Below are 48,933 nucleotides of genomic sequence, written 5' to 3'. Positions count from 1 at the left end.
ATCTCCCCTTTAATTTCCATCTCATCCACCTCGCCACCCCCATAAATCATAAAAAAAGAGAGCGGCCTCCCGCTCCCCTGCAGCAATTCTTACTTCTTATACTGATTGTTCTGGCTGTTTCTTTTTCCTCCGCCGTCACGTTCAACTGTCGGGCCTGCGTCACCTTTTACGCTGGCGGCGCTCACGCCTGCTTTTGAAGGGTTTTTCTTATGCTTCATCCTGTTCACCTCCTGCCTGCCAATCTCGGCTATCGGGGAATGCCCGCCCGAAGAACGGCATTTGCCAGATATCAGCGCCGATCCTTATTGGGTGAGCTTCCATACTAGGTTGTCCATTCAGAGATAATTCACTATAAGCCAGAGATTGTAAATTTTAATAAATTTCACTGCTAAATATTGCGAAAATTTCAGAAATATCTTATAGTATTAACTAACAGAACTCATTCTCTGCCATTTTTTTTATCAGGAAAATGAATGAGTGTTCATTCAAAAGTGTCAAAGGGGGAAACAAAATTGATCCAACAAATTAAGAAGGCAGCAGTATTAGGTTCCGGCGTAATGGGTTCGGGCATTGCTGCACACTTGGCGAACATTGGCATCCCGACATTGCTGCTGGATATCGTGCCTCGTGAATTAAATGAGGCAGAGCAGAAGAAAGGCCTGACTTTGGAGGATAAAGCTGTCAGAAACAGGATCAGCCAAGGAGCGCTGCAAAAGCTTCTTAAGCAGAAGCCGGCTCCGCTCACATCCAAAAAAAGCCTTGCGCTGCTTGAAGCCGGCAATTTTGAAGATGATATGGAACGTTTAAAAGATGTCGACTGGATTATCGAAGTAGTCGTCGAAAATCTGGATATAAAAAAGCAGGTATTTGCGAAAGTTGACCAGTTCAGGAAGCCTGGCAGCATTGTCAGCTCCAACACTTCCGGAATATCCGTCAACAGCATGGCTGAAGGAAGATCTGATGATTTCCAGAAGCACTTTATCGGCACCCACTTCTTCAATCCGCCGCGCTATCTAAAACTGCTGGAAGTAATTCCTGCAAAAACGACAGCACCTGAAGTCCTTTCTTTTATGAAGAAGTTTGGTGAAGATGTACTGGGCAAAGGCGTGGTTGAAGCAAAGGATACACCGAATTTCATCGGAAACCGCATCGGGACATACGGCCTTCTGATCACAGTCCAGGAAATGCTCAAGGGCGGCTATAGTGTAGGAGAGGTAGACTCTGTGACAGGTCCCCTGATCGGCAGGCCGAAAAGCGCTACATTCCGGACTCTGGATGTGGTTGGGCTTGATACGTTCATCCATGTGGCGAACAACGTATATGAACAGGTGGACGGCAAGGAAAAAGAGGCCTTTGAAGTGCCGGCATTCATGAAGCAGATGCTTGAGAATGGATGGCTTGGCAGCAAATCCGGGCAAGGGTTCTTTAAGAAGGAAGGAAAAGAAATTCTTGAACTCAATCCGGACACACTTGAGTACGGGCCGCGCCAAAAGCTGAAAGCTGCTTCGGTTGAAATGAGCAAACAGGAAAAAGGGCTGGCCAATAAATTGAAAGCGCTTGTATATGCGGATGACAAAGCCGGACAGCTTCTCTGGAGCATCCTCAGCCCGGCGCTTCTGTACTCTGCCGAGCTGCTTGGCGAAATTGCAGATGATGTTACAAGCATCGATAAAGCCATGAAATGGGGCTTCGGCTGGCAAATGGGCCCATTTGAAACTTGGGATGCTATCGGACTCGAGAAATCAGTCGGAAAAATGGAGGCAGAAGGCAAGGAAGTCCCTGCCTGGATCAAGGAAATGCTCTCAAATGGGCATACATCCTTCTATAAAGAAGAAAACGGGGATATTTCTTTCTATAAAAACGGCGAGTATGTGCCGGAAGAAGAAAATCCAAAGAATATTAATTTAAAGAAGCTTAAAAAACAAAAGGGAGTCATCAAGAAAAATACAGGCGCGAGCCTGTTGGACCTTGGAGACGGGGTTGCCCTTCTTGAATTCCATTCACAAAGCAATGCGATCGGACTCGATATCATCCAGATGATCAATTTTGCGGTTGATGAGGTTGAAAAGAACTACAAGGGTCTTGTCATCGGCAACCAGGGCAAAAACTTCTCCGTCGGCGCCAATCTGGCCATGATTCTGATGGAGGCGCAGGATGATAATGTTTTTGAACTGGATATGGTTGTCCGTCATTTCCAGCAGGCGATGATGAAAATCAAGTACAGCACCAAGCCGGTAGTGGCTGCGCCATTTGCCATGACACTTGGCGGAGGTGCGGAAATATGCCTGCCGGCAGCACACATCCAGGCTTCGATGGAAACGTATATGGGCCTTGTGGAAGCCGGGGTCGGCCTCATCCCTGGCGGAGGCGGCAACAAGGAGCTGTATATCAAGCATCTTGAAGGCATGCCAAACGGAGTGGAGTTTGACCTGCAAAAAGTGGCCAACAAAGTATTTGAAAGCATTGCTATGGCCAAGGTATCAACTTCAGGGGAGGAAGCAAGGGAAAATAACTTCCTGGGAGCTGCAGACGGAATCAGCGTGAACGGAGACCATCAGCTGTATGATGCAAAGCAGGCTGTACTTGCTCTCCATGAACAAGGCTATACGCCGCCGGTAAGGAAGAAGATTCCTGTAGTCGGTGAAACGGGATATGCGACGCTTCTCCTTGGAGCACAGGCGATGCTGTATTCCGGCTTTATTTCTGAACATGATTTAAAAATTGCCCAAAAACTGGCGTATGTCATTGCCGGCGGCAAGGTGCCATACGGGACGGAAGTTGATGAACAGTATCTTCTGGATCTGGAAAGAGAAGCTTTCCTCAGCCTGGTAGCGCAGCCGAAATCCCAGCAGCGCATGCAGCATATGCTTGTAAAAGGAAAGCCATTGCGCAACTGATATATTAACAGATTGATAGATTAAATCTCGAACATCCATAGAAAGAGAGGGAAAGAACGATGAGAGAAGCAGTTATTGTTGCTGGTGCCAGGACGCCCGTCGGCAAAGCGAAAAAAGGAACGCTCGCCCATGTCCGTCCAGATGATTTGGGGGCACTGGCTGTAAAAGAAACCTTAAGGCGTGCCGGAGGCTATGAAGGCAACATTGATGACTTGATTATCGGCTGTGCCATGCCGGAGGCTGAGCAGGGGCTGAATATGGCCCGCAATATCGGGGCGCTTGCCGGGCTGCCACATACAGTGCCGGCAGTAACAGTAAACCGTTATTGTTCTTCCGGCCTGCAGACCATTGCTTATGCTGCAGAAAAAATCATGGTAGGCAGTGCGGACACTGTCATCGCAGGCGGGGCTGAATCAATGAGCCTTGTGCCGATGATGGGCCATGTGGTCCGTCCGAATGCAAAGCTCGCGGAAAGTGCACCTGAATATTATATGGGCATGGGGCATACGGCAGAAGAAGTGGCCAAAAAATACGGCATCAGCCGTGAAGACCAGGATGCTTTCGCGGTCCGGAGCCATCAGCGAGCGGCAAAAGCGATCCAGGAAGGCAAGTTCCAGGATGAAATTGTGCCGGTGGATGTGACCTTCCGTTCAGTCGGAAAGGACAATAAGCTTGTTGAGAAAAACGTTCAATTCACTACAGATGAGGGAGTGCGCCCTGATTCAACGGTCGATACGCTCGGCAAGCTCCGTCCAGCTTTTTCTGTCACAGGTTCAGTTACAGCAGGAAACTCATCACAGACAAGCGACGGCGCTGCCGCGGTCATGGTGATGGACCGCGAGAAAGCAGATTCCCTCAGCCTGAAGCCGATGGCCAAGTTCAGAAGCTTTGCCGTTGGCGGTGTGCCTCCAGAAGTAATGGGAATCGGGCCGATTGTGGCCATTCCTAAAGCACTGAAGCTTGCCGGCCTGGAGCTGTCTGATATCGGCCTGTTCGAACTGAATGAGGCATTTGCATCTCAATCCATCCAGATTATCAGGGAGCTTGGCCTTGATGAGGATAAGGTGAATGTAAACGGCGGAGCAATTGCACTTGGTCACCCGCTTGGCTGTACAGGTGCAAAATTGACGCTAACGCTTCTGCACGAAATGAAGCGCCGCAATCAGCAGTTCGGGGTTGTCACAATGTGCATCGGCGGCGGCATGGGTGCAGCGGGCGTATTCGAGCTTATCTAAAAGACAGCAATTATAGTAAAAAATATGGTATTCAATAAAAAACCGGAGCCAGCGCTCCTTCAATTGAATGGAGGAATAAAGATGTCTAACCAGACAGAAAACGTAATCAAAGGCGGAAGCTTCCTGATTGAAGATGTATCTTATGACCGTGTGTTTACACCGGAGGATTATACTGATGAGCAGAAAATGATTGCCAAGACAACTGAAGATTATGTGGTAAATGAAGTGGTCCCGCAGGTAGAACACCTGGAGAACCATGAGTTCGACCGCTCTGTTAAGCTGCTGAAGCAGGCAGGGGACCTTGGGCTCCTTGGTGCAGATGTGCCGGAAGAGTACGGCGGGCTTGGCCTTGATAAGGTAAGCTCAGCTCTTATCGCTGAAAAAATGTCCCGTGCAGGCGGATTCTCAATCACCCATGGTGCCCATGTGGGAATCGGGTCGCTTCCAATCGTGCTGTTCGGAGATGAAGAACAAAAGCAAAAATATCTGCCTCTTTTGGCGACAGGCGAAAAGATCGCTGCCTATGCACTCACTGAGCCGGGTTCAGGTTCCGATGCACTCGGGGCAAAAACAACTGCAAAATTAAATGCTGAAGGCACTCACTATGTCCTGAACGGTGAGAAGCAATGGATTACCAATGCCGGCTTTGCCGATGTGTTTGTCGTCTATGCGAAAGTGGACGGAGAGCATTTCTCCGCCTTCATCGTTGAGAGGGAGTACCCTGGCGTTTCCACGGGCCCTGAGGAAAAGAAAATGGGTATCAAGAGCTCTTCCACAAGGACGCTGATCCTGGAAGATGCACAAGTGCCGAAGGAAAATCTGCTGGGTGAACTTGGCAAGGGGCATATCATCGCTTTCAATATCCTGAATATCGGCCGCTACAAGCTTGGAGTAGGAGCAGTAGGAGCTTCCAAGCGCGCGTACGAGGTTACTGTACAATATACAAATCAGCGCCAGCAGTTCAAAACGCCGATTTCCCAATTCAACCTTACGAAAGAGAAGCTTGCCAATATGGCTGCAAAGCTGTATGCGGCTGAGAGCTCTGTCTACCGTACAGTCGGTTTGTTCGAGGACCGGATGAGCAGGCTTACAGAGGAAGAAGTAAAGAACGGCAAGGAAGTTGCCAACTCGATTGCAGAGTACGCAATCGAATGCTCCCTGAACAAGTTTTTTGCCACAGAAGTCCTTGACTATATTGCCGATGAAGGCGTGCAGCTGCATGGCGGCTATGGTTTCATGGCTGAATATGAAATTGAAAGGATCTACCGCGATTCCCGCATCAACAGGATTTTTGAAGGTACAAACGAAATCAACCGCCTTCTTGTGCCTGGCACTTACCTGCGCAAGGCTTTCAAAGGAGAGCTGCCATTATTCCAGAAAGCTCAGGCGCTCCAGGAAGAGCTGATGATGCTGATGCCTGAGGAGCCTGGAGATGAGCCTTTGGCACAGGAAAAATATTTGGTGAAGAATGCCAAGAAAATCGGCTTGCTTGCAGCAGGGCTTGCAGCACAGAAGTTTGGCAAAGCGATTGAAAAAGAGCAGGAAATCCTGGTCAATATTGCAGACATCGTTTCCAATGCCTATGCAATGGAATCAGCGGTTCTCCGTACAGAAAAGGCTATCAGCAAGGACGGCGCTGAAAAGAGCAAGCAAAAGCTTCTCTACACACAGATTTTCTGCCAGGAGGCATTCAATAAGATCGAACAGGATGCGAAAGAGACTTTGGTTGCTGCAGAGGATGGGGACGCACTGCGCATGATGCTTTCCGCTCTCCGTAAATTTACCCGCCACACACCGATCAATCTGATCGCCAAAAAGCGCGAGGCTTCAGAGAAGCTGATCGACGCTGAGCGTTATGTACTGTAATCAGAAATAAATAGGAGTTATCCTTAACTGAAAATGCAAAGACGCATTGCTCCTCTATCCGGAGGGGCAATTGCTGTTTTTGGACACTTCAATCTGACGAAATTTTTTAAAACTCAAGGTTATGAATTTTGCCGAAAATATGATAGTATGCAATTAAATGGGTGATCAGCCTGTGAGTTTGGATAGAAACGATTGGATGGTGCAGAATTTGCTGCTGAATTTTTACTGGTATCCGAAATGCGGGACATGCCGCAAGGCCAAAAAATGGCTTGAAGAAAACGGCGTTCCTTACCATGAAGTACATATTGTCGAAAATCCTCCTTCACGCACTGAGCTTGAAGATGCTTATAGAAAAAGCGGCCTCGATATTAAAAAATTCTTTAATACGAGCGGCCAGAAGTACAGGGAGCTAGGTTTGAAGGACAAGGTGAAAACCATGTCCGACACAGAGCTGCTGGACTTGCTTGCATCTGACGGAATGCTGATAAAGCGGCCTTTGGCATTCGACGGCCAAAAAGCGACAGTCGGTTTCAAAGAAGAGGATTTTGCTAAAACATGGCTTTAAGGCATCATCTGCTATTTCCTTTATAGCGAAGGCTTAAGCCCGGTAAAGAACTAGAATCTTGGAGGGATTATTGTGAGCAGCATACCTAAGGAATTGCGTTACTCAGAAGAACATGAATGGGTAAAAGTTGAAGGAGAAAAAGTACGGGTCGGCATTACCGATTTTGCTCAATCAGAGCTCGGGGACATCGTTTTCGTTGAGCTTCCTGAAGTCGGGGACAGCATCACGGTAAATGAGCCTTTTGGAAGCGTTGAGTCTGTAAAGACTGTATCTGAATTATATGCTCCAATCAGCGGCAAGGTGGTTGAAATCAACGAAGAGCTGAATGACAGCCCTGAATTTGTAAATGAATCTCCTTATGAAAAGGCCTGGATGGTTGTTGTTGAGCCTGCAGACAGCAGCGAAGTGGACAAGCTGATGACTGCTGAACAATATGAAGAGATGACCAACGAAGATTAAAAGAGATAAGCGCCTGCTGCAGGCGCTTTTTATGCTTTCTCTTTCCGTTATTTTCTTACTTCACTCAATGTAATTAATTTCCCATAGTTTCTTTCCATTAGAAGGGCATTCTATTGGTAAGAAAGTAAAAAAGGTGGGATTCTAATGACACTGAAACAGCAAAAGATCGATATTACCGATCGGGTCACAGGAAGACTGAAGGACGGTAAGCTGGAGCTTTATCTTGGAAATGAGATGATCGGGGAAGCGCCGATGCCTGAAGGTGCTTCATTTACCCTTGATCATCACTTTGAGCAGAATGAACAGAAAATCTACCAGCATATTACTTCAACAGAGCAGCCGGAAGCCCGTTATACGGACTGCGATGAAGGCGGCTGGTGCTAAAGAAAGCAGCGGGCATTGCCGCTGTTTTTTTTGCAGAAAAAAGGGTAAATAAGGATCTGCCGGCTCTTTTATGGGCGGATTTTGATCAGGCGGAATGCGGGGATGGCGTTTTTCAGCAAGTGACCGCCTGCCCGTTTTCCGAAAGCAAGGCAGGAGTTCAACACCATTTTGCCGAACATAGAATAAGGTAAAGTAAAAATATCAACTCCCGTCAGGTGATGAATATGCATGCAGAAAACATAGAAAAGGTAATTATTGTCGAAGGCACTTCTGATAAGCGCAAGGTTAAGAATATTATTAAGGAGCCTGTTGAAATCATTTGTACGAACGGGACAATCAGCATAACCCGCCTGGATGAATTGATTGACGAATTATTTGACCGTGATGTTTATATTCTGGTGGATGCAGATGAATCCGGCGAAAAGCTGAGAAAGCAGTTCAAACGGGAATTCCCGGAAGCAGCACATCTTTATATTGATAAAATGTACCGGGAAGTGGCCACTGCACCGGAGCAGCATCTTGCAACGGTTCTGCTTGGCGCCAATATAGACGTATATGCTGAGTTTTTAGATAGAGGATGATGGGGTTGCAAGAACTGATGCTTGGGGATTTGGAACGGTATGAAAAAGACAGGGAGACATGGATGCTCTATCTTTACACACCGATGTGCGGAACATGCCAGATGGCTGGACGGATGCTGGAAGTGACCCTTGAGGTACTCCCGGGAATTGAATGCAGAAAGGCAAACTTGAACTATTTTCCTGACCTGGCCGGCAAGTGGTCAGTAGAAAGTGTCCCCTGCCTGCTATTTTTCCGGGAGGGACAGCTGGCAGAAAAAATATACGCATTCCACTCTGTTCCATACCTGCTGGAAAAAACAAAAGAATATCTGCTGTAAATAATAAAGCCTGTACTAGAGGGTAGGACACCCGGCTGGTACAGGCTTTTTACTGTTTGCGCATCTGTCCGCGGCCAGTGTCCAGGGATTATCATGGTCAATGGATAAAATATTCCGGATTATTTAGCAGAAAAACCAGAAGATTCAAAGGAAAAGGATGGATTTTTTCTCTAAACGATATTATGATTATTTAGGGAAACGAAATAAATGCGAGGGGCATATAAAATGGCTTTTTATCAGGAATGGGCTGAACAGATCCGCGGATATAACAGTAATATACGCCGGGCTTTTGCAGCCAATATTTTCACGCAGATCGGAATGGGCATTTTTATGGTCATTTATAATTTTTATATACGGGAGCTTGGCTATTCAGAGCAGGTGAATGGCCAGATCATAGCGATGACTGCATTGGCGACAGCCCTTGTGCTGATCCCCGCAGGCATTATGAGCGACAGGATCGGCCGGAAGAAGGCTATGCAGTTCGGGGCTGCTGCAACCGGTGTGATTCTGCTTGCCAGGAGCATGGTTGACATGCAAAGCCTGCTTATCGTGTTTGCCTTTGGCACAGGGCTGGGGACGGCCTTCATTCAGGTATCCTCCATTCCCTGGCTGACAGAGAATTCCAAGCCAGAGCAGCGGGTTCATTTGTTCAGCATCCATTTCGCTGTTATGACAGGAGCCAATGTCATCGGCAACTTAAGCGGCGGACTGCTGACTGACTTGTTTGCTTTTTATTTCTCGGAGCTGGCGAGCATACGGTTTACTTTACTGCTGGGAGGAGCCATCTATCTGGCGGGAATATTTCCGATACTCCGCTTTCAGGAAAACCGGAGCGATAAAATCCCGCAAATCGGCGGAGCTAAAGGAAGCACACGGTTTTCTCTGAAGGATGATGGTTTCAAGATCATCATCCTGTTCGCTGCAGCACAGCTGTTTATCGGATTTGGGGCAGGGCTTGTCATACCTTACCTGAATCTATATTTTGCAGACCGTTTCCATGCGTCGAATTCTGCAATCGGGCTGATTATTTCCCTCGGTCAGGCAGCTACGGCCGCGGCCATGATCATTGGTCCCCAGGTGGTAAGGAGGATCGGGGAGGTAAAGGCAGTCGTTTTCCTGCAGCTTTCCTCCCTGCCTTTCCTTCTGCTGACTGCTTACACAGAGAATTTATGGCTGGCCGCCATTGGCTTTCTATTCAGGCAGGCTTTAATGAATGCGGGAAATCCGATCCAGATGTCTTTGATGATGTCGAAGGTGGATGATTCCAAAAGAGGCCTGGCCAGCTCGGTGAATCAGATGGTGTTCAATCTGGGCTGGGCAGTGATGGGCCCTGTCTCTACAGGCCTTGTCATCAAATACGGAGACTATTGGGGATATTCTATTGTCTTCACCATAACTGCAGTCTTATATTTAATAGGCTCTACATACTTTTTTGTCGTATTCAGAAGGCTTTCAGAGCCTTCTGGAAGAACAAATACAGCAAAGATTGTATGATAAGCGGATATTTCTCGGGAAATTGTCATAAGCCTTTCTATTTGTCGAACATTCATAGAAATATAAAACTGAACTTTCTAAAAAATCAGTTGACTCTTTTTTGCTGGTTATGATACTATCATTTTAACTTCAAGCACGCTAAAAATTTCATATTTCTTATCAAGAGAGGTGGAGGGACTGGCCCGATGAAACCCGGCAACCGGCAATAGAACGGTGCTAATTCCAGCAGAGCATGATCTCTGGCAGATAAGTTGAGCGAAAAAGCCCCTCTTCTGCAGAGGGGCTTTTATTGTTTCCAGCAGTGATCCGGCATAATGAAAATATCTGATAACCCGAAGGAGAGATAACAATGGCAGAGAAGCAAAAGAACTATCGATTTGAAACACTTGGTGTACATGGAGGACTGCAGCCTGACCCTGCAACAGGGGCAAGGGCAGTGCCGATCTATCAGAATAATGCTTATCAGTTCCAGAATACAGAGCACGCCGCCAATCTGTTCGGCTTAAAGGAGCCGGGCTATATCTATACAAGAATCCATAATCCGACAGTTACTGTATTTGAGGAAAGGGTCTCACTGCTTGAAGGCGGCGTAGGGGCACTTGCTGTTGCAAGCGGCCAGGCTGCCATCACTCTTGCCATCCTGAACATTGCCCAGGCCGGAGATGAAATTGTAGCAGCTTCAAATCTTTATGGAGGGACATATAATTTATTTGCCGTCACTCTTCCTAAATACGGAATCAATGTAAAGCTGGTCAATCCCGAGGACTCGGAAAATTTCAGGGAGGCCATCAATGAAAAAACAAAAGCTGTATTCGCTGAAACAATCGGCAATCCAAGCTTAAAGGTCCTCGATATTGAGAAAGTGGCGGAAATTGCCCATGAAGCAGGTATTCCGCTGATAGTTGATAATACCTTTGCCACTCCATATCTCTGCAGGCCGATTGATTTTGGGGCAGACATCGTGATCCATTCAGCGACAAAATGGCTGCTGGGAAATGGGACGACAATGGGGGGCGTCATAGTAGACGCAGGTCGTTTTGACTGGAATTCAGTCAAATTCCCTGGCTTCACCAATCCGGACCCAAGCTACAATAACCTGGTGTACAGTGAAGCAATCGGCGCGGCAGCTTTTATCGTCAAAGCCAGAGTCCAGCTGCTGAGGGACCTGGGGCCGGCACTCAGCCCGCAGAACGCATTCCAGTTCACTCTCGGTCTTGAAACACTGCATGTGAGGATGAAGGAGCATATCAGCAATACAAAGAAAGTGACAGAGTATCTAAAGAATCACCCTGCTGTGACCTGGGTGCTTTATCCGGGGGATGAAGGCCATCCTGATAAGGCACTTGCTGATAAGTATTTGCCTAAAGGAGCCGGAGCTGTGGCTGTATTTGGAATTGAGGGAGGCAGGGAGGCCGGTGCCAAGCTGATCAACAGCCTGGAACTGTGGGCGCATGTAGCCAATGTCGGCGATGCAAAAAGCCTCATCATCCATCCTGCCAGCACCACTCACCAGCAGCTTGATTCAGAAGGCCTGAAGTCAGCAGGGGTGCCGGAGGATCTAATCCGCATTTCTGTTGGCATAGAAAATGCCGAAGATCTCATCGAGGACCTGGAGCAGGCAATTGAAGCCGCAACCGGAAGCCATTCACTGGCAGGGAAGGTGTGAACTTCAGGATTCAGCCGGTAATTTTTAGAATTAAACTTTGTTGTTGACACCCTTTTTCATCCATGATACGATAGCACTCGTAATTCAAAAATGGCTAATGAATGAAAATGAACTTCATATATGATAGCTCTTATCAAGAGAGGTGGAGGGATGTGCCCGATGAAGCCCGGCAACCGTCAATGTTTATTGAAATGGTGCCAATTCACACAAAGCTTTTAGCTTTGGCAGATGAGAGAAAGGTTTTTCCATCATGCCTTTCTGCTCACATGCAGAAAGGCATTTTTATTTTTACAGAAAAGTCTCCTGTCTTGAAGCCATGGAATAATCTTGCCCTGGTTTCAGGAAACTACTCTTATGGGGATTGGCAGGATGATATATCTCTGTAAAGCCATTTGTCTAATTGGATATAAAAGAGGTGAATACGGCAATTGATTTCAATAAAAGATGTTAAAAAGATATATTCGTCAAAAAAAGGCCCGGTCAAAGCAGTTGATGATGTCAACCTTGAAATCAAGGAAGGTGAAATCTTCGGAGTGATCGGCTACAGCGGTGCAGGGAAAAGCACCTTGATACGGATGCTGAACGGGCTTGAGCTTCCCTCAGAGGGAACGGTTACGGTAGCCGGCAGGGAGATCTCAAAAATCAGGGGTGCGGAGCTGCGCAAAGCGCGCCAGGAAATCAGCATGATCTTCCAGCACTTTAACCTTCTCTGGTCAAGGACCGTAAGAGACAATATTGCATTCCCGCTGGAAATTGCGGGGGTTGCGCGCCAGGAAAGAGAAAAAAGAGTAAATGAGCTCATCAACCTTGTCGGCCTTGACGGCCGTGAGGATGCTTACCCTTCCCAGCTGAGCGGCGGGCAGAAGCAGCGCGTCGGGATTGCCAGGGCGCTTGCGAATAACCCGAAGGTGCTTCTGTGCGATGAGGCAACCTCGGCGCTTGACCCGCAGACAACGGATTCCATTCTGGATCTGCTAGTGGACATCAACAGCCGCCTGGGACTGACCATTGTACTTATTACTCATGAAATGCATGTAATCAGGAAGATCTGCCATCGGGTAGCTGTCATGGAAGGCGGAAAGGCCGTGGAAATCGGCCCTGTCCTGGAAGTGTTTAAAAATCCGCGCGAGCAGATCACAAAGAGATTCGTCCAGCAGGTCACAGAACCTGAGGAAACAAAAGAGACTGCAGAGGCCTTGCTTGGATTGTATCCGCATGGAAAAGTCGTACAGCTGTCCTTCGTCGGGGAATCGGCTGAACAGCCGCTCATCACGAATCTGATCCGTTCCTTTGAGTTGACAGTTAATATCCTTCAAGGGAAAATCTCGCAGACTCAAAACGGCTCTTATGGAACATTGTTCATCCATCTAGATGGGCAGGCTGACGAAATTGCCAAAGCGATTGAATATATCCATGCACAGCAGGTTGGCGTGGAGGTGATTTCGAATGCTTAATGAATTTTTCCCAAATGTTAACTGGGATAAGATGTGGGAAGCAACGAATGAAACGCTTTATATGACTGGCATTTCTGTACTGGTTACATTCGTATTGGGGATTGTGCTCGGCCTGCTGCTTTTCCTTACTTCAAGGGGGAACATCTGGCAAAATGCACTCATCAATAAAATTATTGCGGCGTTTGTCAATGTATTCAGGTCCATCCCGTTCATCATTTTAATCGTATTGCTGATCCCGTTCACGAAATTCCTTGTGGGCAGCATGATCGGAGAAAATGCCGCCTTGCCTGCACTGATCATCGGTGCGGCACCATTTTATGCCCGTATGGTTGAAATTGCTTTGCGGGAAATTGATAAAGGCGTCATTGAAGCAGCCAAGTCAATGGGTGCAAGAACGAGCACAATCATCTTTAAGGTGCTCCTCCCTGAATCCATGCCGGCTCTTGTATCGGGCATTACTGTTACAGCCATCTCGCTTGTGGGCTTTACCGCAATGGCAGGAGTCATCGGTGCAGGAGGACTTGGGAACCTTGCTTATCTGGAAGGCTTCCAGCGGAACCGCTTTGATGTAACCTTGATGGCGACCATCGTCATCCTGCTGATTGTGTTTATCCTCCAAGTAATTGGAGATATCATAACTTCTAAACTAGACAAACGATAAAAGGAGACTTAACTAATGAAAAAATGGTTATCACTTGTATTGGCACTTGCCGTAGCGCTCGTCATTTCAGCATGCGGAACATCTGAAGATAATGCTGACGGCGGAAATGCGGACAGCGGGAAAGAAGAAACATCCAAACTGGTTGTGGGAGCTTCCAATGTCCCGCACGCTGAAATTCTTGAAGAAGCTAAGCCGCTTTTGGAAGAAAAGGGCATTGAACTTGAAGTCGTAACATTCCAGGACTATATCCTGCCTAACCAAGCATTGAATTCCGGAGAGCTTGATGCAAACTATTTCCAGCATATCCCGTACCTTGAAGCGCAAATTGAAGAAAATGACTATGATTTCGTCAATGCAGGCGGAATCCACATTGAGCCGATCGGTGTGTATTCAAAGAAATACAAGAGCCTTGATGAACTTCCAGACGGTGCAAAAGTCCTGATGAGCAATTCAGTTGCTGATCACGGCCGTATCCTGACTATGCTTGAAAAAGAAGGCCTTATCACGCTTAAAGAAGGCGTAGATAAAATCAAGGCAACAATTGACGATATTGAAACGAACGAGAAAAACCTTGAGTTTGATACAGAATATGAAGCTTCCCTCCTTCCGCAGATCTACAACAACGATGAAGGCGATGCAGTTCTGATCAACTCTAACTATGCTATTGATGCAGGCTTAAACCCAATTGAAGATTCAATTGCAATCGAAGACAAGGAATCTCCATATGTGAACGTCATCGCTGTTAAGAGCGGTGACGAAGATAAAGAAGCGGTTAAGGCACTTGTCGAAGTGCTCCACTCTAAAGAAATCCAGGATTTCATCCTTGAAAAATACGAAGGTGCAGTCGTTCCTGTATCTGAGTAATAATAGAAAAAGGCAGCCGCTGAGAATGCAGGCTGCCTTTTCCTATGCCAAAAAACAGCCATGTCGAGCCCGCATAGCATTTCTGAAAATAAAACATACTAATGATGTTAAAGATTTCAGGAATGGAGTGGACACGAATGGAGCATTCATACGAACCGTCAAATTCAATCGAAGCAGCTCTTCATGACTATAAAATGGGCCTTGGCACATTTACACAAAAAATGCCGGACCTTGCCCAGCATTATAATGCATTCACTGAGGCATGCTTTAAAGAAGGCAGCCTCTCCCAAAAGCAAAAGCAGCTGATTGCCCTTGGAATCAGCCTGTATTCACAGGATGAATACTGCATTATTTATCATGTGAAAGGCTGTCTTGACCAGGGGGCTAGTGAGGAAGAGGTGCTCGAAGCAGTCGGCGTCACAGCGGCTTTTGGCGGCGGCGCAGCGATGAGCCAGGCAGTCACCCTTGTGCAGGAAGCAATGGATGAATTGAATCAGGGGCAGATGAAGCAGTAAAAGCCAATCTATATGATAAAGCAGCCCTGTCTGAAGCAGGGCTGTTTCCTTTTTTGCATGCGTTATGGACTCTTGGGGGAGAGACAACCTTTATTTGGAAGAATTCAGCCGGAATTGTAAGGATGGCGGAGATGAGGTCCCTTCAAGAGGGGATACCTTAATGAATTATACAAAATGAGGTTTTTTCCTGTTTGAGCGTGGTATAGAAGGAGTGTTACGATATTCCATGAGTAAAATAAATCGCGGAAGCGACAAAATTGAAAGGATTGATTTACTATCAGTCAGCTGGACTTGAATTACACAAGTGAAATGGAAAAAGCGATGCACAGTGCCCACGGTGTCGGCTATGAGGTATACAGCCGGAAACATGATGTAAGGATGAGCGTAGAAAAACGGCGCGAGCAGGACTATCTGAAAAGCCAGCGTATGGTAGCGGATCTGGAAAGAAAAGTACATTCTTAAGAATTATATATAATAAGGAAGAAAAACAGTTGAAACCAGTGTGATACCGCACTGGTTTTTCTTTTAGTATAAAGCAGTAACAATATAGCCCGTTTTTTCCTGAACAGTAGGAGCCCGGTCCATACTTATGTTAAACTGAAGGGGCTGCAACTGAATTCACGTACATTGAAAGCTGCTCTGCAGGGAAAAATAGTTTGGACATGCCTGGATTTCCAGTTTTGGATCCAGGGAAGCGGAAAGGGTTTAGCCAATAAAAGTTCTTACCAGATAATTAATACTATCTGCGTGTTGTTAAAGAGTTGCTAACACTTTCTATTTGTTATAAGATTGTAATGAGAATAAAATGAGAATAGAGATTTGCGGCTCTTGCCGGTATATACAAATCTTTTTTATTGACGGAGGTATAATGATGGCTGGATCTACACTTAAAATTAATGATCTTCATGTTTCTATTGAGGACAAAGAAATTCTTAAAGGGGTCAACCTTGAAGTGAAAGGCGGAGAAATCCATGCGATTATGGGTCCTAACGGAACTGGTAAATCAACCCTTTCTTCTGCAATCATGGGACATCCTAAATATGAGGTAACCTCAGGAAGCATTGAATTGGATAACGAAGATGTACTTGAGATGGAAGTGGATGAGCGTGCGCGTGCAGGCCTGTTTCTTGCCATGCAGTATCCAAGTGAAATCAGCGGAGTTACAAATGCGGACTTCCTGCGTTCTGCAATCAACAGCCGCATGGAAGAAGGCAATGAAATTTCATTGATGAAATTCATCCGCAAGATGGACAGCAAGATGGACTTCCTTGAAATGGACCAGGATATGGCACAGCGCTATCTGAACGAAGGCTTCTCCGGAGGCGAGAAAAAGCGGAACGAAATCCTTCAGCTGATGATGATCGAACCTAAAATCGCCATTCTTGATGAGATCGACTCCGGATTGGATATCGATGCCCTGAAGGTTGTTTCCAAAGGGATCAATGAAATGCGCGGAGAAGACTTCGGCTGCCTGATCATCACTCACTATCAGCGCCTTCTTAACTACATCACTCCTGACCATGTGCATGTCATGATGCAGGGCCGCATCGTTAAATCTGGCGGGCCTGAGCTGGCACAGCGCCTTGAGGCTGAAGGTTATGACTGGATCAAGAAAGAACTTGGCATTGAAGACGAAACTGTAGGGCAAGAAGCGTAAGCGTTAGGGGGATCACGATGACTATTGAAACGAAATTGCCGTTTGACAAAGAGTATATCAGCTCTTTTTCAAAAGAAATGGGTGAACCGGCCTGGCTGACAGAACTGCGTGTGAAAGCTCTTGCTGACGCTGAGACGCTGCCAATGCCGCGGCCTGATAAAACAAAGATCGATAAATGGAACTTTACACAGTTTGAAAAGCATATAGTGGAAAGCGAAGATTTTGGCTCACTTGACAACCTTCCGGAAGAAGCCAAATCTTTGATTGACCTGGATAAAGAAAGCAAGAACCTTTATATCCAGAGAAATAACCGTCCGACACATCTTTCCCTTTCGAAAGAACTGCAGGACCAGGGAGTCATTTTTGCGGATATCTTCACAGCTGCCCGCGAATACGGCGACCTTTTGCAGAAGTATTTCATGAAGGATGGCGTTAAGGTGGATGAACACCGCCTGACAGCACTTCATGCAGCACTCCTGAACGGCGGGGCATTCTTATATGTGCCGCGCAATGTTGAGGTGTCTGAGCCGATCCAGGCGATCTATCTGCATGATGACAAAGAAGCGAATGTCTTCAACCACGTACTGATTGTAACTGAAGATAACAGCAGTGTTACTTATGTTGAAACATACCTTTCAACGATCGATTCAGCAGAAGGTGTTTTCAATATCGTCACTGAAGTGCTTGCAGGCACTAACAGCAGGGTGCAGTACGGAACAGTTGATAACCTTGCAAAAGGAATCACTACGTATGTTAACCGCCGCGGCAGGGCGGAACGGGATTCCCGCATTGAATGGGCTCTCGGGCTCATGAATGATGGAAACACGATTTCCGAAAACGTAACGAACCTGATTGGCGACGGTTCTGTCGGCGATACGAAGACTGTTGTCGTCGGACGCGGTGAGCAGAAGCAGAACTTCACGACAAGTGTTGTCCATTTCGGTAAAAATACAGAAGGCTATATCCTGAAGCATGGCGTTATGAAAGAAAGTGCCTCCTCTATCTTCAATGGCATCGGCAAAATCGAACACGGTGCAACGAAGTCGAATGCAGAGCAGGAGTCCCGCGTTCTGATGCTGAGCGAAAAGGCACGCGGAGACGCAAACCCGATCCTTCTCATCGATGAGGATGATGTAACGGCAGGACACGCAGCATCTGTCGGCCGTGTGGATCCGACCCAGCTGTACTACCTGATGAGCCGGGGAATTCCGCAGACAGAGGCAGAGCGCCTTGTCATCCACGGATTCCTTGCTCCGGTCGTGAAAGAGCTTCCGATCGAAGGAGTCAAAAAGCAGCTTGTTGATGTGATTGAAAGGAAAGTTAAGTAATGGATTTCAAGAATATCCGTGAACATTTCCCTATTCTGAACCAGGAAGTCAACGGAAGGCCTTTGGTTTACCTTGACAGCGCCGCAACTTCCCAGAAGCCCGTACAGGTCATCGAGGCATTGAACGAGTATTACCGCGGGTATAACTCCAATGTTCACCGCGGGGTGCATACCCTCGGTACAAAAGCGACGGATGCGTATGAAGGTGCAAGGGAAAAGGCCAGGAAATTCATTAATGCCCGTTCGATTGAGGAAGTGATCTTCACGAGCGGGACAACAAGCGCATTGAATATGGTTGCTTCAAGCTATGGAGGAGACAATCTCTCCGAAGGGGATGAAATTGTCATTACCTATATGGAGCACCACAGCAATATCATTCCGTGGCAGCAGGCAGCCAAAAGAGCCGGAGCGGTGCTGAAATATGTCCCTCTTCAGGAGGACGGCACCATTTCACTGGAGGATGTCCGCAAGACGGTTACAAGCAATACGAAAATTGTCAGCATTATGATGGTGTCCAATGTCCTTGGCGTTATGAACCCGATCAAGGACATCGCAAGGATTGCCCATGAGAATGGCGCGATCATGGTAGTGGACGGCGCACAGGCTGCACCTCATATGAAGGTGGATGTCCAGGATCTTGACTGCGACTTCCTTGCTTTTTCAGGACATAAGATGTGCGGCCCTACCGGTATCGGCGTCTTGTACGGCAAAAAGCAGCTTCTTGAAAACATGGAGCCTGTCCTTTTCGGAGGAGAGATGATCGATTTTGTTGATCTCTATGACTCTACCTGGAAAGAGCTTCCCTGGAAGTTCGAGGCCGGCACCCCGATTATTGCAGGAGCCATCGGCCTTGGTGCAGCAATCGATTTCCTACAGGAAGTCGGCCTTGAAAACATTGAAGCACATGAGCATAGGCTTGCCGCATACGCAATGGAAAAAATGTCATCAGTTGAAGGCATGACCATCTATGGACCGAAGAATGCCGGCGAGAGAGCCGGACTTGTAACCTTCAATCTTGATGATGTCCATCCGCATGATGTGGCGACTGTCCTTGATGCTGAAGGAATAGCGGTAAGGGCAGGCCATCACTGTGCACAGCCGCTGATGAAATGGCTGAAGGCTTCCGCAACGGCACGGGCCAGTTTTTACCTGTACAACACGGAAGAAGATATTGATAAGCTTGTTGAAGGACTTGTTAAAACAAAGGAGTATTTCAGCGATGTCTTTTAATAATTTAGATACCCTGTACAGGCAAGTCATTATGGATCATTACAAAAACCCCCGCAATAAAGGGGTTCTTGAAGAAGATAACAGCTTGACGATCAATATGAACAATCCAACCTGCGGAGACAGGATCCAGCTGACGCTTAAGGTTGAGGATGGGAAGGTGGCGGACGCCAGATTTGACGGTGAAGGCTGCTCCATCTCCATGTCTTCGGCATCGATGATGACCCAGGCTATCAAGGGCCAGAAAGTGGAAGATGCCTTAAAGCTCTCAAAGATCTTTTCAGATATGATGCAGGGCAAAGAGTATGATGAAGACTTGGATTTGGGTGATATTGAAGCACTGCAGGGCGTTTCAAAATTTCCGGCACGCATCAAATGTGCGACTCTTTCATGGAAGGCCATGGAAAAGGGCCTGAAGGAAGAAGAACAACAATAAACGGCAATACAGGGTCCAAGGCCCTGTCTGCCCTGAATGGAGGAAAACGACGATGGCAAAAAAGATGCCTGAAATCGGTGATTATAAATACGGATTTGCCGATAAAGACGTTTCCATTTTCCGCTCAAAACGTGGTTTGACGAAGGAAATCGTAGAGGAAATTTCAAAGCTGAAAGAAGAGCCTCAGTGGATGCTTGACTTCCGTTTAAAATCTCTTGAACATTTCTACAACATGCCAATGCCTCAATGGGGCGGAGATCTAGCGTCATTAAACTTTGATGAAATCACTTATTATGTAAAGCCTTCTGAAAAGACAGAACGCTCATGGGACGAAGTGCCTGAAGAGATCAAGCAGACGTTTGACAAGCTTGGCATCCCGGAAGCAGAGCAAAAATACCTTGCAGGTGTTTCTGCGCAGTACGAGTCAGAGGTTGTTTACCATAATATGCAGGAAGACCTTGAAGCAAAAGGAATCGTATTCAAGGATACAGATTCTGCTTTGAGGGAAAACGAAGATCTTTTCCGCGAGCACTGGGCGAAGGTAATCCCTCCGACCGACAATAAGTTTGCGGCTCTGAACTCTGCGGTATGGTCAGGCGGTTCTTTCATCTACGTGCCAAAAGGCGTAAAGGTAGACACTCCGCTTCAGGCTTACTTCCGCATCAACTCAGAAAATATGGGGCAGTTCGAGCGCACGCTCATCATCGTGGATGAAGGCGCTCATGTCCACTATGTTGAAGGATGTACAGCTCCAGTCTATACAACGAACTCTCTTCATAGTGCCGTTGTAGAAATCATCATCAAAAAGGATGCGTACTGCCGCTATACGACAATCCAGAACTGGGCAAACAACGTATACAACCTTGTAACAAAAAGGGCTGTATGTGAAGCCAATGCTACAATGGAATGGATTGACGGAAATATCGGCTCCAAGCTGACAATGAAATATCCGGCAGTTATCCTTAAAGGAGAAGGCGCCCGCGGAATGACCCTTTCCATTGCACTTGCAGGGAAAGGCCAGCACCAGGATGCCGGGGCAAAAATGATCCACCTTGCTCCAAATACTTCTTCTACAATCGTATCAAAATCAATCTCCAAGCAGGGCGGTAAAGTAACATACCGCGGGATCGTGCACTTCGGCCGCAAAGCGGAAGGCGCTCGTGCAAACATTGAGTGCGATACGTTGATCATGGATAATCAGTCTACTTCTGATACAATCCCTTACAATGAAATCCTGAATGATAACATCTCGCTTGAACACGAAGCGAAGGTATCAAAGGTTTCGGAAGAGCAGCTGTTCTATCTGATGAGCCGCGGCATCTCCGAAGAAGAAGCAACTGAAATGATCGTAATGGGCTTCATCGAGCCATTTACAAAAGAGCTTCCAATGGAATATGCAGTTGAAATGAACCGCCTGATCAAGTTCGAGATGGAAGGATCCATCGGCTGATCAAGCTTGGTCCCATCCGGTTATTGCCGGATGGGTTTTTTGCTCTTTTAAAGGCACCTTAAAAGCGGCCTGGCGGTTGTTCTTGTATAATGAAGCAGGAGTGCTTCGTGGTTTTTCCAGACGTGAAAGAGGGAAAATAGAACGTTACATAGAGAACAGAAAGGAGGCGGCAGCATGATTAATATTGGACTTACAGGCTGGGGGGATCATGACAGTCTTTATAAGAAGGGCATTTCCCCGCGTGATAAGCTGAAGGAATATGCAGCATATTTCCCCATTGTAGAGGTGGATGCTTCTTTTTATGCTGTCCAGCCTCTGAGGAATGCACATAAATGGACGGAAGAAACGCCTGACGGCTTTGAATTCATCGTTAAAGCCTATCAGGGTATGACTGGGCATCAGCGCGGAGAAATCCCCTTTGACAGCAAGGAAGAGATGTTTACAGCTTTTAAGGAGTCCTTGCAGCCTTATATCGCCAAGGATAAGCTCGGCATGGCGCTGTTTCAATTTCCTCCATGGTTTGACTGCCGAAGGGAAAATGTTGATTATCTGCGCTGGTGCAAGGATCAGATGGATGATATCCCTTGTGCCCTGGAATTCCGCAATCAGACTTGGTTCTATCCGGAAATGAAGGACAAGACCTTAAGGTTCATGGAGCAGGAAGAATGGATTCACAGTATCTGCGATGAACCACAGTCCGGCGAGGGGTCTGTCCCGACAGTCATGGAGAGTACCCATCCGGGAAAGGTGCTGGTCCGCTTCCATGGAAGGAATGTGCACGGCTGGCAGAAAAAGAATGCGGAGAACTGGAGGGAAGTGAGATATCTCTACCGCTATAATGAGGAGGAGCTTTCCGGCTGGGCCCCGGCCCTCAGGGAACTGGAAAAAAGCACAAAGAAGGTATATGCTGTCTTTAATAATAATTCAGGCGGGGATGCGGCAGACAATGCACTCCAGCTGGTCGATATGATGGGGATTGAGTATACAGGCCTGGCTCCCCGGCAGCTTGATTTGTTCTAAAATGAGGAGAGGCTTGCACCTCCGTGATGTTCGGCCTGCATTGGCCTGATGGGAAAAGGAAAGAAGGTTTCATCTTTGAAAGAAGTTATCCATATATACCATACAAATGATTTGCACAGCCATTTTAGCCGCTGGCCGAGGATTCACCGCCTTTTAACAGAAAGACGCAAATGGCATGAAGAGGCAGGAGAAGATGTCTTCTTTTTCGATATCGGCGACCATGTGGACCGCTGGCATCCGCTGACAGAGGCTACTGGGGGGAAGTGCAACACAGACCTGCTCAATCAGGCAGGCTGCACTGCTGCTGCCATCGGCAATAATGAAGGAATTACCCTTCCTTTTGACTCTCTTGACACTCTCTATGAGAAAGCGGGTTTTGATGTTATCACCGCCAACCTTTTTTACAAAGATGGAAGGCGGCCGGACTGGGCTAAACCTTATGCAATTTATGAGACTGTAAGCGGACTTAAGGTGGCTGCTGCCGGTGCAACAGCAAACTATGAACATTTCTATGATTTGCTCGGCTGGAAGCTGACAGACCCCTTTGAAGAGCTTCGAAAGGTACTTGCAGAGGTAAGGGGACAGGCCGATATTATCGTCATCCTGTCACATCTGGGCATTCATGATGATGAAAGGCTGGCGGCGGAATTTCCGGAAGCCGATGTGATTCTTGGCGGCCATACCCATCATATTCTGCATGAAGGGAAAATGGCGGAAGGCTGCCTGCTGGCAGCCGCCGGCAAGCACGGGTTTTATGCCGGGCATGTTATGCTCGAAATAGACACGGAAACGAAAACAGTCATCGGCAAAAAGGCGCAGCTGTATGATACAAATGAGCTGCCACCTGCAGATGATGAAGAGCATATCATTGAAAATCTTTATCGGAAGGGAAAAAGCCTCCTTGATGTACCGGCAGCACCTCTGCCAAACGGCGGCATGAGCAAAAAGCAGCTTGCCATTCTTTTGTGTAAAGCACTCCAGGAGAAGTGCGGGGCGGATGCAGCCCTTCTTAATGAAGGCTTGATCCTTGAGGGGCTGGAAAAGAATGAGGCAACTCTGTATGACCTCCATAGAATCTGTCCGCATCCGATCAATCCAAGCAAAGTTGTGCTGACAGGGTCTGAGCTGAAGGAAGTGCTCCGGCATGCACAAAGTGATGAGTGGGAGCAGTTACAGGTCAAGGGACTTGGTTTCCGCGGGACCCTCATGGGAAGAATGATCAGCACCGGTGCAGAAATGGATACTTCGGGAAATATGCAGATTGGCGGTCAGGTGCTCGACAATGAAAAAAGCTATTCCCTTGCCATCCCGGACATGTTTACATTCGGTCCCTTTTTCCCTGAAATCCGCAGGGCTGCCGAAAAGGAATATTTCTTTCCCGATTTCCTGCGGCATCTGCTGGAATGGAAACTGCAGGAGCTTCAGTAATATACCGGCACCCTTTTTCTTTTGCTGACATAATCTGTTATGAAGCGAAAGGAGTGGATACTTATGATGGAACTGTCACCTGTCATCATCGACGGCCATACCTTTTTAAGCGTATCCGTTCAGCTGCCGAAAACGACCCTGCTCGCTGTCTCGAGCGAAAAGGGCTATATTATGTGCGGAGCGCTGGACATCGCCCTGCTCAATGAAAAGCTGAAGGACCGGAAAGTGATTGCTGGAAGGGCTGTTGGTGTCCGCACGATCGAGCAGCTCCTGGAGGCACCGCTGGAATCGGTCACCTTTGAGGCTGAAGAACTTGGAATCCATAAAGGCATGATCGGCAAGGACGCCCTGCTGAAAATGCTGTAGAGAGCCAGCCGCAGGAGGCGGCTCTTTTTTTCTTTAACGGAGCATTCCACTCCAAATAGAAGCCGAAGATACTTACTTATGCAAAGATTACCATTATCAGTCGTATTTTGTAGAATTTTCTACTATAATGTGGATAGGATGAAGGACGTAAATTGAGACAGAAATGATTGGAGCTTTTATATGAGATTAGTAGCTACCTCATCAGTACATCCGGGGGCCATTCTTGCAAAAGCGGTTTTAAGCGATAAGGGTGTTGTGCTTGTCAGCGACGGAGTGGAGCTTTCGGAGAAGCTGCTTGCAAGGCTCGGGGATCTTGGCGTCACCTATATATATGTAAAAGACCCGAGGACAGATGATATAGAATCCGGCAGCTCGATCGATTCGGCGATGAAAAGGAAAGCGGTATCTTCCATTGAGGAAACTTTTACCCAGATAAAGAAAGGGAACAAGCTGTCAGACTCGATCATTATTGAAAAATCATCGAAAAGCTTTAAACAGATCATCAGGGATCTGGTGCAGCAGATTAATGATAATAAAGATCTGTTTGGCATATTGGCGGACGTGTGTACATATGACAGTTATATTTTCTCCCATTCGCTGAATGTGACGCTCTATTCCCTGGCGATCGGCATAGAGCTGAAGCTGAAGCCGCAGGAGCTGGATATGCTGGGGATCGGGGCTATTCTCCATGATGTCGGCAAAATGAAGGTGCCCTCTGAAATTCTCTTTAAGACGGGAAAGCTGACAGAAGATGAATTTGCAGAAATCCAAAAGCATGCAGAAGCAGGCTTTGAAATTTTGCGCAGGGTACATACATTGCCTCTCCTTGCTGCCCATTGCGCCTTTCAGCATCATGAACGGCTGAACGGCAGCGGCTACCCAAGGAGGCTGGTGGAAGATGAAATCCATCTGTTTGCCAAAATCATTGCCGTCGCTGATGTATTCGATGCCGTCACCTCCAACCGTGTATACAGGGGGGCCATGCTGCCGCATGAGGGGCTCGAGATATTGTATGCAGGCTCAGGGAAACAATTTGATACGGCTGTGGTAGAAGCTTTCCGGCGGTCTGTTGCTGTCTATCCTTCCGGGATGATGGTCCATTTGAATGATGGCAGGTCAGGAGTGGTGGTCCGCCAGAATAAAGGGGTGTCAGACAGGCCAGTCGTCCGCATCCTTGAAAAAGAGGGCCTTCCGGTTGAACCATTCGATCTCGACTTGTCAGAAGAGCTTACCGTGATTGTCACCGGCTGTGAAATGCGGATGCCGGAAACAGCAAATAAAATCTAAGTTTTTCTGCTAGTTCCCCCCTTTGCAGCATACATATAGCTTGTAAAGGGGGGATTTGCTTTGGCTAAATTCGGCGGCCGGCTCCCAAGGAAAGGCCCGCTTCCTTTCCGGTATGTTTTTCTGCTGACTTTTGTGTTTTTTATGTTCTCGACCGCAGCCGGAATATGGATCATCAATAAGGGGCTTGAACCTACCCTGATGAGTTACGCTGACTCTCAGACGAGGAAAATCGCATCGCTGGTCATTAACAATGCCATCAACAAAAAAATCACGAATGTAATGGACCTTGAGGACATGTTTGTTAAAAGCGGCGATGGCTCTGTCATTACCATTAATACTGAAAAGCTTAATCGTGTGAAGGCAGAGGTAACGGAACTTGTTCAGGACAATATAAAAAAATCTGAACAGGGAGACCTCTCATCATTGGAATCATTCACGGACATAGAGATTGAAACAAAGGGTTCAAAATCAGCAAATGGAATCATTTATTATGTGCCATTGGGCCAGGCAACCAAAAATGCGCTCTTGGGAAATCTCGGACCCCGTATCCCGGTCAAATTTAACTCTGTTGGGTCGGTAACTTCAAATTTCATCACCAAAAGAGAAGATCATGGAATCAATAATGTGTACGTGGAAGTGCTCGTCCGCCTGGATGTCCAGGTACAGATTATCATACCGTTTGCCACCAAAATAATCACCGTGCAGGAGGATGTCCCTGTCGCGATAGGAATAATACCGGGAGATGTGCCTCAATTCTATAACGGGGGCGGCGGTGATTCTGCCCCTTCCATTGAGCTGCCTGCTAATTAATGGATTTGCTAAAAAGAAGGGTGCCTGTTATAGTATTATAGAAATTAATATGACCTTATCATATCCGGTGGGGTAGAGGTGCAAAATTCAAGAGTAAGATGTGCGAGGATGACAACGTTGACCGCATCAGAAAGGGAATTTTTGCCGAAGCAATTGACATGTGTCCGCATTCCATTGCTGGGGCTGCTTTGAAGAAGGGCAGCACTGTCATTATAAAGGCAAAGCAGGTATATGCTTAGAAAAGCCTTATAATGGGGAGCTACAGATCGTGATGGAGAAACCTATTACTTAGAAAGAGTAATGATGGATTTTCTATCATTGCTCTTTTTTATTATCTGCAGCTGCACAGCAGCTGAAACTGCATCTTCGTCTGGAAGTTCCCCCCTGTCATCATACAAGGAGGAGGAGAGAAATTGGCAAACACGATATTTTCACTTTTGCCGCCGCTTGTGGCCATTTTAATGGTCGTTCTGACAAGAAGAGTATTGTTATCTTTAGGTGTCGGGATTATAACCGCTGCCTTCCTGCTTGCCGACTTTGGCATCGGGAAAACCCTGAGCATCATCTGGGAGGCCGTCAAAGGCATTTTTGTGGCTGATGGAGCCCTGAATACCTGGAATGTATATATTATTTTATTTTTGCTGGTTCTTGGCATCATTACCGCTTTTATCAACATTTCCGGAGGAAGCCGCGCATTCGGGGAATGGGCGATGAAACGGGTGAAAACCCGGGCTGGAGCCCAGCTTGTCGGTGCAGTGCTTGGCATCATTATTTTCATAGATGATTATTTCAATGCACTGGCGGTCGGCCAGATCTCACGGCCGATAACGGACCGGCATAAAGTTTCAAGGGCAAAGCTTGCGTATCTGATTGATTCTACATCTGCTCCGGTATGTGTCGTTTCCCCTGTTTCAAGCTGGGGCGCCTATATTATTGCCCTAATCGGGACGATCCTAGCCGGTCATGGGGTGACAGAATACTCGGCATTCTCAGCTTTCATGCAGATGGTGCCGATGAACCTTTATGTATGGACTGCTCTTGCCATGGTATTCATTGTGGCATTCAGGAATATCCAAATCGGGCCGATGAAAGCCCATGAAGAGCGGGCTGTAAAAGAAGGACTGGTTCTGGATCCTGATAAGCCTGCTCCTGGAGAGCTGAAGGATGATCTTCCAACAAGCACAACCGGGTCAGTCGGAGATCTTGTCTGGCCGATCATTGCGTTGATTCTCGGAACAGTCGGCAGCATGGTCTGGACTGGATACACAGCAACAGAGGGAAGCGCAACGATCCTGAAGATCTTCGAAAATACCGATGTAGCGAAATCCCTGATCATCGGAAGCCTGATCGGGCTTGCTCTCACACTGCTGCTGTTCCTTCGCCAGGCTGTCGTATTGAAGGGAGTAAGTGCAGGCGTTTTCGGAAAAGGGATCTGGGAAGGAGTTAAATCCATGCTCCCTGCGGTCTATATTTTGATCTTTGCCTGGGCGATTGTTGATCTGATCGGCCAGCTGGAAACCGGGACCTATCTTGCAGGTGTCGTGGAAAACAGCAATATAAGCCTTTCACTGCTGCCAATCATATTGTTTGTAATTGCAGGGATCATGGCATTCAGTACAGGAACATCATGGGGCTCCTTTGGCATCCTGCTTCCTATTGCCGGCGACGTTGTAGCAGCGACCGATATTTCGCTTCTTCTGCCTGCAATGGCAGCCGTTTTGGCTGGAGCGGTATTTGGAGACCACTGTTCTCCTATTTCAGATACAACCATCCTTTCATCCACAGGGGCCGGGTGCAACCATATCGACCATGTGCTGACTCAGCTGCCGTATGCACTCATATCAGCGCTGATCGCAGCTGTGGGATACCTGGTGATCGGATTTACCGGCAGCACCATTTTTGCTTTAATTTCAGTGGCAGTCCTTTTAGCTGCCTTTGCCTTCATTGCGGGGCGCGGGCAGGGAACATCTGCTGAATTTACAGATTGATATTGAGAGGCATCCCGCATAGGGTGCCTCTTTTTTAATTGCCATTGGAAAGTGCATTCTGAAAAACGATTTATATGAAAATGCCAGAATTTCATGGATAGTCTATCCGGCGGGGGAATATTAGTATATTAAGGAGGTGGATGGGCATTAAGGGGCTTGGGAGTTATTATTTAAAAATAATAATTTTCAAAAAATAAAGCTTTGACACCGTAGGGAAATGTGGCTATACTATGTTTAGATTATACTAAAAAATCAGAAAATATAAAAGTTTCCAACTCTTGAGACGTGCATTTCAAAAGAACTGGAAATGAAATGGGGGTAAATTGAATTATGGATAATCGTCCTCAATGGGGAACGAGAGCAGGTTTCATTATGGCAGCTGTCGGATCAGCGATCGGGCTGGGGAATATATGGAGATTCCCTGCCGTGGCGTATGATAATGGAGGAGGAGCTTTCTTCTTTCCTTATCTGTTTGCACTTCTGACAGCAGGGATCCCAATTCTCATCCTTGAATTTACACTGGGCCATAAGTACCGCGGCTCCGCTCCGCTTACGTATGCAAGGCTGAACAAAAAATTTGAATGGCTCGGCTGGTGGCAGGTAGCTGTTTCCTTTGTCATCTCCACATATTATGCGGTCATCATTGCGTGGGCCATGTCATTTGCAGGGTTTTCCTTTAACCAGAATTGGGGAGATGACCCGAACGGTTTCTTTTTCGGAGAATATCTTAAGCTTTCAGATGCACCGGGATCAATCAGCACGATCGTCCCAGGCGTATTCTTCCCATTGATCCTTGTATGGCTCATTACTCTTGGCGTATTGTTTAAAGGCGTGAAAAAAGGGATAGAAGTAGCGAACAAAATCTTTATTCCAGCCCTTGTTATCTTATTTTTAATCATTGTTGTTCGCGCGCTGACACTTGATGGAGCTGTCCAGGGGCTTGATGCCTTCTTCAAGCCGGATTGGAGCAAGATTGCAGATCCTGGAGTATGGGTGGCCGCATATGGCCAGATCTTCTTCAGCTTATCAATCGGATTTGCGATCATGATCACGTACTCCAGCTATCTTCCAAAGAAGACGGATCTGACAAACAGTGCATTCATCACTGGATTTGCAAATTCCGGGTTTGAGCTTCTCGCCGGGATCGGCGTCTTTGCTGCACTGGGCTTCATGGCTGCACAGCAAGGCGTGCCAATCAATGAGGTTGTTAGTTCAGGTGTGGGCCTTGCTTTCGTGGTATTCCCGCAGATCATTAGTGAATTCCCTGCTTTAAACGGACTGTTCGGCTTCTTCTTCTTCCTATGCCTGGTCCTTGCAGGTCTTACATCACTCATCTCAATCGTGGAAACTTTTGTTGCTGGTGTACAGGATAAGTTCAAAGTGTCCCGTACAAAAGCAGTATTATTTGGAGGCGGGGCTTCTGCCATCATTTCCGTATTGTTTGCGACAGACAGCGGCCTCTATTTCCTTGATGCAGCTGATTATTTCATCAACCAGTTTGGAGTAGCGCTTGCAGGGCTTGTGGAAGTAGTCGTAATTGCATGGGTATTGAGGGAGCTGAAAAGCATCCAGTCGCATGCGGACAGCGTCTCAGATATCCTTCTAGGCGCGTGGTGGAGGATCTGTCTGACTGTTATTACACCGCTGATCCTTGGCTATATGATGATCCAGAACATCTACACTAATATCAAGGACAATTACGAGGGCTACCCGACAGGCTTTATCATCTATTCAGGATGGGCAGTCGCGGTCGGCGCCATTGTACTCGGATTCATCTTCATGGCATTCAAGTGGGATAAAGGCACCATTTCTGTCCCGGATAAGAAGGGGGTTTCTCAATAATGTCTGCTAGTGCAATAACAATGATGATCGTTGGGATGCTTATCATTTGGGGAGGACTTGCTGCAAGCATTTCCTTTGCAGTTTCAAAAGCAAAAAAGTCATGAAAGCAAAGGCTGCCGAATCTTTTCGGCAGCCTTTATTTATTATCCGGGGACAATGGTTCCGGCCCTTATTTCTTTTTCCGGGACTGAATCTTATCCTGCCTCTCCCACAGCCTTAGGTGCGGATAGGGATCATAGGACCATTCCGTATACCCATTGTCTTTGTACATTCCGTAGTGAAGATGAGGCGGGAACTTCCCGGATGTTCCCGGCGGGCCATAGCCGGAGCTGCCTACACCCCCGATCAGCATGCCCGGTTCAACAATCTGCCCTGCTTTCAAATCCTTAGCAAAGCCGCTCAAATGCGCAAAATAATGATAGTTATTATTGATATCCCGGATGCCGATTCTCCAGCCGCCATACTTGTTCCAGCCTTTCATTTCTATAATGCCGTAGCTGGTGGCCCTCACGGGGACGCCGTAGTCGGCAAAAATATCTGTTCCTTCATGAATCCTCCTGCCTCCCCAGCCCCTTGCATCCCCCCAGGTATTTTTGTAGCTGTGATTGCTTCTGAAGGGAACGGGAAAGGCATGGCCGTCAAGGTCCAGCCGGCCGAAGTGTTTATAGATCTCAGCATGCCCTATGATGATCCCGACGGTTTTATCCCGTTTATAATAATCCCATAACCCAATTTTTATATTATCATGGTCAACTCCATAAGAAAGAAGAAAGTGGGCAAAAGCATAAATGACATCCTGGTCATCCTTCAATGAAGCTTTGCCATCGCCATTGCCATCCACTCCCATGCCTCCGAAAAATTGGATGGAAGCAGGATTATCGTCCTCCAGATCAGGGTTTAACAGGCCGGCCCATTCTTCCGGCTTAAAATAAATTCCTGTCAGTCCCTCTGCTTTCGGGAGGTCCCGGCGCGCCTTGCGGATGCTGCGCTCATACTGGTCGACAGCCGCCAAATAATACCAGGGTATATTGGTGATGGCCTCAGTATTCTTGTATAATTGCATTCTTTTGCTGTAAATCTCCGCCAGATCCGTGCTCTCAGCCGCATCTGTCCTGGCCGGATAAAGGGAGAACAGCAGCAGAAGGGTCAAAAGTATGCGCATGGAAACCTTCCTTTCGGTCTTGTTTGCAGTTTAGTTTGTGAAAGAGCGCGCCTTTTCATCTATATCAATTAATGGTAATGATGAGAGGAATGGCTTGTTCTGCCTTCTTCATTATGTTAAAGTGACATCATGAAGTCTAAATCAGTCCGGTTTTCTGGGGACAAGATTGAATGGATGGAGTGGGAATAGTGAGCCAAAAAGAAGAATATATCCGCAAGCCTGAATGGCTGAAAATAAAATTAAATACGAATGAAAATTACAATGGCCTCAAAAAAATGATGAGGGAAAAAAACCTTCATACCGTCTGTGAGGAAGCAAAGTGTCCGAATATTCATGAATGCTGGGCAGTCAGAAGAACAGCAACTTTCATGATCCTGGGTGGCGTATGCACACGTGCATGCCGTTTTTGTGCGGTTAAAACAGGCCTTCCGAATGAGCTGGACTTACAGGAGCCGGAAAGAGTGGCAGACTCTGTTGCCCTGATGAACCTTAAGCATGCAGTTGTTACAGCTGTAGCAAGGGATGACCTTAAGGACGGAGGCGCAGCTGTATTTGCTGAAACCGTAAGGGCGATCCGCCGCAAAAGCCCATTCACAAGCATTGAGGTGCTGCCTTCAGATATGGGCGGTGTTTATGAAAACCTTAAAATGCTGATGGATGCCCGCCCTGATATCCTGAACCATAATATAGAAACGGTTGAAAGGCTGACTCCAAGAGTCCGTGCACGTGCTACATATAAGCGCTCATTGGAATTCCTGAAGCGCGCAAAAGAAATGCAGCCTGATATCCCTACAAAATCCAGCCTGATGATCGGCCTTGGCGAAACAAAAGAAGAAATCATCGCAACGATGGATGACCTTCGCGCCCATGATGTAGATATCATGACAATCGGCCAGTATCTGCAGCCTACCAAGAAGCACATAAAGGTCCAGAAATACTACCATCCGGATGAATTCCAGGAGCTGAAGGAAATTGCCATGAGCAAAGGTTTCAGCCATTGCGAGGCAGGCCCTCTGGTGCGCTCTTCCTACCATGCCGATGAGCAGGTCAACGCTGCAGCGAAGCAAAAGCAGCTGATGGGCGAGGAGCAAAGCGTCCAGCAGGCTTAAAGCGGGAAAATGGGTAAAGATAGTAAAAGAGTTCAGCGCTTGCTGAACTCTTTTTCAGTCATATCATTATTTCATTTGAGGGCTGCTGCCCTTTTTTGCTTTCGTTTTGTCCAAAGCTTCGCTAATATCGTCATGATCAGTATCGTCATTCATTTCACCCTGTGCTTCACCGTTTTCATTTTCGCCTGAGGACATTTTTCTGCCCTGTGGCGACTGAAGCATTTCTTTAATCGTTTCATTGATGGCATATTCCATGTTGCGGCTGTCTGAATCCATGGTCGCATAATTTTCCACATTTTTGCGTAAGTTGGTGTTGTCGGAAACGTATACATGGTACCAGCGCGGTATGACTGACATGGCCATTTTTTTCACCTGGTCTGCTGTTTCAGCACGGTCCTTTGAATCTGTATCATATACAAGCAGGACCTCTTCATCGGTTACAAGAGCTGATACATCATCGACATTAGGGACATCTGTGCAATATTTGGCGATGATATCGGCAACCTGCTCCCGGTTGATGGCAGCATAATGGTCATTGGAAGAGTTGTCTCCCGGGATCGGGCTTCTTTGGTGGCGGACATAACCATAGCTTTCGCTCATATTATTGCCGCGCCTGTAATTCTGGTTGTACAATTCAGGACGCTGATCATTCACGTTGATCGTATTGCCGCTTTCCTCATACATTTCATCCTTGGAGGAAAAGTTCTGGCAGGCAGCAAGAGCTGAAAGGCTGCAAATACCTATTATGATGATGGACTTCTTCAATTGAAACACCCCCTCATTACTATCATGACCATGTGTATACTTTTTTTTCTTAGTAATTGATGGGGAATCAGTTATAATTTAAGTAGCAGGAAGGGAAAAGGCAAAGAGACATGAGAGGTGATAGACATGGTTTGCATCAATAATATCTGTTATGAGCTGATTGAAGAGAGAACAGATGGGTTTAATGAAGAGGCCTTCCGAGGAAGGTACAGCGAGATCCTGACAAAGTATGATTATATTGTGGGGGACTGGGGCTATGGGCAGCTGAGGCTCAGGGGCTTTTTTGACGACCAGAACCAGAAAGCCACTTTTGATACGAAGATAAGCACGCTGACTGAATATCTTTATGAGTATTGCAATTTTGGGTGCCCATACTTTGTTGTAAAAAAGATAAAAGCCTGACAAGAGCCGATGAACGGCTCTTGTTTTGTCTTATTTTGAGGTATATGGCGGCTCTTCATTCTTATCTGGATCATCATGGGTCGGGTGGGCCCCCTCCATCTGCCTCGGGAGGTTTTGATGGAGGGATTTGAACTCATAATTAAAGGCGCTGTAATAGCGCTGGCCCTCCCGCCAAGGGGTACTTTTATTCTCGACAGGCTGATCCTTCCCTCTCGGAGAGCCATAAGGACCTTCCGGAAGCGTTTCAGGTACAAGGAAATTGCGCTGGGTCTCCACGTTTGAAAAGTCAGTATAAGTTTCTTTTTCTTTATCATCGCTCATTCTATCACCTCCTGCCTAGTATCTGCATTCCTTCACAAGATATAAGGGGCAAGATGGCGCAAAAAGGCATTAAATCATTTCATATAAGAATGACCGCAGCTCTTCCGCATCTTCTTCAGATAGCTTAAAGGCAAATTCAAGGTATCCTTCTTCTTTCAGGTCATCGGGACCGATGATGGCAAACCGGCTGCCCTGGATATCAAGGACAAGCTGCTTTCCATAATAGCGGGACGACTGGATAATGGCGAGGTCGAAGCGCTGGTTTTCACCCATAAAACTGACGAATCTTGTTTTCGTTTCTTCTAAATCATCATATAAAAAAAATCTTTCGGACATCCTGCCGATTCCTCCTTGAGCTTTTTATTATCCTTATCTTATCAGAAGCTGCCCACTTGAAGCACTGTGATTTTATTCTATTTTACCGTAATGAAAAAAACGGATTCTTGAAAATTATGGTACAATAGATTCATGAAAAATGCCGACTCCTGAGAGGAATGAGACAAATGGTCCATAAAAGCAGACAAAAGCTCCGCAATTTCTTCAACTGGGGAAAGATTGTATTCCCGCTATCCAGCATCCGTTATTATCCTCCCCAGTTCATCCTTAGGGACCCGATCATCCAGGGTGTCAAACGGGCATTCCGTAAAGGATCTGAGGTAGCTGTCGCGGTCTTTACTATCAAGAATCTGAGAGAGATTTCAGACCAGCTTGGCCAAACCGGCTATTTTGCTTACATATCCAGCATTAAAAGGGAGTTCTGCCATACAATCCAGGGGGAATTGAAGGAAGAGGAGGTTATTCTCCTTCATGATCATTACAGCGACGGGCTTACTCTTTTCATTGAGGTAGGGCATGAACGCTATTGCATCTCGGAGATTGAGGGAATTATGAAGAAAATCCTCAGGGAATCAGAACGGAATCTCCTGCTGAGCCATCCGGCAGTCAATCCTCAGATTGAAACCGGATACATGTTTATTGAGAAAAAGCATTATTCTATAGAAGAAGCCGTACTGAAGGCCCATCAGCAGGCACTTGCCATGGCGGAAAAAAGGGTGCAGTCCGATTTCAATGAAATGCTGTACAGCATGAGCAAAATCGTCGCAAAGAAAGAGATCCGCCTTCTCGCCCAGCCTATTCTTGATGTGGCTACAAAGGAAGTGAAGGCATGGGAGATGCTGACCCGCGGTCCGGAGGGGACCCCGCTTGAAAATCCGCTTCAGCTCTTTTCAGTCGCAAGGCAGACAGGCATGCTTTATGACCTTGAAATGATCGTGATGGAAAAGATACTCGAACAGATTGAAACGACCGGCTGCCAGCAGGATATTTTCATTAACTTCACACCGATCACCCTGGGCAATCAGCTTTTTGTCAGGGACATTAAAAAGTTGCTTGCCAGGCATAAAGGAATCAGCCCTCGCCAGATGACAATCGAGGTGACTGAAAGGGATTCAATTGAAGGAATGGAGTATTTTATTTACAATATAAAGGTACTCAGGACTTTAGGATTCCGGATTGCCATCGATGATACAGGAGCAGGATATGCCAGCTTGAACTCTATTACGGAAATCATGCCGGACATCATCAAGATCGACCGTTCCGTCATTCAGAATATCGACAAAAATACGGTAAAGGAATCCATGCTTAAAGGCCTGCTCCTGGTGGCAAAAGAAACCGGCTCCCTGGTGGTGGCAGAAGGTATTGAAAGCGAAGAGGAGGCGATTGTCCTCTTCCGCAATAAAGTGGACCTGGCACAGGGTTATTTTTATGCCCGGCCTGATCTGCTTCAAAAAGGCCTGTTGTCATCATAGGGGTCAATTGAAAGGATGAACCTTTATGTATTTTGTGGACAGGGAAAAGATTGAAGAGATACTCGTATTTTTTGAAAAGCAAACTGCCCTTTTCGAGGGAAAGGACAATTGGGACAGTGAGATTGAAAGGGCAGCGCTGGAACGGGTTTCCCATCTGCTGATCGAAGCGATCCTTGATGTCGGCAACAGCATAATAGACGGCTTTATTATGAGGGACCCGGGCAGCTATGAAGATATCGTGGATATCCTTGAAGATGAAAAAGTGATCTCGAGTGATATGGCAGGCAGCTATAAAGCGATCATCCAATACCGCAAGGAACTGGTCCAAAACTATACAAGCATCAGCCACACGGAGCTGCAGAAAGCTTTTGCTGATCATCTGGATGATATTAAAAGATTCGCACCCGCTGTAAGGTCATATATCCTCAATGAACTTGGACCGGTATCGGCATTCAAGAACTGACCGGAGAAAGCTGAATCCTTTGGAGGGAAAAGCCTTTTCCTTTATACTAAAGCCAAGACCTTATGGTTTTGGCCTTGGCAGAATAAGACGCTAGTCAAAAAAGGCTCTTGGAAAAGAGCTTTTTTTGCATTTTAATTTTAAACAGGGGCAAAACAAAATAGAATGAGGCAATTACAGGCAGGAGTTGGATATTTTGAAGGATTATAAAGGCTATTTAATTGATTTGGATGGGACTATGTACCGTGGAACAGAATTGATCCAGGAAGCCGCTGATTTCGTCAAAAAGCTCAAAGAGAGAGGCATTCCTTATTTGTTCGTGACCAATAACTCTTCACGCACTCCCCAGCAGGTTGCTGCGAAGCTGAGGGATTTTGATATACCTGCTGAAGAAGAGCAGGTCTTTACGACAAGCATGGCAACAGCAAGCTTTATTGCGGAAGAAAAGAAGGATGCCTCTGTATATGTCATTGGGGAAGAAGGGATCCGGACGGCGATTGAAGATGAAGGCCTTTCATTTGCAAATGAAGATGCAGATTATGTTGTTGTGGGAATCGACCGTTCAATCAACTATGAAAAGCTTGCTATCGGCTGTCTGGCCGTGCGCAGGGGCGCAAAATTCATTTCCACAAATGGAGATATCGCGCTGCCGACTGAAAGGGGCTTTCTTCCGGGCAATGGATCCATCACCTCTGTAATCACTGTTTCAACTCAAACCGAACCGCTGTTCATCGGCAAGCCGGAGTCAATCATCATGGAGCAGGCATTAAAGGTAATCGGCACCAGCAAGGACGAGACATTGATGGTAGGCGACAACTATGATACCGACATTCTGGCAGGGATGAATGCGGGAATGGATACCCTTCTTGTCCATACCGGCGTGACAACAAAGGAACTGCTCGAAGGTTATGAAAAGAAGCCGACATATGTCATGGATTCGCTCGACCAATGGAAGTTTTAATAAAGGCACGAAAGAATGGCTGCAGAAATTCTGCGGTCTTTTTTTGTGCATGATTTCTTCCCATATTCTTCTGCATCCCTTCCCAATTTGGTAACAGTTTGGTCATATTTGCCCGGTAATATAAAAATCAGGCAAAGTATTAAATAATCTATTAGGAGGATTCAGAATGATGGATTCCAATGATAAATATAACCAGGAAGAAACTAAATCAAAGCTAAGGAAGGGCAAAGGCATACTGTCAGTTGTTGCAGCCGGGGTGGTCGGTTCTGCTCTGACATTGTATGCGGCACCTTACACTGATTATATTAGGGACCAATTCCCTCAGGCAGCCGCAAGCCAGGATGTTTCAGGAGGACAGGCATCCAGCGCCGCTGATGCCAATAAAACGGGCATCATTCCTGAGCAGACTAGTGCTCATACAGAAGGCTCTCTTGCTGATATAGTCGAAGGTGCATCAAAAGCGATTGTGGGAATCGTGAAATCGGAGAATCGAGCCAATCAATTTTCAAACACCAGCCAAACGGTGGAAAGCGGTTCAGGCTCAGGTGTGATATTTAAAAAAGAGAATGGAAGCGCCTATATCCTGACAAACAACCATGTTGTCGAGGGGGCCAGCAAGATTGATATTTCCCTTCATGACGGCCAGAAAACAACTGCAGAGCTAGTCGGAGCAGATGCACTGACAGATTTGGCAGTGTTGAGGATGGATGAAAAGTATGCCGATACTCTGCTGGGCTTTGGTGATTCATCCAAGCTGAGGCCTGGAGACCAGGTGCTCGCGATAGGAAACCCGCTCGGTCTTGACCTTTCAAGAACAGTCACACAGGGGATTGTCAGTGCGGTGGACCGCTCAATCTCTGTTGATACTTCTGCCGGCAGCTGGGATATGAATGTCATCCAGACAGATGCAGCAATCAATCCGGGGAACAGCGGCGGGGCATTGATAAATACTGCAGGGGAAGTAATCGGCATCAACAGTCTGAAAATTTCCGAAAGCGGGGTAGAAGGCCTTGGTTTTGCCATCCCTTCCAATGATCTTCAGCCGATCGTGGAGGAAATCATGGCAAATGGCAATGTAGAGCGTCCTTATGCAGGGGTCGGTCTTGCCGGTCTTCAGGAAGTCCCTCAAGGGTATCTGCAAAACCTGCCGCAGAATGTCACCAAAGGAGCATTTATTGCCAATATTGATCCTGAATCTGCTGCAGCCAAGGCAGGCCTGAAAACGGGAGACGTGATTATTGCCATTAATGATACAGAGATTGGCAGTCCGGATGACTTTAGGAAGTATCTGTATACCAAGCTGAAAACAGGCGATAAAGCGGAGCTGTCACTTTACCGAAATGGTGAAAAAATGAATATCACTATGGAATTGGGCACAAAAACAATTACAGATTAAAAGTCCGCCGCCGGACTGTATGCCGACATTTTAAATAATAGAATGGAAAGGAAGTTATGATGGGGTTTTTAACAAAGAAAATCGGATTAGGGATATTGGTGCTTATTTTGGCAGCTGCAGGTACTGCTGCCTTCTTTCTTTCAAAGGAGCCGGCTGTAGCAAGTGTGGGCAGCGAAAGTATAAAAAAAGAAGAGCTCTACAGCCTGCTGGTCAAGCAATATGGAGATGAGGCTCTGGACGCGCTTGTAACGGACAAGATCATTGAAATGGAGGCAAAGAAGGAAAAAGTAACAATAAGCGACAAGGAAAAAGAAGAAGAGCTGAAAAATCTGAAAGAATCATATGGCGGGGAGGAGGGCTTCAAAGCTGCACTTGAACAGAGTGGTGTTACAGAAGCCGGAATAGCAGAGGATATTGAAAAATACTTAAAAACAGAAAAGCTCCTCGAGCCGCGAATTGATTTAAAAGAAGATGAAATCAAAACTTATTTTGAAGAAAATAAAGATCAGTTTGCCCAGCAGGAGCAGGTAAAGGCAAGCCATATCCTAGTTGAAGATGAAGCGACAGCAAAAGAAGTCAAATCCAAGCTGGACAAAGGAGAAGAATTTGCCGATCTGGCAAAAGAATACTCCACCGATGCTTCCAATGCCGAATCAGGCGGCGAGCTCGGCTATTTCGGAAAGGGAGAAATGGAAGCTGCGTTTGAGGAAGCTGCCTTTGCGTTGAAAGCTAATGAAATAAGCGGGCCAGTCAAAACCGATTACGGCTACCATATCATTAAAGTGGAAGATAAAAAGGAAGCAAAAGAAGCTGTGTACGAAGACAGCAAAGAAGCAGCGAAAAAGGCACTTTTTGACGAAAGGATGCAGACTGAGTACTATAACTGGCTTGAAGAGAAAAAGGAAGAATATAAAATCGAGAAAAATATGAATGCCTAAGATTTGGAGCAGCCTTCCCTCTTATTCCTGGATAATAGACAATTAGCAAAACGAAAGAGCTTAGGTTCCAATATGGGGAAGTGGCTCCCGATTTAATTAGAGAAATCATGTTGGACAAAGCCTGATAGACAGTCTATCAGGCTTTTGCGTGTAAGTTTAAACAGGCTGCACCGGCTGGCTGACGACCAAGTCTGCCCCTTCCAGCGGCCGGACAGTTTCTAAGTAATGATCTTCCGCCTTCCAGTATCTGTTTTCAAACTTGTCCACTTTTTGTCTGGTGGCTTCTTTTTCGCGTTTGAATCTTGTCTCTCTCGGACAGTCCAGGTAAACGATATAATCAAGATAGTTTCTCCATTCAGGACGCTGCAGAAAGACGCCTTCGATGATGATGAGGCATTTCCGGGGAATGGTGGTATTTTTAAGAAAATGGCTGTCATTTTGTTCGACATAGAGCCTTAAGGTAAGTTCTGTTCCGGTATGTACTTTTGAAAACAGCTCCTGCTTTAAGTGTTCTGCATCCCATTGAAGGGAGTAGTATTCGTACCATTCTTCGTTTCCTGTGTTGTATCTTTTATTGCGGTCTTCTATATAATCATCGAGATGAAAGATGACTGCGGGGTGACCTTCTGCCTGCAGCCATTGTTTGAGCCTATTGACGAGTGTGGTTTTTCCTGAGCGGCTGAGTCCATCTATTCCGAGGATGAACCGGTCGTTTTGGAGCCCTTTTTCGATTGCTTGCTTCAGGTGGTTGATATCCATTTTCCGTTCCTCCCGTTTCTTGTTATCTCTGAAATCTTAGCATGGAATTTTTATTGTGTACAATTTTTCCAGACTGTAAAAACACTGCCTAAATGGGGGCTGTTGATTTGCGTTGCAGGCACTTCGCTTTCCGTGGGGCGAAGTTGAGCCTCCTTGGAGCGAGCTCTTGCTGGGTCTCAGTTCTGCGCTATTTCCCACAGGAGTCTGCGTGCCTTCCACTCCAGTCAACAGGGTTTTTATAATTTTTTGGGTGATTTCTCTTTAGGAAAACGGGACGTTTTTTTGATGAGTTTTTGTTTTTAAAGGGGCGTTGCAGGCACTTTGCTTTCCGTGGGGGAAAGCTAAATTTCCTCGGGCTATTAATAAGCGGAGATTTTCCTGTTAAATTGTTAATATGCCATGAATGGGTCTATATAAGCGGAGATTTTCCGGTTAAGCGAAGCAAAATGGTCGATTATCCTTTTTTTTGGGTCGATAGGCGGAATTTCTCCTTCTATTTAAGCTGATTTTAGAGCTCTATTTAAATTAGCGGGAATTTCTCCGCTTATTGTCAACCCGCGCTGAACCTCATCCTGTTCCTGGAGTCGGCTCTTTTGGTCAGGGGGGGGGTATGGGGAAAAATTGCTCTTTTAAAAGGTATTCTTGACTCATAATGAATTGGTTATTAAACAATGAGGGTGCTTACCTTCAACAGCATGCTATTTTTATAAAAAGGCTCAGAGCATAATGGCTCCGAGCTTTTTTGTGTGTAAATATTATTGCTAAAAAGTCTGCGAAATGCACTGCCAATCCGCACTTGGCACTTCAAAACCGAAACCTTACCAACAGAAGGCTGTTTATTCTTCTATTCGACTTTAGCAGCGCCATGGGCCAGGCGGCTTGAGGCGGCTGCTGCGATGGCGCCTACGATATCGTCCAGGAAGGTGTGGCATTTGCCGGAGGATTTATCGTTTAGGTCTTTTAGGATGCCGGGCTTCAGTTTATCGATATATCCGTAGTTGGTAAAACCGATGCTGCCATAGACATTGACGATGGAGAAAGCGAGTACTTCGTCGACGCCATAGAGGCTTTCATCGGTTTCTATGATTTTTTGGAGAGGCTGGTCAAGCATTCCTTTTTCACCGAGCATATCAAGCTGGATCCCGGTCAGGATGGCGTTTTGGACTTCCCTTTTGGACAGGACGCGCTCAACGTTGTGAAGGCAGTCCTTCATTTCAAGATTAGGGTGGTACTTTTCCTGAAGAAAGAAAACTAAATCTGCGATATCCTGTACGGTTACCCCTCTTTCAAGCAGCCATCTGCGGGCTGTCTGTTCTGTCAGGTCAACAACTTCTTTTTGTTCTTCAGACATTTGCCTCACCTTTTCTTGTTTTTTTCTAATGTATATACCGGCACAGCCGCAAATATACCTAAACAGGACATGCGGCTCCCGTGGCCTGTCTACTTCATTTTTTCCCTGAAGGCATGGGTTATGCAAGAAACAAACAAGTTTTTGCGGCGGGCACATATAAATGAGATATAAGCGATTAGCGAATGAAGAGGTGTTTCTATGCTCAGGCAAATGCTTAAACAACATTTTGGCATACAGGCGGAGGAAGAATTGAGAATCGGGCTGCATGAAGCGTTCAAAAAGGATAACCAGCTTTATATACCGATGGAGGTTGGCCTGGAGGAAGAGGATCTGGCGGAGCTTAGCCTGATTGCCAGCCATCTGCAGCAAACCGGCGATAAGACTGTAAGCACTTTCCTGCAGACAACTGAAGGTAAACACTCAAGTGTGTGGGAGCAAAAGAGCTATTGTGTATTGAAGTGCCCGAATGCCCAGCCGCGCAAAGGCTATCAGTCTGGCAGGAAGCTTGCCAAGTTCCATTATCGCGGCAGGCTTATTTCCTCACCGATCACCCGGACAAGCAGGATCGGGCAGTGGAAGCAGCTCTGGGAAAAGAGGCTGGATCAGATGGAGAAGGTTTGGAATAGCATGCTTTTTCAGCAGCCGGAGCATGAACTGGACCGGATGTTTCTGGAAACATTCCCCTACTATATGGGCCTTGCCGAGAACTCCATCCAATATCTGGCTGATGCAGAGCTGGATGATGAGCCAGGGCCTGCGGACAGCGGGACTGTCTGCCATGAGCGTTTTGTTTCCTCCACATGGGGAAGTGATGATTATCTGATCAAAAGCCCGTTTGACTGGGTCTTTGATCATGCAAGCCGCGATCTGGCAGAATGGTCCAGGGAAAGGTACTTCCGGAACATCAAAACTTATCAGCCAGGGCTATCACAGTATCTGAAGGAGTACCAGACAGTTGAGCCGCTGACCTCTTTTTCGTGGCGGCTGCTGTATGCACGCCTTCTGTTCCCGCTTCACTATTTTGAGTGCATTGAGAATTATTATGGGAATCCGACAGAGCATCAAAGGCATCTTTCAGAAGAGCAGCTGGGCCGTTTCCTGCAGCATACAGGCGACCATGAAGAGTTTCTGGGAAAGTTTTTTGAGATGGCAGAAGTCCCTGCTGCCAAAATGAAACTCCCTCCTGTAGACTGGCTGAAATGATAGCGGACTCAGCAGAGCTGTGAAAGGGCTTTTCCTTTGAATTGCCATTTCTTCCTTTTATAATGGGGAGGTACTGAACTTTTACGGCAAACTGCTGGGAGGCATATGATTGATGAAGGATAGAGTGTATATTACAAGAAAGCTGCCGGAAGAAACGATTTCCGGCTTAAAAGAGCATTATCATGTGGAGATGTGGGATAAGGAAGACATACCTGTTCCGGCAGAGGTTCTCAGGGAAAAGGCTAAAGAGGCATCGGCGCTGCTTACGATGCTTTCAGATTCCATAGATGGTGATTTGCTGGCGGAAGCGCACCGATTGAAGGTTGTAGCCAACCTTGCAGTCGGTTATGACAATATTGATGTGAAGGCTGCAGCGGAAAAAGGGATCACTGTGGCGAATACCCCTGATGTGCTTACTGATACTACAGCTGATCTGACCTTTGCTTTATTAATGGCGGCAGCCCGGAGGATCACGGAAAGCGCAGAATATGTGAAAGAGGGGAAATGGAAGAGCTGGAGTCCGCTCCTTCTTGCCGGCCAGGATATCCATCATAAGACCATCGGGATTGTTGGAATGGGGAATATCGGCCAGGCTGTGGCAAAGCGGGCAAAAGGATTTGACATGAACATCCTTTATCATAACAGATCAAGAAGGCCTGAGGCGGAAGAAAAGCTCGGAGCTGTCTACGCTTCATTCGAGGAGCTGTGCGAGCAGTCGGATTATGTTGTATGCCTTGCACCGCTGAATGAGTCGACGAAAAATCTTTTCACCGAAGAGGCCTTCCGAAGAATGAAGAACTCCGCCATTTTCATTAATGCAGGCCGCGGCGCCATTGTGGATGAAGACGCACTTTACCGTGCTCTTCTTGATGGGGAAATCAGCGGAGCCGGGCTTGACGTCTTTGTAAAAGAACCAATTGGAAAGGACCATCCTCTCCTCAGTCTGTCCAATGTTGTCGCCCTTCCGCATATCGGCAGCTCCAGCACGGAAACCAGAATGGAGATGGCCAGGCTTTGCGCCGAAAACATCAATCTTGTTTTATCAGGCAAGCAGGCAAAAACGCCGGTACATATTTAATGATTGAAGGAGGCCCGGCTTTTTGCCGGGCTTTTGGTTTAGTGGAGGAGTGGCCGGGCTGCGGAGGGGGATATTGCTATTGGCGGAGATACAGGCTGGTGTTTCCATACGATTGTCAGGAGTAAGTCAGATCATGAATTTCAATGTCGTGTATCCGGGAGGAGCCACTGGACACATGACCAAGTAAAAAATGGAGGTGTCATGTATCCGGGAGGAGCCGCTGGATACATGACCGAGCGAAAAACCGGGTGTCATGTACTCCGAAAAAGCTACTGGATACATGATGGAGTAAAAAATAGAGGTGTCATGTATCCGGGAGGAGCCACTGGACACATGACCGAGCGAAAAAAGCGGATGTCATGTATCCCAAAAAAGCTACTGGATACATGATCGAGTAAAAAATGGAGGTGTCATGTATCCGGGAGGAGTCACTGGATACATGGTCGAGCGAAAAAAACGGGTGTCATGTACCCCGAAAAGGCTACTGGATACATGACCGAGTAAAAAATGGAGGTGTCATGTATCCGGGAGGAGTCACTAGATACATGACCGAGCGAAAAAAACGGGTGTCATGTACCCCGAAAAGGCTACTGGATACATGACCGAGTAAAAAGTGGAGGTGTCATGTATCCGGGAGGAGTCACTGGATACATGACCGAGCGAAAAAAACGGGTGTCATGTACCCCGAAAAAGCTACTGGATACATGACGGAGTAAAAGATGGAGGTGTCATGTATCCGGGAGGAGTCACTGGATACATGGTCGAGCGAAAAAAACAAATGTCATGTACCCCGAAAAAGCTACTGGATACATGACCAAGTAAAAAATAGAGGTGTCATGTATCCGGGAGGAGCCACTGGACACATGACCGAGCGAAAAAAGCACATGACATGTATTCCGAAAAAGCCCCTTACATGACAGAGCGAAAACCCTAGTGTCATGGACAGGGGGCAACATGCCATAGATTTTCATCCATGTAAGCTATAATCCACTACACAGCCTTCGTCTAAAAGAAAAAATCTCAAATCGCCAAACACTTACAGTCTCAGCACAGTAAGCGATTCCACAAATATAATTCTGAATATTTCCTATTGTAAAATTATCTGCCAAATTCTATAATGTCTACTATACAAATACAAGTGTACACCTAAAAAGAACAACGGTGAGGGGGATATAGAGTGGAAGCTATTTCAGTTGGGTTGTTAGGATTGGGAACTGTCGGATCAGGTGTTGTGAAAATCATTAAAAACCACCAGGATAAGCTGATGCATCAGGTAGGCTGTCCGGTTGAGGTTAAAAAAGTGCTGGTGCAGGATTTGAATAAGCAGCGCGAAGTGGATATTGAAGCCTCCCTGCTCACAGGAAGCCCGGAGGAAATTATTGATGATCCGGATATCGATATTATCATTGAGGTCATGGGGGGGATTGAGGATACAAGGAAGCATCTCCTTAAGGCGCTTGCGAATAAAAAGCATATTGTAACAGCCAATAAAGATTTAATGGCATTGTACGGTTCGGAGCTTTTGACTGCTGCTTCAGAAAATGGCTGCGATTTGTTTTATGAAGCCAGTGTTGCCGGGGGAATCCCTATTTTAAGAGGGCTTGCAGATGGATTGGCCTCTGACCGGATAACTAAAATGATGGGCATCGTTAATGGGACAACCAATTATATTTTAACGAAGATGAGCCAGGATGGCAGCGCCTATGAAGATGTGCTGAAGGAAGCCCAGGAGCTCGGATACGCCGAAAGCGACCCGACCTCAGATGTGGAGGGGCTGGATGCTGCAAGGAAAATGGCGATCCTGGCCACACTCGGCTTCTCGATGAAAGTTGATCTGGATGATGTGAAAGTAAAAGGAATCACAGGGGTAACGGAAGAAGATCTGCAGTACGGAAAGCAGCTCGGCTATACTATGAAGCTGATCGGCATTGCCCACCGCGAAGGGGAGAAGGTTGAGGTCAGCGTGCAGCCGGCGCTTTTGGCAGAATCCCATCCGCTTGCCGGGGTGAATAATGAGTATAATGCAGTCTATGTATACGGGGAAGCGGTTGGAGAAACGATGTTTTACGGCCCTGGTGCAGGGAGCCTGCCGACTGCTACAGCAGTTGTCTCGGACCTTGTCGGTGTCATGAAAAATCTGAGGCTGGGCGTGAACGGGAAGAGCGCTGTCAGCCCGCAGTATCCGAAGAAGCTTAAAGACCCGTCCGAAATATACTCTAAATACTTCCTGCGGCTTCATGTTAAAGATGAAGTGGGTGTCTTTGGCGAATTGACATCTATTTTTTCCAAGCATTCCGTCAGTCTTGAAAAAATCCTGCAGCTGCCTGTTGAAGAAAAGGGGCTGGCCGAAATCGTCCTCGTCACCCATCAATCTTCTTTGAAGGATTATGAGGACATCCTGTCCAGCTTAGAGGACCTGCCTGCTGTAAAAACGATTGAGAGCTCATACAGAGTAGAGGGGAGTGGAAGCTGATGCGATGGGAAGGACTTTTGTCTGCCTACAAGGAATATCTGCCGGTGAATGATGAAACACCGATGCTCTCCCTGAATGAAGGCAATACACCGCTGATCAAGCTGAACCGGATATCCCAGGAATGGGGCATCGAACTGTATGTGAAAACGGAGGGCAGCAATCCGACCGGCTCATTCAAGGACCGCGGCATGGTCATGGCTGTTGCCAAAGCAAAGGAAGCCGGCAGCAGTACGGTCATTTGTGCATCAACAGGGAATACATCTGCCGCAGCGGCAGCATATGCGGCAAGGGCCGGGATGAGATGCATAGTTGTCATTCCTGAAGGCAAGATTGCCATGGGTAAGCTTGCACAGGCAATCATGTACGGAGCGGAAATTATATCAATTGAAGGCAATTTTGACGAGGCTCTTGCCATGGTCCGCAGCATCAGCGAAACGGAGCCTGTCACTCTTGTGAATTCTGTCAATCCATACAGGCTGGAAGGGCAGAAAACGGCTGCCTTCGAGATTTGCGACCAGCTTGGGAGTGCCCCTGATATTCTCGCAATCCCTGTAGGCAATGCCGGAAATATCAGTGCCTACTGGAAAGGCTTTAAAGAGTACAACCGCGCAAAACAGACCGGCCTTCCAAGGATGTTTGGCTTTGAGGCGGAAGGGGCGGCGGCCATTGTCCATGACAGAATCTTTGCAGAGCCCGAAACAATCGCTACCGCCATCAGGATCGGAAACCCGGCGAGCTGGCAGCTGGCCGTGGATGCGAGGGACGAGTCAGAAGGGAAAATCGATGAAGTCAGCGATACGGAAATCCTTGGGGCATACCGCAAGCTTGCAGCTTCAGAGGGCATTTTTGCAGAGCCGGCTTCCTGTGCATCGCTGGCCGGCATCTATAAAAAGCTGCGCCAAGGGGAAATACCGCATGGCAGCAGAGTTGTTGCAGTTCTTACAGGGAACGGGCTGAAAGATCCGAACACCGCAATCGATACAAGCCTTGTGAAGCCGATCCTTCTTCCAAACGAGCTTGAAGCGGTTGCGGGCCATATCAGGGGAGCCGTGCATACATGATGGAGGGAGAGATGCTTACCATCAGGGTGCCGGCAAGTACGGCCAATCTTGGGCCTGGCTTTGATTCTGTCGGCCTTGCCCTGAGTCTATATTTGACGGTTGAAGCAGAGCGTGCCGGCCAATGGGAGGTCGTGCCTGAAAGCAGCTGCCTGGAGGGCTTCCCAAGGGACAGCCGGCATCTGATTGTCCAGGCTGCAAAGAAGGCAGCCGAACATTATTCAGCGGATCTCCCGCCCTGTATTTTAAGGGTGAAAAGCGACATTCCCCTGGCCAGGGGGCTTGGTTCAAGCGGAGCAGCCATTGTCGCCGGTATTGAACTGGCTGACTCGTTATGCGGCTTAGGGCTTTCCCGGCATGAAAAGCTGTCCATCGCAGGGCGGATGGAGGGGCATCCGGACAATGTGGGGGCCTCTCTCTTTGGCGGGCTGGTGATTGGTTATCAGACAGGGGAAGAGGTGCTGGCAGCCGCTTTCCAACATCTTGGCATTGAGGTGCTGGCAGTCGTTCCCCAGGAGGAGCTGCTGACAAAAGAATCGAGGGGGGCTCTTCCGGCAAGCTTGACCCACCAGGAGTCGGTTCAGGCCGGCGCTGCGGCCAATCTACTCATTGCTGCTCTTCTTCAGGGCAATTATGAGCTGGCTGGGAAGATGATGCAGAAAGATTTGTATCACCAGCCCTACAGGAGGAAGCTTGTTCCCCATCTTGACATGATTGAAGAGAAAGCAGCAGCTCTTGGCGTCTTCGGAACCGCCTTGAGCGGAGCGGGGCCTGCAGTGGTTTGCTTCATTGCCCCTGAAAAGGGAGATCAAGCTGCAGATGCTCTCAGCAGGATACTGCCGCAGATGGATGTGCTGCGCCTATCCATTGATCAAAAGGGCAGTACAGTATCCCGGCATGCAGTTTCAGGCCGTTAATATGCAAGAGCTGAGATTCCCATAAAAAAAAGCGATCCGCCCGAGGCGTGATCGCTTTATTATTGGAATTTCTTTAGAATACCTGTTCTACTTCGACAACTCCAGGAACTTCTTCTAAAAGAGCACGTTCAATCCCTGCTTTTAAAGTAATGGTTGAACTAGGGCAGCTGCCGCAAGCTCCAAGTAAACGAAGCTTAACAATGCCATCTTCTACATCAACCAATTCACAGTCTCCTCCATCGCGAAGAAGAAACGGACGCAATTTATCTAATACTTCCTGAACATCTGAAATGATATCTTGTTCCATTAAAATCGACTCCTTTCCTACTCTTATTATAATCACTGTCGAGCCAAAAATCTATTCCCCAATCCCCAAATCCAATAATCGTTAATTTTTTTTCTATATGAATATTAAACTTCCATCAGTTAAAATAGACATAAAGGGGTGGAAAAAATGGACAGAAGGTCAGTTGAAATCGTTGTATACGGGGCAGAGCAGTTATGCCCAAGCTGTGTGAATCTGCCATCATCTAAAGAGACGTATGAATGGCTGGAGGCTGCGGTCAGCCGGAAGTTTGCTGATCAGCCTTTTTCCATCAGTTATGTGGATATACATAATCCTCCTGATGATGAGTCAAAGAGGGACTTTGCGATGCGGGTGATTGAGGAGGATATGTTTTATCCGGTCGTTTTGATCGGCGATGAAGTGGTCGGTGAGGGCAATCCGAAGCTGAAAACGATTTTTGCCAAGATGGAGGCTTACGGTTATACGCCAGCCTGATGAATGGGGAAAAGCGGGCCTGTGTGTATCAGGGTCGCTTTTTTGTTGAAAATACGGAGTATCTTTTTGAATGGGGGCGGTGATTTCCGTTCCAGGCACTTCGCTTTCCGCGGGGCGGCGCTGAGCCTCCTGATATGAACGAAACTGTCAAGATTCCCACTCCACCATCGTTTTGGTTTTGTTTTTGGGCACTTT

At 47.0% G+C, this 48,933-nt stretch carries 49 protein-coding genes, 2 pseudogenes and 3 riboswitches; of the genes and pseudogenes, 42 read left to right on the top strand and 9 right to left on the bottom strand.

From position 1 onward, the window contains the following. Window positions 1-89: 89 nt before the first annotated feature. Entirely contained in the window at window positions 90-218 is a 129-nt protein-coding gene (locus tag RBB45_RS24945; protein WP_009791500.1) for a YuzL family protein, read from the bottom strand. A 297-nt stretch (window positions 219-515) separates the two neighbouring features. Between RBB45_RS24945 and RBB45_RS24940 the strand changes: the two genes are divergently transcribed. The 28 genes from RBB45_RS24940 (at window position 516) to RBB45_RS24805 (ending at window position 29,900) form a co-directional block, all read left to right on the top strand. Then, the gene (locus RBB45_RS24940) at window positions 516-2,897 is read left to right on the top strand and encodes a 3-hydroxyacyl-CoA dehydrogenase/enoyl-CoA hydratase family protein (RefSeq protein ID WP_187445540.1); all 2,382 of its coding nucleotides are present in this window, start codon (window positions 516-518) and stop codon (window positions 2,895-2,897) included. A gap of 59 nt (window positions 2,898-2,956) precedes the next feature. Beyond that, window positions 2,957-4,132 (top strand): acetyl-CoA C-acetyltransferase, encoded by a 1,176-nt coding sequence (locus tag RBB45_RS24935; RefSeq protein ID WP_009791497.1) that lies wholly within the window; start codon window positions 2,957-2,959, stop codon window positions 4,130-4,132. A gap of 81 nt (window positions 4,133-4,213) precedes the next feature. Next, window positions 4,214-5,998, top strand: coding sequence for an acyl-CoA dehydrogenase family protein (locus tag RBB45_RS24930; protein WP_009791496.1), 1,785 nt, complete (start codon window positions 4,214-4,216; stop codon window positions 5,996-5,998). 208 nt (window positions 5,999-6,206) lie between these two features. Beyond that, window positions 6,207-6,563, top strand: coding sequence for an arsenate reductase family protein (locus tag RBB45_RS24925; RefSeq protein ID WP_009791494.1), 357 nt, complete (start codon window positions 6,207-6,209; stop codon window positions 6,561-6,563). A 72-nt stretch (window positions 6,564-6,635) separates the two neighbouring features. After that, window positions 6,636-7,022 carry a glycine cleavage system protein GcvH gene (gene gcvH, locus RBB45_RS24920; RefSeq protein WP_009791493.1) on the top strand — a complete coding sequence of 129 codons (387 nt, stop codon included), beginning with the start codon at window positions 6,636-6,638 and terminating at the stop codon, window positions 7,020-7,022. A gap of 144 nt (window positions 7,023-7,166) precedes the next feature. Next, window positions 7,167-7,406 carry a YusG family protein gene (locus RBB45_RS24915; RefSeq protein WP_009791492.1) on the top strand — a complete coding sequence of 80 codons (240 nt, stop codon included), beginning with the start codon at window positions 7,167-7,169 and terminating at the stop codon, window positions 7,404-7,406. 224 nt (window positions 7,407-7,630) lie between these two features. Further along, window positions 7,631-7,987, top strand: coding sequence for a toprim domain-containing protein (locus RBB45_RS24910; RefSeq protein ID WP_022544356.1), 357 nt, complete (start codon window positions 7,631-7,633; stop codon window positions 7,985-7,987). Beyond that, a complete protein-coding gene (locus tag RBB45_RS24905; protein ID WP_371931670.1) occupies window positions 7,987-8,304 on the top strand; it encodes a thioredoxin family protein in 318 nt (105 codons plus the stop codon). The genes RBB45_RS24910 and RBB45_RS24905 overlap by 1 nt, the downstream gene beginning before the upstream one ends. A 225-nt stretch (window positions 8,305-8,529) precedes the next feature. Further along, window positions 8,530-9,798: an MFS transporter gene (locus RBB45_RS24900; protein ID WP_094769830.1), complete on the top strand. Its 1,269-nt coding sequence runs from the start codon at window positions 8,530-8,532 to the stop codon at window positions 9,796-9,798. A gap of 153 nt (window positions 9,799-9,951) precedes the next feature. After that, window positions 9,952-10,051, top strand: a riboswitch (SAM riboswitch). Window positions 10,052-10,147: 96 nt separating this feature from the next. Continuing rightward, on the top strand, window positions 10,148-11,464 hold the full coding sequence (locus RBB45_RS24895) for an O-acetylhomoserine aminocarboxypropyltransferase/cysteine synthase family protein (RefSeq protein ID WP_306010561.1): 1,317 nt from the start codon (window positions 10,148-10,150) through the stop codon (window positions 11,462-11,464). Between the two features lie 127 nt (window positions 11,465-11,591). After that, a riboswitch (SAM riboswitch) is annotated at window positions 11,592-11,699 on the top strand. 193 nt (window positions 11,700-11,892) lie between these two features. Next, window positions 11,893-12,918, top strand: a complete 1,026-nt coding sequence (locus RBB45_RS24890) for a methionine ABC transporter ATP-binding protein (protein WP_009791485.1) — start codon at window positions 11,893-11,895, stop codon at window positions 12,916-12,918. Further along, window positions 12,911-13,579, top strand: a complete 669-nt coding sequence (locus tag RBB45_RS24885; protein ID WP_009791484.1) for a methionine ABC transporter permease — start codon at window positions 12,911-12,913, stop codon at window positions 13,577-13,579. The genes RBB45_RS24890 and RBB45_RS24885 overlap by 8 nt, the downstream gene beginning before the upstream one ends. A 15-nt stretch (window positions 13,580-13,594) precedes the next feature. Further along, complete coding sequence (locus RBB45_RS24880; protein ID WP_009791483.1) at window positions 13,595-14,443, top strand: MetQ/NlpA family ABC transporter substrate-binding protein; 849 nt, start codon at window positions 13,595-13,597, stop codon at window positions 14,441-14,443. Window positions 14,444-14,580: 137 nt separating this feature from the next. Continuing rightward, window positions 14,581-14,958, top strand: coding sequence for a carboxymuconolactone decarboxylase family protein (locus RBB45_RS24875; RefSeq protein ID WP_022544352.1), 378 nt, complete (start codon window positions 14,581-14,583; stop codon window positions 14,956-14,958). Between the two features lie 309 nt (window positions 14,959-15,267). Continuing rightward, window positions 15,268-15,420 (top strand): YuzK family famiily protein, encoded by a 153-nt coding sequence (locus RBB45_RS24870; RefSeq protein ID WP_009791480.1) that lies wholly within the window; start codon window positions 15,268-15,270, stop codon window positions 15,418-15,420. 409 nt (window positions 15,421-15,829) lie between these two features. Continuing rightward, on the top strand, window positions 15,830-16,615 hold the full coding sequence (sufC, locus tag RBB45_RS24865; protein WP_009791479.1) for a Fe-S cluster assembly ATPase SufC: 786 nt from the start codon (window positions 15,830-15,832) through the stop codon (window positions 16,613-16,615). A 17-nt stretch (window positions 16,616-16,632) separates the two neighbouring features. Beyond that, on the top strand, window positions 16,633-17,943 hold the full coding sequence (gene sufD, locus RBB45_RS24860) for a Fe-S cluster assembly protein SufD (protein WP_009791478.1): 1,311 nt from the start codon (window positions 16,633-16,635) through the stop codon (window positions 17,941-17,943). Next, on the top strand, window positions 17,943-19,172 hold the full coding sequence (locus RBB45_RS24855; protein WP_009791477.1) for a cysteine desulfurase: 1,230 nt from the start codon (window positions 17,943-17,945) through the stop codon (window positions 19,170-19,172). The genes sufD and RBB45_RS24855 overlap by 1 nt, the downstream gene beginning before the upstream one ends. After that, window positions 19,162-19,605: a Fe-S cluster assembly sulfur transfer protein SufU gene (gene sufU, locus RBB45_RS24850; protein ID WP_009791476.1), complete on the top strand. Its 444-nt coding sequence runs from the start codon at window positions 19,162-19,164 to the stop codon at window positions 19,603-19,605. Before RBB45_RS24855 ends, sufU begins: the two co-directional genes overlap by 11 nt. A gap of 52 nt (window positions 19,606-19,657) precedes the next feature. Then, complete coding sequence (gene sufB / locus RBB45_RS24845; RefSeq protein WP_009791475.1) at window positions 19,658-21,055, top strand: Fe-S cluster assembly protein SufB; 1,398 nt, start codon at window positions 19,658-19,660, stop codon at window positions 21,053-21,055. A 174-nt stretch (window positions 21,056-21,229) separates the two neighbouring features. Then, the gene (locus RBB45_RS24840; protein WP_094769834.1) at window positions 21,230-22,075 is read left to right on the top strand and encodes a DUF72 domain-containing protein; all 846 of its coding nucleotides are present in this window, start codon (window positions 21,230-21,232) and stop codon (window positions 22,073-22,075) included. A 75-nt stretch (window positions 22,076-22,150) separates the two neighbouring features. Continuing rightward, window positions 22,151-23,503, top strand: a complete 1,353-nt coding sequence (locus tag RBB45_RS24835; protein ID WP_371931669.1) for a bifunctional metallophosphatase/5'-nucleotidase — start codon at window positions 22,151-22,153, stop codon at window positions 23,501-23,503. Window positions 23,504-23,566: 63 nt separating this feature from the next. Next, window positions 23,567-23,869 (top strand): YunC family protein, encoded by a 303-nt coding sequence (locus tag RBB45_RS24830; RefSeq protein ID WP_009791471.1) that lies wholly within the window; start codon window positions 23,567-23,569, stop codon window positions 23,867-23,869. A gap of 180 nt (window positions 23,870-24,049) precedes the next feature. Next, window positions 24,050-25,156: an HD-GYP domain-containing protein gene (locus RBB45_RS24825; RefSeq protein WP_009791470.1), complete on the top strand. Its 1,107-nt coding sequence runs from the start codon at window positions 24,050-24,052 to the stop codon at window positions 25,154-25,156. A gap of 60 nt (window positions 25,157-25,216) precedes the next feature. Then, complete coding sequence (yunB, locus tag RBB45_RS24820) at window positions 25,217-25,966, top strand: sporulation protein YunB (protein WP_009791469.1); 750 nt, start codon at window positions 25,217-25,219, stop codon at window positions 25,964-25,966. A 65-nt stretch (window positions 25,967-26,031) separates the two neighbouring features. Further along, window positions 26,032-26,236: riboswitch (Lysine riboswitch) on the top strand. 143 nt (window positions 26,237-26,379) lie between these two features. Then, entirely contained in the window at window positions 26,380-27,954 is a 1,575-nt protein-coding gene (locus RBB45_RS24815; RefSeq protein WP_094769837.1) for a Na+/H+ antiporter NhaC family protein, read from the top strand. Between the two features lie 330 nt (window positions 27,955-28,284). Continuing rightward, window positions 28,285-29,796 carry a sodium-dependent transporter gene (locus RBB45_RS24810; RefSeq protein ID WP_035401234.1) on the top strand — a complete coding sequence of 504 codons (1,512 nt, stop codon included), beginning with the start codon at window positions 28,285-28,287 and terminating at the stop codon, window positions 29,794-29,796. Further along, on the top strand, window positions 29,796-29,900 hold the full coding sequence (locus RBB45_RS24805; protein WP_022544349.1) for a methionine/alanine import family NSS transporter small subunit: 105 nt from the start codon (window positions 29,796-29,798) through the stop codon (window positions 29,898-29,900). The genes RBB45_RS24810 and RBB45_RS24805 overlap by 1 nt, the downstream gene beginning before the upstream one ends. A gap of 65 nt (window positions 29,901-29,965) precedes the next feature. Here the strand turns inward: RBB45_RS24805 and RBB45_RS24800 are convergent, their stop codons facing one another. Next, window positions 29,966-30,958: a M23 family metallopeptidase gene (locus RBB45_RS24800; RefSeq protein ID WP_129613954.1), complete on the bottom strand. Its 993-nt coding sequence runs from the start codon at window positions 30,956-30,958 to the stop codon at window positions 29,966-29,968. A 188-nt stretch (window positions 30,959-31,146) separates the two neighbouring features. Here RBB45_RS24800 and lipA point away from each other — a divergent pair, with 188 nt between their 5' ends. Then, window positions 31,147-32,067 (top strand): lipoyl synthase, encoded by a 921-nt coding sequence (gene lipA, locus RBB45_RS24795; RefSeq protein WP_041825247.1) that lies wholly within the window; start codon window positions 31,147-31,149, stop codon window positions 32,065-32,067. A 66-nt stretch (window positions 32,068-32,133) separates the two neighbouring features. Here the strand turns inward: lipA and RBB45_RS24790 are convergent, their stop codons facing one another. Beyond that, complete coding sequence (locus RBB45_RS24790; protein WP_009791459.1) at window positions 32,134-32,832, bottom strand: YhcN/YlaJ family sporulation lipoprotein; 699 nt, start codon at window positions 32,830-32,832, stop codon at window positions 32,134-32,136. A gap of 126 nt (window positions 32,833-32,958) precedes the next feature. Here RBB45_RS24790 and RBB45_RS24785 point away from each other — a divergent pair, with 126 nt between their 5' ends. Beyond that, the gene (locus RBB45_RS24785; protein WP_009791458.1) at window positions 32,959-33,234 is read left to right on the top strand and encodes a YutD family protein; all 276 of its coding nucleotides are present in this window, start codon (window positions 32,959-32,961) and stop codon (window positions 33,232-33,234) included. A gap of 30 nt (window positions 33,235-33,264) precedes the next feature. Here the strand turns inward: RBB45_RS24785 and RBB45_RS24780 are convergent, their stop codons facing one another. Continuing rightward, a complete protein-coding gene (locus RBB45_RS24780) occupies window positions 33,265-33,555 on the bottom strand; it encodes a hypothetical protein (protein ID WP_009791457.1) in 291 nt (96 codons plus the stop codon). A 69-nt stretch (window positions 33,556-33,624) separates the two neighbouring features. After that, a complete protein-coding gene (locus tag RBB45_RS24775; RefSeq protein ID WP_009791456.1) occupies window positions 33,625-33,891 on the bottom strand; it encodes a DUF3055 domain-containing protein in 267 nt (88 codons plus the stop codon). A gap of 167 nt (window positions 33,892-34,058) precedes the next feature. Between RBB45_RS24775 and RBB45_RS24770 the strand changes: the two genes are divergently transcribed. The 5 genes from RBB45_RS24770 (at window position 34,059) to RBB45_RS24750 (ending at window position 39,118) form a co-directional block, all read left to right on the top strand. Beyond that, window positions 34,059-35,363 carry an EAL domain-containing protein gene (locus RBB45_RS24770; RefSeq protein WP_009791455.1) on the top strand — a complete coding sequence of 435 codons (1,305 nt, stop codon included), beginning with the start codon at window positions 34,059-34,061 and terminating at the stop codon, window positions 35,361-35,363. A 25-nt stretch (window positions 35,364-35,388) separates the two neighbouring features. Continuing rightward, window positions 35,389-35,826: a DUF86 domain-containing protein gene (locus RBB45_RS24765; protein ID WP_101549564.1), complete on the top strand. Its 438-nt coding sequence runs from the start codon at window positions 35,389-35,391 to the stop codon at window positions 35,824-35,826. 193 nt (window positions 35,827-36,019) lie between these two features. Beyond that, window positions 36,020-36,784 (top strand): TIGR01457 family HAD-type hydrolase, encoded by a 765-nt coding sequence (locus RBB45_RS24760; protein ID WP_022544346.1) that lies wholly within the window; start codon window positions 36,020-36,022, stop codon window positions 36,782-36,784. A gap of 166 nt (window positions 36,785-36,950) precedes the next feature. Then, entirely contained in the window at window positions 36,951-38,180 is a 1,230-nt protein-coding gene (locus RBB45_RS24755; RefSeq protein WP_306010559.1) for a S1C family serine protease, read from the top strand. 56 nt (window positions 38,181-38,236) lie between these two features. Continuing rightward, on the top strand, window positions 38,237-39,118 hold the full coding sequence (locus RBB45_RS24750; protein WP_306010558.1) for a peptidylprolyl isomerase: 882 nt from the start codon (window positions 38,237-38,239) through the stop codon (window positions 39,116-39,118). Between the two features lie 156 nt (window positions 39,119-39,274). On the opposite strand, the gene RBB45_RS24745 is transcribed toward RBB45_RS24750, so the two are convergent. Then, window positions 39,275-39,877: a kinase gene (locus RBB45_RS24745; RefSeq protein ID WP_306010557.1), complete on the bottom strand. Its 603-nt coding sequence runs from the start codon at window positions 39,875-39,877 to the stop codon at window positions 39,275-39,277. An 844-nt stretch (window positions 39,878-40,721) separates the two neighbouring features. Next, entirely contained in the window at window positions 40,722-41,228 is a 507-nt protein-coding gene (locus RBB45_RS24740; protein WP_009791447.1) for a phosphatidylglycerophosphatase A family protein, read from the bottom strand. A gap of 198 nt (window positions 41,229-41,426) precedes the next feature. Between RBB45_RS24740 and yutH the strand changes: the two genes are divergently transcribed. The 6 genes from yutH (at window position 41,427) to thrB (ending at window position 47,957) form a co-directional block, all read left to right on the top strand. After that, window positions 41,427-42,431 (top strand): spore coat putative kinase YutH, encoded by a 1,005-nt coding sequence (gene yutH, locus RBB45_RS24735; protein ID WP_094769845.1) that lies wholly within the window; start codon window positions 41,427-41,429, stop codon window positions 42,429-42,431. A gap of 109 nt (window positions 42,432-42,540) precedes the next feature. Then, entirely contained in the window at window positions 42,541-43,509 is a 969-nt protein-coding gene (locus RBB45_RS24730; RefSeq protein ID WP_170939609.1) for a 2-hydroxyacid dehydrogenase, read from the top strand. A 22-nt stretch (window positions 43,510-43,531) separates the two neighbouring features. After that, entirely contained in the window at window positions 43,532-43,696 is a 165-nt protein-coding gene (locus RBB45_RS24725) for a hypothetical protein (protein ID WP_306010556.1), read from the top strand. Window positions 43,697-44,686: 990 nt separating this feature from the next. After that, a complete protein-coding gene (locus tag RBB45_RS24720) occupies window positions 44,687-45,982 on the top strand; it encodes a homoserine dehydrogenase (protein WP_094769460.1) in 1,296 nt (431 codons plus the stop codon). Continuing rightward, window positions 45,982-47,043 carry a threonine synthase gene (gene thrC, locus RBB45_RS24715; protein WP_009791442.1) on the top strand — a complete coding sequence of 354 codons (1,062 nt, stop codon included), beginning with the start codon at window positions 45,982-45,984 and terminating at the stop codon, window positions 47,041-47,043. The genes RBB45_RS24720 and thrC overlap by 1 nt, the downstream gene beginning before the upstream one ends. Continuing rightward, window positions 47,040-47,957 (top strand): homoserine kinase, encoded by a 918-nt coding sequence (thrB, locus tag RBB45_RS24710; RefSeq protein WP_009791441.1) that lies wholly within the window; start codon window positions 47,040-47,042, stop codon window positions 47,955-47,957. The genes thrC and thrB overlap by 4 nt, the downstream gene beginning before the upstream one ends. Window positions 47,958-48,030: 73 nt before the next feature. On the opposite strand, the pseudogene RBB45_RS24705 reads toward thrB, so the two are convergent. After that, window positions 48,031-48,243, bottom strand: a pseudogene (locus RBB45_RS24705) (NifU family protein); the annotation flags it as partial. 168 nt (window positions 48,244-48,411) lie between these two features. On the opposite strand from RBB45_RS24705, the gene RBB45_RS24700 reads away from it, so the two are divergent. Next, window positions 48,412-48,738, top strand: coding sequence for a YuzD family protein (locus RBB45_RS24700; RefSeq protein WP_306010555.1), 327 nt, complete (start codon window positions 48,412-48,414; stop codon window positions 48,736-48,738). Here RBB45_RS24700 and RBB45_RS24695 read toward each other — a convergent pair. Next, window positions 48,723-48,933 (bottom strand): annotated as a pseudogene (locus RBB45_RS24695) (hypothetical protein); the annotation flags it as partial. The gene RBB45_RS24700 and the pseudogene RBB45_RS24695 overlap by 16 nt on opposite strands.

The sequence above is a fragment of the Bacillus sp. MMSF_3328 genome, assembly GCF_030733525.1.
GTDB classification, from domain to species: Bacteria; Bacillota; Bacilli; order Bacillales; family Cytobacillaceae; genus Bacillus_AB; species Bacillus_AB infantis.
Note: the sequence above shows the minus strand (reverse complement) of the source record. Positions and strands in the feature narration are given on the sequence as shown.

Bases quoted from the DNA above. Each gene is read 5' to 3' on its own strand.
- sufB (WP_009791475.1), top strand. From the start codon at position 19,658: ATGGCAAAAAAGATGCCTGAAATCGGTGATTATAAATACGGATTTGCC.
- RBB45_RS24915 (WP_009791492.1), top strand. From the start codon at position 7,167: ATGACACTGAAACAGCAAAAGATCGATATTACCGATCGGGTCACAGGA.
- RBB45_RS24880 (WP_009791483.1), top strand. From the start codon at position 13,595: ATGAAAAAATGGTTATCACTTGTATTGGCACTTGCCGTAGCGCTCGTC.
- RBB45_RS24775 (WP_009791456.1), bottom strand. From the start codon at position 33,891: ATGTCCGAAAGATTTTTTTTATATGATGATTTAGAAGAAACGAAAACA.
- RBB45_RS24910 (WP_022544356.1), top strand. From the start codon at position 7,631: ATGCATGCAGAAAACATAGAAAAGGTAATTATTGTCGAAGGCACTTCT.
- RBB45_RS24935 (WP_009791497.1), top strand. From the start codon at position 2,957: ATGAGAGAAGCAGTTATTGTTGCTGGTGCCAGGACGCCCGTCGGCAAA.
- RBB45_RS24875 (WP_022544352.1), top strand. From the start codon at position 14,581: ATGGAGCATTCATACGAACCGTCAAATTCAATCGAAGCAGCTCTTCAT.
- RBB45_RS24930 (WP_009791496.1), top strand. From the start codon at position 4,214: ATGTCTAACCAGACAGAAAACGTAATCAAAGGCGGAAGCTTCCTGATT.
- RBB45_RS24945 (WP_009791500.1), bottom strand. From the start codon at position 218: ATGAAGCATAAGAAAAACCCTTCAAAAGCAGGCGTGAGCGCCGCCAGC.
- RBB45_RS24810 (WP_035401234.1), top strand. From the start codon at position 28,285: ATGGATAATCGTCCTCAATGGGGAACGAGAGCAGGTTTCATTATGGCA.
- RBB45_RS24755 (WP_306010559.1), top strand. From the start codon at position 36,951: ATGATGGATTCCAATGATAAATATAACCAGGAAGAAACTAAATCAAAG.
- RBB45_RS24900 (WP_094769830.1), top strand. From the start codon at position 8,530: ATGGCTTTTTATCAGGAATGGGCTGAACAGATCCGCGGATATAACAGT.
- RBB45_RS24740 (WP_009791447.1), bottom strand. From the start codon at position 41,228: ATGTCTGAAGAACAAAAAGAAGTTGTTGACCTGACAGAACAGACAGCC.
- RBB45_RS24750 (WP_306010558.1), top strand. From the start codon at position 38,237: ATGATGGGGTTTTTAACAAAGAAAATCGGATTAGGGATATTGGTGCTT.
- RBB45_RS24905 (WP_371931670.1), top strand. From the start codon at position 7,987: ATGGGGTTGCAAGAACTGATGCTTGGGGATTTGGAACGGTATGAAAAA.
- yutH (WP_094769845.1), top strand. From the start codon at position 41,427: ATGCTCAGGCAAATGCTTAAACAACATTTTGGCATACAGGCGGAGGAA.
- RBB45_RS24885 (WP_009791484.1), top strand. From the start codon at position 12,911: ATGCTTAATGAATTTTTCCCAAATGTTAACTGGGATAAGATGTGGGAA.
- RBB45_RS24840 (WP_094769834.1), top strand. From the start codon at position 21,230: ATGATTAATATTGGACTTACAGGCTGGGGGGATCATGACAGTCTTTAT.
- RBB45_RS24800 (WP_129613954.1), bottom strand. From the start codon at position 30,958: ATGCGCATACTTTTGACCCTTCTGCTGCTGTTCTCCCTTTATCCGGCC.
- RBB45_RS24870 (WP_009791480.1), top strand. From the start codon at position 15,268: ATGGAAAAAGCGATGCACAGTGCCCACGGTGTCGGCTATGAGGTATAC.
- RBB45_RS24780 (WP_009791457.1), bottom strand. From the start codon at position 33,555: ATGAGCGATGATAAAGAAAAAGAAACTTATACTGACTTTTCAAACGTG.
- RBB45_RS24855 (WP_009791477.1), top strand. From the start codon at position 17,943: ATGGATTTCAAGAATATCCGTGAACATTTCCCTATTCTGAACCAGGAA.
- RBB45_RS24700 (WP_306010555.1), top strand. From the start codon at position 48,412: ATGGACAGAAGGTCAGTTGAAATCGTTGTATACGGGGCAGAGCAGTTA.
- RBB45_RS24825 (WP_009791470.1), top strand. From the start codon at position 24,050: ATGAGATTAGTAGCTACCTCATCAGTACATCCGGGGGCCATTCTTGCA.
- sufC (WP_009791479.1), top strand. From the start codon at position 15,830: ATGGCTGGATCTACACTTAAAATTAATGATCTTCATGTTTCTATTGAG.
- RBB45_RS24745 (WP_306010557.1), bottom strand. From the start codon at position 39,877: ATGGATATCAACCACCTGAAGCAAGCAATCGAAAAAGGGCTCCAAAAC.
- sufD (WP_009791478.1), top strand. From the start codon at position 16,633: ATGACTATTGAAACGAAATTGCCGTTTGACAAAGAGTATATCAGCTCT.
- RBB45_RS24805 (WP_022544349.1), top strand. From the start codon at position 29,796: ATGTCTGCTAGTGCAATAACAATGATGATCGTTGGGATGCTTATCATT.
- thrB (WP_009791441.1), top strand. From the start codon at position 47,040: ATGATGGAGGGAGAGATGCTTACCATCAGGGTGCCGGCAAGTACGGCC.
- RBB45_RS24765 (WP_101549564.1), top strand. From the start codon at position 35,389: ATGTATTTTGTGGACAGGGAAAAGATTGAAGAGATACTCGTATTTTTT.
- RBB45_RS24770 (WP_009791455.1), top strand. From the start codon at position 34,059: ATGGTCCATAAAAGCAGACAAAAGCTCCGCAATTTCTTCAACTGGGGA.
- thrC (WP_009791442.1), top strand. From the start codon at position 45,982: ATGCGATGGGAAGGACTTTTGTCTGCCTACAAGGAATATCTGCCGGTG.
- RBB45_RS24895 (WP_306010561.1), top strand. From the start codon at position 10,148: ATGGCAGAGAAGCAAAAGAACTATCGATTTGAAACACTTGGTGTACAT.
- RBB45_RS24785 (WP_009791458.1), top strand. From the start codon at position 32,959: ATGGTTTGCATCAATAATATCTGTTATGAGCTGATTGAAGAGAGAACA.
- sufU (WP_009791476.1), top strand. From the start codon at position 19,162: ATGTCTTTTAATAATTTAGATACCCTGTACAGGCAAGTCATTATGGAT.
- RBB45_RS24830 (WP_009791471.1), top strand. From the start codon at position 23,567: ATGATGGAACTGTCACCTGTCATCATCGACGGCCATACCTTTTTAAGC.